This is a genomic window from Priestia sp. FSL W8-0001, assembly GCF_038050335.1.
Classification (GTDB): Bacteria; Bacillota; Bacilli; order Bacillales; family Bacillaceae_H; genus Priestia; species Priestia flexa.
This window is the reverse complement of sequence record NZ_JBBPAL010000001.1, coordinates 312,672-370,342: the sequence shown is the minus strand read 5'-3', so window position 1 is coordinate 370,342 and position 57,671 is coordinate 312,672. Positions and strand designations below refer to the sequence as shown.

Below are 57,671 nucleotides of genomic sequence, written 5' to 3'. Positions count from 1 at the left end.
AGGAAGAGGCGTGTTACAGTCATCTCCTACATTTCCACCACATTGATGGGTCGAGATAATCGGCACCATTTTTATTCCCGCATTTCGAGCTGCCTGTGCAAATCGCTGTGCATAAGAAAAGTCGAACTGCTGGTCACCGTTTTTCTCCATATCTCCCCACCAAAAATCTACTGTCACAGCGTAAAACCCATTTTGCTTTGCCTTCCGAAGGTCATTTTCAAAAGCTTCCCACGTAGTAAACTCCGTTACTTTCTTTAGTGGTGCCATTAAATAGGTCTTGTAATTCGAGTTAAACGACTGTCCATTTACCGCTGCTTGGCTATTGGTTGGCCCTAATATGAAAGCGGTAACAAAACTTAACAAAACAATAAGTGATGCAAACTTTTTAATTGGGTTGTACATATAATTCCCCCTATTTTTTAAAATCCAATAGGTTATATTCGGCTTCTTTCTTCAAAATCCTGTTGCGAAAAAAATAAAAGAGTTTGGGACATAACAAAATGATTGCTTCTAAAAGACGAACACTAGCTGTTCCCATCTCTTTGATTTGTCTGAACACGTTCGTTCCATTGCGCTACGGGATCTCAGTTTTCCCTCTCTTTCCCGCAGGAGTCGAGTGTCCTACGCTCCATTCCACCCTGTTTCCAACATTGTTTTCACAATCAACCAAAAAACCTGAACGATTAAAAGTTATGAACTCTCAGTCGTTCAGGTATAGTAAGGACTGAACGACTTATGTCTCAGTCTCTTTCTTATCTTATTAATTCCAAATAGCGCTTACCCATTCAGGGTGGTCAATAAATGGATTTCGGTTATGCTGATAATCTGAGTAAATAATCTCATTACGACGTCGCTCAGAAGCGTCTACAGGGTCCTGTTGATGCCACTGTAACAACACTGACAGCTTACCATGGTACGGAGCACTTCCGTTGTTTACCACATTATTCAACTCTAAATCCGGCTCATCGCTTACATCACCTTCATAACGAACAGCCATATAAAATAGCATACGGGCCACGTCACCTTTTACCTCATCGCGAGGCTCCCAAGAGTCACTATCATAGTAGTTGCCAAGCGCTTCAGTATGCTCTTTGCCACCGTTATCAAAATCTAAATTATTACGCGTACTGTTAACTGACATATCCGTTGGACGTAAATGGTGAATATCAGTTCCTGCTCCCATTGATGTTCCAAAATCTCCATGCGACTTTGCCCAAACGTGTTCTCGGTTCCAATCATTTGAACCTGATCCGTTTGTAAACTTCCCTTGAGAACGCCCTGTATAAAGTAAGATAATATTATTAGAATTAGTAGGATCTTCATCTGTTTTACGAAGTGCATCCCATACTGCTGAGTATGAAATTTCTGTATGATCATCAATGATGTTATGTAATGCTGATTTTAATTCAGTCCCCGTTTTTCCTTCAGCAGGTGAATAATACTCTTCAACAGATGAAGCGGGTGGATTTGTTGGTTCAGTTGGATCCGTCGTGCCGCTTGTTTCCTTTGACATCATCGTTACATTTTTTAAGCCTGGGTGTGAAAAATAAGCTGTTAAGTTTCCAGTCGCTGCAATTTGTTTTCCTTTTAGCGTTGGATTTGTTTGTAGTCCAAATCCTGAACGAAACGTAGACGAGATTTGAACATAAAGCATTTTAGATGGATTAGTTTCAGTTGGCGTATCCGCAATTGCTAGTGCATAGTCATTTGGATAATTACTCGTTACAACTGTAGTGGTGCCAGTTGGTTGCCCCACAACGTATCCTTCTACCGTTTGAATGGAATTATTTTGCGACGAAATGGCTTGTGAGACGCTGATTGCAGTTGCAGCTTTCGGGTGCTGCAGTGGCAAGCCGCTAATAACTAGCGCTACTAATAAAGTAACTAGAAACAACACCTTGTACAAAGGAGCAGAACTTTTCTTCAACATCATTTCCCCCTATGGAATTATTATTTGACTCTTTTTATTATAGTTTTCAAACGTTAAAATTTTTGTAGGAATTTGTTAAATTTTCTAGGGAAAAGGAATCAATCTTCTTTACAAGTCTTTCTTCTCATAGAAAAGGTCTGCTTCTTCCAAATGAAGTGTGATATAATCAACCGAATATAGAAATCATAGACTAGACAGTCTAATTTGAAATGAGGTTACTGAATGCTTACTTTTGACGAAAAACTATCCGTTATTACGTCTTTCTCTGAACTAGAGCGTAAAGACGTTTCGCTTGGACGCGTAAATTTTCAATACAATGAAAGTGTTTATGATAAAAAGAATGTGGTGTATCACTTGCACCCAAATGGAAACGGATTTGTATACGCTGGTCACCTTTCTGGCTATGACACAAATGATAAAGGCCTTGTGAATATCCGTGAGTTTTCACAGGAAGAGCTGCGTACAATTATCGAGCAGTCAATCAATAGTCTTTCTCACCGCCCTGAGCACGAAATGATTGAAGAAGCTGTAATCGGAGACGGCCGCGAGCAGCGCTGGCACGGTCCCGAAGGAGCTACGTTATTACTGGTACATGAAGATTCACTATGGAACATTTATGCTGGATTGAATTTAGAAGCTGCGTTTGAATCATATGAAGAAGCAGAAGACTATCTAATGGACGAAGGATTTAGCCGCTTGCGAGATTAATTTATAAATGAAAAGACGCCGCGTTCTTAATAAAAGAACGCGGCGTCTTTTATTCATTCTGCCCATTTATCTGAGCTGGTTTTAGCTTTGGAATAAGCACCGTAAATAATAAAACTAATCCAATTCCAATCAACAATATATACACCCACTGTAGTTTTAATCCTGTTTCCTCCGGTACATCTTGTACTGAGGAAGACTGAACAGGTGACTCAGTTGAAGTGAACAAACCATATTTATTAACTTGAGATTGAATGGAGTGGTTTGTTGTTGAATCATTTAAAAATAAAGAGCTTTTTAACGAAGGCTTTTTCTCTTCATCAGTAAATGGGATTCCTCTTATTTCCTCAGGAATGTTTTCTACTTCTCTTTTCGTTTGACCAAGAGAATCGGGATTGAGCTTTATTTGCTCATCTTGAAAAATATTGGGTGCTAGATCTTGCACCTGTGTTTGCGTGTCATTCGCTGCGTATACGTTTGAAGTAGATAGAAAGAGAAGAACCGCTAAAAGTGCGATTCTTCCTATCATATTATGCTTCATACGTTTCATCACTCTCTGCTTGTTTATCCTTAGATGTCAGCATACGAATGATAAACGGAATAACCGTTAACACAGCAGTTAGTCCAAGCAGAATAGTAGTCGCTTCTGCAAATAGAGAAGTCGTTTCGTACTGAATTGACATATATACTTTTGAAACCGGATCTTCGTAATTGAAGTTTGGCATTGCTAGATTTAATAGCGGCGTGATAAAGAATAAAATCATCAGCACTGTTGCAATCCAACCTACGAAATTACCGATTAAGAAGGCTCCTCTTACAAGAGTTGAAGCTAATAGTAATAGTACAATCGTGAAGATAGACCATTCCATTGCTCTTTCTCCTGACAGTGAGTAAATATTTAAGCTGAATGTACTAATCATTAAACCAACAATCATCACCAGTAGTCCGAATAGTGATCCTCTTACAAGAAGAGGCGCGTTTTTGTAGTAGTGACTAAAGTATCCTATTAATAAACTGCTGATAAGGATAATAACAAGAAGTACAACAGGTGGAACAGTCTTTGTCTTTTCTGCTGGTACCTCACCGCTTACCTGTAGCGGATTTGCAAGGTAGTCATAGACATAATCATTGTTTTGGCCATCTACTAACGTGTTGTTTAATAGACGATATACTTGGCCACGCACAAGCTTCGTTGAATCTACGTTTTGTGACCATTTGTTATTAAGCGTATCCGCTTGATCCTGTACTTCGTTAACTTTCTCCTGCAGTTCACCCGTATACTCTACAACGCTTGATTGACGTTCACCAAGATTTGAAATCAAATCATTCATTCCTTTTAGCTCTTGACCCATACTCTTTTGAAGAGTAATAAGACTTGAAACGTCTGCATTCTCTTGTGTTGGAGCTTCAACTGCACTTTCAGAAGCTACGCTTTGAAGCGTTTCATTCATTGATCCTGCCTTTTCTTGAAGAGCTGATAAGCTTTCAACAATAGATGCTTGCTCCCCTTCAATTAGCTGGCCATAAGAATCAGTAAACTGTTGAATAGATGAAGAGAATGAATCTATTCCTTCTGCTGTTGATAATAAGTTATTTTGCAGCTGCTTGCGAATAACGCTTGGCTGCTCATCTCCGTAAAGAATTGCTTGAATGCGCTGACGCGTGCCTTCATTTTGCAGCACAGCGTCTTGAAGATCTTCATTACTTCCTCGACTTAAGACTAACTCATACTGTGAAAGATCTCCATAATATTGGAGAAGCTTTGACATATTCTCTGTTTGAATACCTGAAGCAAATAGTTCAGCCAACTTTTGTTTTCTGCTTTCAGATAGCTGACTTGAGGATAAAATTTTATCTTCTTTATCAGTAATCATGCTAACAACGGTTTGCACGTCACCATTAGGCTGATTATTGATTTCTTCTAACTGCGCTACGCGTTCTCTTAGCGCTTCGTTGACAGCTAACAGCTCTTGAATTTGCTTTTGAAGTTCTTCTTTTCCGTCATTGTCATTGTTGTTTGATGGGGGAACTTCAACCGTTACGTTTTCCAACTGGTCACTTACACCTTGTAAGCGTGTAGAAAAGTCTGCAATCTTTTGTTGCGTATCGGCCACACCTTCATTTTGCTCTTCTTCTGGTAAAGCAGCAAGATTCTCACTCCACGCTTGAAGGTCGTTCTTCATCCCTTGAAGCTGTTGGCGTTGACTCTCTAAGTCAACAGGAACTGTTGTAGGAGACTCTTCGCCAGTTTCTGACGGCGTCTCCCCTTCTTCATCTTCTGGAATTACCGGATTATCTTCTATTGGTGGTAAGGTCTCACCCTCTTCTTCTTTTGAAGGTGCTATCTCTAGCTCTTTTCGAAGCGTGGACAGCTTGCTTTGTACTTCGTTTAGCGTTGTTTGCTCAGTTACTTGGCTGTACTGGCTGAGTAAATCCTGATTTAAACGATTGAGTTCGTCCTGCTGTCCAGACGTTTTATCTTTTGTCGCTTCCTGCAGATTATCAGCAATTTGCTTGTTTTCATCGATTTGCTGCTGAACGTTTGAAAGCTTCCCAAACACTTTCCCTGCTTCACTTTCAAACTGCTCGCGATCGCCGTTTTGTCCTTCAGAAATCATCGCGATTCCTTCTTGAATATCGCCCACACTTTCCGTTTGAGCTTTTAACAGCATTTCTTTTTGCTTTTCTTGGTACATTTTGTATTCTTCAACGTATTTAATAAAATTTGTCAGGTTTTCTTCAACCTGCTGCACATCATTTTTACGTTCACTTGAGCCTTCTTCCGCACTTTTTACATTTGTTTGAATTTGCTCAAGAATTTTCTTTTGGTCATCAATTTCACCAGCTAGATTTTTAGAATTAGGTTTATAGAAAGCTACCATTGTGTTTTGGAAAGCAATCTCTTTTTCTAAAATTTTATCAAACTGACCTCTAACCTTTTCAACTTCTTGCGATACATAGCTCCAATAAAGAGAAGACATATCATTGTTTACTTTGGCCGTCGCATCCTCTAGCTCACGAACGACTTTTTCTTTGTTAACTGCATTCAATTGATTTTGAACTTTATATTGGAAAGTGGCTTTCTGAGGTTTCTCTTGGTCATACGTCAAAATATTCTCTGAGAAGTTCGATGGAATATAAATTACCGCATCGTATTTACCACTTTGTAATCCATTTGTAGCTGCGCTTCGACTTAGGACCGTCCAATCGTAATCTGAATCCTTATCTAATATGGCTGCCACTCGTTGTCCAAAACGAATAGGCTCTTCACCTTTTTCTTCCTCCACACCAATATCTTCATTTACAACAGCGATGGTTCTTGTTGCATTTTCAGTTACTTTCAGTGGGTTATCGCCAATATATTGAAAGAAAAGGGAAGGAAACCCTAAGATGAAAATGACAGCTACGATTACTTTAAGCGTATATTTTCGCTGTTCCGTCATATTAGAACCTTCCTTTCACTCATACATAAGGGAATTTGAATACGCGTCGCTTTATTGTCTTTTACGTAATATCCAAACCCTGGGTTTACATCTGCTTCTTTGCGATCATAGTTTAGGTTAATCAGGTTTTGCTCTGATTTTTTCATTAATAAAACGGCTTGGCGTATTTGCTTCATTTCAGTGGTTAACACATCAAAGCCTTTAGAGAAGTCATTTTGACTTCCTGATGCAACAATATTAAAGCCAACATGACTATAGTTTTTAATAAGCTTTGTAATGCGATCTTGCATCAAGGTATCAATGGTTTGCTGAAATCGTCCAAACCCATCAATCATAAGAAGTATTGGTGTAAATGTTAAGTCACCAACGGTTCCATCATGAATGGCTTCTAAATAGCGCTCTTCTCGTTTTTGCAGCTTTGCTTCCGCTCCTTCTATCCACTGCATAATTTGCTCTTTCGTCTCAATGTATACAATTTCATCTTCCGTGGCATAAGATGAAAGGCCACGATCGATTGCATCAAATAAACCAATTTGACGAATCCCCTGCGCAAGAGATGTTTGTAGCATCACTTTAAGGACGTTTGTTTTTCCTTTTTGTGTCGGCCCCAGCACGAGACAATGTTTGTTCTTCATTAAGTTTAAGTGCACTGGACGAACAAACTCTTCATCTAATCCGAGCGGAATAACACCACTTTCTCGTACGATACGGTGATCCGTCATAAACTCATGCAGTACAAGTTTAGGTTGTAACATTGGCACTTGTTCTGGTAATTCAATACCTGCATATTTCTCTTTCAGAACCTGAACTTGATTTTTGATGTTATCAAGAATCGCGAAGTCATCCTCACCTTCAGCGGGCAGGAACATCTGTGAAAAATAAGACGTATCCGTTTTAATAACCGCACGACCAGGTATTGCTTCTAGAGCATAAGGAATGCGTCCTAAGATTGTGTATGATTCTGAGCTATCTATTAAATAGTGAACAACCTTGGTTTTTAAGTTATTCATAAGCGACTGGCGCACAGAGTTAATTCGCGTTGCCGTAAAAATCATATATACGCCAAGCGACTGGCCGTCACGGACAAGCTGCGTAAATTGCATCTCTAAATCTTGCATTTCTTCTTTTACAAGATCAAAATTATCAATCGTGATAAAGATAAGCGGAAGCTTCTCTTGAGCAATTCGGTTATACATCTTTATGTTGCTAACCTCTGTGTCTTGGAATAGCTGCTTGCGCTCGGATAGCTCGTGCTTAATAATCTTCATGAACTTTTCAATCTTACGTCCTTCATCCATTAAGAAATAATCAGCAGTGTGCGGAAGCTGGCGTAATGGAAGCAGCGTACCATTTCCAAAATCAAAGATATAGTAGTGTAGCTCATCTGGCTGATAGCGCTCAGCGAAGCTAAGCATAAGCGTCATCGCAGTGAATGATTTTCCATAGCCCGATGAACCAAATACGCCGATATTGCCATCTTCCATCATTTCGTATGCATATGGCGTTTGGCTTTGTTTTTCAGGCTCATCTACAAGGCCAATATAGAATTTCTCCCTCTCTCCTGTTTGGAAAGCAGAGCGATATAAACGATTTTCTAGCGGAGGGAGCCATGGGCTTCTTAATCGATTAATTCCTAAACTATGTTGAACTTCTTCAATTCTTTCTACAATCACGGCGATTTCCGGCTGAGCACTTTTCCTTTTCGTTTGCTGTGATGATACGTCAGAGAGTGGAATTAGCCCTAAGTCTGTTACGATGGCCACTTCATCTTCCGTTCCATACACATCATCTTGTTGATATGGTGCTCCGCTCCAAGCAGATTGGAACAGTTCGTATACTTCGTTATTACCAACTTGTAAATAACCTCGACCTGTCACCGTAATCGAAGCCGCATCAGCATTTTTTAGAATCTCTTTACTATCTGTTGCGTCTTGTACTTTTAGAGCTACTTTAAACCTTGCGTTACTCCAAATTTGCTCATCGATAACTCCACCTGGCTTTTGTGTGGCCAAGATCAAGTGAACGCCTAAGCTACGTCCAATACGAGCGGCGCTGACAAGCTCTCGAATAAATTCTGGCTCTTCACTTTTTAATTCAGCAAACTCGTCTGATATTAAGAATAAGTGTGGCAGCGGCTCTTCAGCAGCTCTCTGCTTATACAAGTCTGTATAGTCATTTATGTGATTAACTTCGTACTGATCAAATAAGCGCTGGCGTCTTTTCAACTCACTTTTAATGGAGGCCAAGGCACGCGTACTGAAATTTTTACTACCTTCTATATTCGTGATGGTTCCAAGCAAATGTGGCATATTCTTAAACGGCTGTGCCATTCCTCCACCCTTGTAGTCAATCAATAAAAATGCGACTTCATGAGGATGGAAATTGACAGCTAATGATAGGATATACGTTTGTAAAAATTCACTTTTACCTGAACCTGTTGTTCCAGCTAGTAACCCGTGTGGACCGTGCGCTTTTTCATGTAGATTCAGCTCAACCAGATCCTCTTTTCCTTTTAAACCGATTGGTACAGCCAATGACTTGGCCGACTCATTCGTATGCCAGTTTCTCTCAATTGGCAGATCAGCCACTTCCTTTGCTTGGAATAACTCCAGAAAGGACACGCTGTCTGGAATAGAGTTAGTCATTCCCATTTGATGATCTAGCGTTCGCAGCATGCGAGCGAACGCTTCATTATCCTCATTACGGTGTTCATCAAGCTGAAATGAAATATTAACTGCCTTTTTCTTTTGAATTAAAATGTCTCCCTCTTGTTCATTAATATAACGAATAAGAGTGTGAACATTATCCGATAAACTTTCCTTTGTTTCAGCTCCAAAGATTGTAGAGAAGCCAAGATACGGATGCTCCCCTTCTAGATATTCTAAGATTACGTGATCTGTAATAAGCTGTTGGTTCGTAACAATGAATACCAAGTGAGGTAAAAACACACCGTTGCCTTTCTCTTCATCCAAGTCTCTTTCGCGCAACAGTTCATAAATAGAGGATAAAAGCTGGTCTCTTGTTTTTTCATTATAAATAAAGCCTTTGGCGAACGAATGAGGCAGTTGAAAATGCGGAAGCCACTTCATCCATTCCCAATCCTTATATTCGTTTTCATCAAAGATAAAGATAAAGCGAACATCATGATAGCTATGAGCAAAAGCAAGCTGACCAATTAACTGATGAAGCTCACGCTTAACTGTTTTCGATTTACCAATTAAACCAATGGCTCCGTTTTCTAACTTCGCAGTGATTGGCGCCTGAGAAACTTCACGATATACCTTTTCCATGTGCTGGGACTGTTCAAGCAGATCGTCAATTTCTCTATTAGCCATATCTCCTGTATTTAAGGAAATTTCATAGCTAGAGGGTACTGTCCCGGTACCAAGACGTATTTGAAGAAAATCGCTACTATCTAGCGTTCGTTCCCAAATACGGTCAGAGATATGATTGGTTAAATACTTCATTCGCTCAAACGTTGGAAAATGGTAATGAAGCACTTTTCCTTGCGATTCAGCTAGTTCCTGAAGCTCCGTTCGCTTATTTTCTAAATACTGCGTGTAAATACGGCGACGACGTTCTTGGCGCTTTTTACGCTGCTTTTTATCTCGGAAATATTGCACTGTTGAGACAACAAGCGTCGTCGTAAACATCATCACAGAAATAATAATAAAGATTCCACGCGGTTGAATAAGTGCTACGGTCCCCATAACAAGAAGCATAACAAGCGGTGGCAAGATTGTTAGCCACAAGCTTCGGTTGTTATCATCGCCATCCTGAGCTGGGAACGATAAATGCACTTTTTCATCGGGCAGCTCATAAATCATCCGCGGCGTACGGCGATAAACAGGATATTTTTTTTTCATTTCAGAAATAGGCTGTTTCGACTTAGGAAGCTTCGTAAAAAACTCATCAAAACGATGAACCTTTAATAAATCATGTTCAAGTAATTCAATTGTAACCGCACCCCATGTAATCACATCGCCAAGCTTCAGCTTGGTCACACTTGAAATACGCTGGCCGTTTACAAATACGGCACCATCTTTTGGAAGGATTCGCCATGTTGCTTTAACTTTCAGCAAAGAAAATTCCTTGCTATTATGTACAACTAGCTTCTTGTTGGGCTGATATACATCTGCTGTCTCGTCAACGGTTGAGAAGTTGACCTCATGATAATAATCTATATAGTACGTATCTTCCTGCAGCTTTGCAGGACTCAGCACAAATCGAAGTTCTTGATTACTTTCTTGTAGGGTGATAGAGTCGTAATAACTCAGTTGACTCAGTTCGTTATCACCTTGAGAAATAACTACTCTTTGATCTTCTGTTGTCGATATAGTAACGACTCCTTTTTCAAATGGATAGGAAGAAAAAGTCACCGTCTCTTTCGAACTATTACCTACAGTTGCTTGGCGAAAGTTATCAAAGTTAATCGGCAGTTGCTGATAAGTCGTTCCGCTAAAAACCCATAAAATGCTCATCTGTCCACCTCCTAGGATGCTGGTTTATCCGGCGAATCTGAGTTAGGAGCAGGCTTTTCATCTGCTTTGTCATCTTTATTTTGCTCAACTTCTTTTTCAGACTGCTTATTATCTGCAGGCTCAGACTGCTTTTGGTTCTCCTGCTGCTCATTTTCAGCTGACTCTTCAGCTTGCTTTTCCTCTTCTTCAATCTGTGATTCAAGCTCTTCAATTTCACTTTGAACTGGATCTAATTTCTCTTTTCTTTCATCGCTTGCAAGACTTTCATCTGCTTTTAACTGATGTTCATATTTATAAAGACCGTATAAAATCAAGCTTCGATCTTCTAATAAGCGTGCTTCTTCTAAAGCCTGCTCATTTTCACCTCGACCGATATGAATCCAATAGCTTAAATATTTATCGTCTGATTGAAGCGTAACCGTATTTTGAATGACTTCTTTTTGTTCTTCACTTAATGACTCATTCGTTAAATAAGCTAGAGCTAGCTCATACTGAACAACTTTGGGCATTTCTTTTACTTTATAATCTTCCAGCTGCTCAATAACCCCACTATACTCTTGCTGTAAAAAAGCTTCATTACTACTCACGAATGCCTCTTGCTTTGGCTGTAAAAAAAACGTGGAATAAAACGTATAAATTAAAGCAGGAACTAAGAGCACCGTTACGCCAATTGATGTAAAGCGAAAGATGGTCCACTTTTTCTTCGGGACGCTTACAACTGTTTTTCGCACTTCTTCTACTGTCGTTAGCTGTTGTCTAATAATAGTTAAAAGCTCATTTAAGTCGTCAGCATTTATTAATTTAGAAGCAACCTCTGATAGCTGAATCGTTTCATGCAATTTTAAATACTGAATAAAGCTATATTTGGAATCAACAAGTGAAGCAATTGTCGCTTTTACTTCCACTAGCTCACGAGCCGGATCATATTCATATGGTGGAATGCTTTCTTTAATTCCATAGTGTAAGAAAGCAGGTGTTAAACTTGCGTCAAACATTAAGTTTTCTGGACAAACCACAAGATGAAACCTTGTAAAACTATGATTTTGTATAGATTTTACAAGTTGATAAGCAAACTGCCACTTTTGTTCTTCCGTCTTTTTCTTAAAAAAAGAAAATGGAACAAACGCTTCTGATGGCTGAATTTTCACGTGAAGCTCGTCTTCACTTACGATGATTTCACGAGTGAAGTCCGAGTGCATCTCTTTTAACATATCAACTTCTATGCCATCATTTAGCTTTATCTTTTCTTTTTGGAAGATAAATGTATAGCCTTCTTCTTTGTCACGAATAATAGACGCTTCCAATAAGCTTTCTAAGTAAGTTGGTTTCTTTTCTGCCATTTTAGTAAGCTCCTTCAAAGAATTTCAATGCAATCACCGCTCGAAATGCCACATTCATTTAGTTTTTGATGGCCTGCAAATACTAGGTTTTTATTTGGAACGCGAACCCAATATCCTTCTTTTGGTGTGCTTGAAATTTTTTTAGCTTGCCATGCAATTTCAATCACTTTTTTTACAGAATGATAGTCTGATAGTCTTAAATCAAACCGCTCACCCGTATAGTGTTTTAGATCGATGGTCACTTCAATATACATATGATCTCACCTCAAAACATAGAAAAAGCGCCGTCATCTAAAAAAATGGGGCGCTCTTTTTATCTTATCACTCTCTATATGAGCAAGTTAACCGCGAATTTGGCTAGCGATTTGGTTGTCTGTATCTTCAAGAACGTTTGCAGAATCATCAAGCTGTTTAGCAATTTTGTTTAACAGATTCGACATTTCTACGAAAGATGGCTTTAGCTCTTCATATTGAGCGATAAATGCTTGGCTAGAAGAACCTTCCCACATATCTTGTAACTGATTTCTCATCATATCAAGGCGACCAACTAGGTCTTGAACTTGCCCACTTTCATTATTATAGCGAGCAGCCATTTCACGAAGTTCTGCTGGAGTAACACGAATGATTCCTGACATCGATTTCTCTCCTTATGTATCGTTATAGATTTACTTTAATTGTAAGAAAAAATAGGGTTGAAGGTCAAAGAGAACTTGTAAAAACTAGAAAAAATAAGAATATATATCTACGTATACCTCTAAAAAATGACAATAAACCTCATAAAACAATGAATTTTATCACAGTAAATATGACATAAACAGAGACAATTATACCTATATATTGGAAATATATTCATTTATCATACAGAAAAAGCTAACAATTAATATGAAATTTGTTAGCTTCTACTACGATGAAAAATAGTTAAAAAGATTCTTATTTTCTTTTAGCATTTTTAACTCTTCTGGAATAAGTAGTTTCGAAAGTGGAGTATCTGGATTTAGTAAAATCGCCGTATTATCGTTTATCTCTTGCAATAAATCAGAAAATTTAATGACCGCAGCCTTCTCTTTTGATAGCATCTTTTGGAATGGATAATAAGATGAAAAGGCAGGTAAATATAGTTTTTGATTTTTTTCCATTACTCGGACACGCTTGTAAAAATCAACAGACTGTTCATTTCCTGATACTTCGATACATAACAGTTCACTTTTCATTAGCTCTTCATAAAAATGGCCAATTTCTCGATTATCTTTCATTGCTTCAATTAAAGCTTTTTCTAAGGCATTAAAAGAACTACCCATATTTTTCAGTTCCATGCTGTATATTTTCTAAGTCGTTAAATGGTTTTATCCGAGAAGCCTGTTGACTAGTTAACTGCCTTTCGTACAAACCGTATGTTCCTCGTTTATTCATTTGACCTTATCACACCTCAAGCTGTACAAATTTTTCATAAATTAAATCGCATGTTTCTCTATTTGTAACACCGTAGCGATCAGTCTACGTTAAGGTTTTTCATAAAGAGCGCAATATTTATCACTTCATTCATTCCCTGCAAAATCGCTATGCTGAGCTACGTTTGTTCCTTCTTCTGTTTTTTGAATGCCTTTACCACCTAATATGCTTAAACCCATTTGAATAACACCGTATGTAAAAAACTCTGTACGGGTATGCAAATCACCGTGCGCTACTTTTTCGTCCCATGAATTTGAAAGGGATGACCACATCATGTCGAGCGTCTCTAAAGGGTGAGTAATTTCAGCTCGCATTGTTTCAAAGGTTTCCCACTCTGAAATAGACTTAACGCCTTCCCATGTATCCTTAACCCCTGTTGTAGCCCCATCCCACACGTTGCTCCAAAATTCTGTCCATCCGCCAGATAGCTCATCTGCTTCTTTTAGTTTTTCAGCTGTTTCGCTAACGAGCGTATACGCACTTTCAGTTAATGATTCAATTTTCCCAATAATCTGCTGGATTTCCTCTTGCAAATTTAGAATAGACTCAACGTTAGCTACCGATAAAAAGTGCAGATTCGTAGATTCCCAACTTAAACGCTGCAAAGCATCATCCGCTTCTCCTCTCGAGTGCTTAATGCGCTCTGAAAATCGCTCCAAGTCTTCGAAGTTCACTTTAATTTCCATTTGTACACCCTCTTTCCCATGGATATTTTCCATTTTCCTATATTAAAAGTTTACTAAATAGCCTCTGCTTCTTCTCTTAGTCTTGACATTTCGTGATGCAATGAACGATATAACTCATCTCGAACGTCATATAAACGATAAGCTGCCTGTAGGATTTCATTATTAACATTCTCGTAAGAATCTTTCGAACGGCCAGACCATTCAGAAGTATACTGTTGATGAGCACTCTGAAGGGCATATAGCGTTTCTTCAAATTGATTAATAATTTGTTGTACCGTCTCCAAATACAGCTCAAGCTTTTCAACATCTCGATTATATTCCATTCGCTTCCTATTACGATCCATATCGCCAAAGAAGTCATCCATTGCATCAATCAAAATATCCCACGTCCTTATTCCTTTATTATTAGAAGTCTCTTAAAGTAATGTTAAAATAAGGTTATCCAAAACGAAATGCATCATTTAAACTATTTTCAATAATAGGATAATGTATCTATATGATTTTTTACCCAAAATAAAACAACGCCCGTTAGCTTGTAGGCGTTGCTTTTTAAACTCTTATTACTTTATCACAACAAAAATTCTTTTCAAGAAGGAAATAAAAGGATTACTTCTTTTTAGTCTGTTTATGCTGATATGTTTTTTTGTTTGTCTTCTTTCTTGGTTTGTAGCTCTCTCGTTTCTCTTGCTTCGTTCCTTCGGCTACAATTTCACCCATATATAGTTCTTTCTTTACCAGCTTAATCTTTAGCTCACGGGCAATTTGTTTTAGTTCTCTCTCTTCACGCTCCGTTACAAGTGAAATGACCGTTCCTTCAGCTCCTGATCTTCCTGTACGCCCTGATCTGTGTACATATTGTTCAACACTTTGAGGAATATCCACATGAATAACATGTGAAAGCTCTTTAATATCAAGACCACGTGCAGCTACGTCCGTTGCTAATAAGATTGGAAACTCACCTTTACGAAATGACGTTAACACCTTTGAGCGATCAAGCTTTCGCGTTTCACTATGAAGCGATCCTACGTTCAGCTTTTTAAATTTTAGCTTTTCTTCAAAAATAGATAACGTTTCAATCCCTTTGAAAAAAGCTAGAGCTTTCATTGGTCCCTGATGCGCAAGCTTACGAAGTACTTCTACTTTATCTCGACCTTCACTTACGATATACATATGCTCAACTTTTGGAGCAGGAAGTTCATCTCGGGTTACTTGAACGAAAAGAGGATCATTCATTAATTCCTGAGCTAATGTTTGCGTATGCTGTGATAGCGTTGCTGAAAACACGAGAAGCTGACGATCACTTGGGGCCATTTTAACAATACCTTGTACTGTTTGAATATGTTCAGGTACAAACAGCTGGTCAGCTTCATCAATGACAATCGTTTTTACTTCGTGCATCTTCACTTTTTTCATTTTAATCAGCTCTTGAATGCGCCCAGGCGTTCCAACAATTAGGTTAGGACGTTTTTTCAACTTTTCAACTTGACGCTTAATGTTTGCTCCACCGATAAGCGCTGCGCTAGAAATTCCGCTTCCCTGGCCCCATGTTTGAATCTCACCATGAATCTGCATAACAAGTTCATGGGAAGAAGCTAAGATAACCGCTTGAATATGAGAAGGTCCTGGCTTAAGGTCATGTAAAATTGGAAGTAAATAAGCAAGAGTCTTCCCAGTACCTGTTGGCGACTCACCCATTACATCTCTTTTATTTAAAATTTCTGGTATAGCTTTTGTTTGAATAGCCATTGCTTGTTCAAAGCCTGCCTTCTTCCACGCTTCTTGCAAGAACGGCTGTAGCTGTTCGATAAATTGATTCATATCTTTTCTCCTTTGTCGTTCATCTATTATAAATGCCTAAAGCATCCGTTTCATCTTCAATAGAAGTCCCACCTATGATACACTATTGATTCGTTGAAATACAATGCTTCACGTAAGTATTCATAAGAAAAGCATTGAAAATGCGTCAAAACAACGCATTTTCAATGCTCTTTTCTTGGAACTATCTTAAGATTGGAAGCTTCATTGTAATGGCGGTCCCTACACCAGGGGCGACCTTACAACAATATGGCCACCATGGAGCTCGCAAATCGCTTTGGCAATGTTCATTCCAAGACCTGACCCTTCTTTTTTTCACTTGTATTCGTGCCTCGGTAATAGCGCTCAAAAAGATTTTCTAGTACGGATTCATCCATACCCACTCCATCATCCTTCACTTCTATAGAAATAAATTCTGTTTCTACAGAAATCGATAGCTTAATAGTTATGTGAGGTGGGTTATGCTTGATTCCATTAAAAATGATATTATCAAGCATTCTCTCAAACCAACGCTTATCTACTTGTTCCAAACGGTTATCTGCACCACTATTTTTTATGGATATGGCCTAGGACAATTCGGAACATTTGGCATGATTAAAGGTATTGCACTATGTACGACAATCTATTTCATTCAGCTCGTTTCCAGCTTGCTTTATTTACGTAAGTTTAAAGTCGGTCCTGTAGAACAGCTGCTTCGTATGTGGACGAATTTATCATGGAGTGGCAAAGCAAAAATGAAGAAGAAAACATTCATAGATGATAGTAAACAGTCTGTGATTTAATCGATTAACTAATGAAAAAGAACCCTCCTTCATAAAGGTGGGTTCCTTACATGTTCTACTCACTAGCTAAAGGCATTGACACCGTTACCAATGTTCCTTTTCCCTTTTCACTTTCAAACTCAATCTGACCTTGATGACACTCGATAATTTTAAAACAAACGGCTAGTCCCAATCCTGTACCTGCTTCTTTTGTTGAATAAAAAGGTGTGCCAACTTGTTCAATTCTCTCTTTACTCATGCCAATTCCCGTATCCCGAAACTGAATAACGGCACTACCTTCTTCTTCAGCTAACGTTACAATAATCTCACCTTGATTAATTATTGCTTCGATACTATTTTTAATAATATTAATGAATACCTGCTTCAACTGATTAGGATCTGACATAACGTACAGGTCCCGCTTTGAATCATAATGAGCAACGAGAGAAATATTATTGAAATTTGCTTGCGCTTCCATTAAGATTAACACTTGCTTCAATACTTCATTTAAGTTAGTTACTTCAAAAGCTACATGCTGTTTTTTACCTAAAATCAGCATTTCACTAGAAATTAAATTAATTCGGTCAATTTCAGCCATCATGATGTCTAAGTAACGATCATCCACTTGCTTTGTGGCCTGCATCACTTGTACAAATCCCTTTAATGAAGTCAGCGGATTTCTTACCTCATGGGCAACGGCAGCTGCTAGCTGGCCAATTACAGACATTTTCTCAGAAGCAATCATAAGCTCTTCATCTCGACGATAGTTCGTAATATCTCTAGCAATCATAAATACGCCGACTACTTGGCCGTTGACGATAATTGGTAATAATGAGCTTCTTAATAGTCGAACTTGACCTTGTTGGTTCACAATCTTTAATTCATATTTAGCGCTTTTGCCTTTTAAAACATTACGAAAATGTTCATGACAAAGGCCTTGATCATCATCAGCGATTAATTCTGAGGTCTTCATTCCTTTTAGCTGTAATCTTGAATAACCCGTTATTTTTTCACCTTCAGGGTTAGTAGAGAGAACTTGACCTTCTTTACTAATCTCAAATACTGCATCCGGGTTATGCTGAAATAACGATTGATAATGTTCATGGCTAGTTAGAAGTTCATAATCCTTTTTTGATAATTCATCCTGTGATTGAAGCAAATAATATGCACGACGATAGACTAACCCGTATAGAATAATACCTGTCGCCAACATGAAGAACCAGCCTTTATACTGTTGAAAAAAGATATATAATTCAAACTTATCTTGAGCAAGAATACGAGATAACTTATCAGAAATAAGAATCCATACGGCTCCCGTTATAATGTACATCACTGCGATTTTCAGTGCTGCTTTACGAGTATCTTTTATCAATGTTTATCCACCTATTATTTTTATAGTTTATGATATCAGGGTAAAAAAGTAATTTATCTTCAATTAAATCCATTTCTTTACCCTTTATGTTAAACGTTTGCAACTAAAAAAACACCTGTTTTTTTATAAAAATATACTCGCAAAGTGAAAATGTCAGGCAGCGGCTCGTTGACTCCTATGATAGGTAATTACTTAATACATGCTTTTGCTTCTCATTATAAATGTACGCATAAACAGGGCGACCAATCGTTCCATACGTCATTCGTTCTCCACGAACACCTTCTCGCACTGACTGCAACATCATGCTTCTTTCTTCAAGAATTTTGGCAATGTTTGATGGCTCTAAACCAAATAACGTTCGCTTAATGTAGGTTGCCAATAGGACAGCACCGATAATCCCAACTAATAATCCGAAAAGAGACCCAATTAAAATGCGTCGATGACCTTCCTGAACAGCTTGCTCGACCTGAACCAGTGAAATCCCTACAGCTACCGCACCAATTTGTTCATTACGCTCATTATAAACAGGTACAAATGCTCTTAGTGATTCATCTAACGTCCCTTTTGCAACCGACGTATACCGTTCACCTTTTAGGACTCTTCTTTCATCCCCACCTTCAAAGTGTTTTCCAATTTTAGCTTCGTTGGGATGAGATTGACGAATTCCGTCCATGTTCATGACCACAATAAATAATACACCTAGCTCTTTTTGAATGGAATTAGTATATGCTTGAATATCTTCTGAATTTTCTTCTGCTAAGCCTCTTCTTACTTCACTAGAGTTTGCGACAATTTTAGCCACATCTGTTGCTTTCTCAGCTTTTTGATTACGAACATTTTCCTCAGTTGAGTTACTGACTAATAAATCGGTTAATAATAATGACATTAAAACAACGATACATACAAGTAAAATGATGATTGATCGCAGCGTCATTCTTAGCCCTTTGACCATTCGCATCAATCCTTTCTCTTTTTATAGTACACCAAAAAAGCCTTATCCACATGTGGATAAGACTTTTGCCATCAAATTGATATTTATAACTTAGGACCTTTTCGATATTTAAACCATCCCATTTTGTAAAAGGCAAAAACCATAACGCCTACAAGTCCAATCATAATCCCGAGTACAATAAAGTAATTATATTTACCAGCTAGTTCTGGCATATAGGAGAAATTCATTCCATATAAACCTGCGATAAATGTAAGAGGAAGGAAGATAGCTGACATCAGCGTCAGTGTAAACATAATGGAATTCATTCTGTCCGAGTTAATCGACATAAAGCTTTCTCGAATATCATTTGATAAATCTCGACTAGCATTCATGATTTCAATCATATTTAACAGGTGATCATAGATATCATTAAAATAACGCACCTGTTCCTTTTCTTTTAATGCATTTGTGGACATAATACGGTAAATTAAATCACGCATTGGATTTAAAATTCTACGCATTCGCGATAAATCGCTTCGAATATCATATAGATTTCTCATTAGTTCATCCATTGTTTCATTTTTTGCATTGTCTTCAATATCATCAATTTGATCTTCTAATTGGTAAAGTGTTGAAAAGTATTCATCAACTGTATGATCAAGCAGCTCATAAATAATTTCCCACGGATCATTCTCTACGATGTTTGGGTCTTTCTCGACAAGATTTGCCACTCTAGCTACGCTTTTTAACTTATCGACATGATACGTAACAACAAAGTTATCTCCAATAAACGCCGACACTTCTAAGTTTTCTAACTCTTCTTTATGCAGCGCATAATATACTAAAAAATAGTGTTCATCATAAATTTCGAATTTCGCCCTTTGACCTTGGGTTAAACAATCCTCGACGGCAAGTGGATGAAAATCAAATTTCTCTTCAAGGGCTTTCTGCTCTTGTTCTGTTGGGTTATAAAAGTCAATCCAGTACCAATCAATTGACGGATGAGCCTGTAGCTCGTCAATTGTTAAGTTGGTCAAAAGCTCTTCTTTTGTTTTTGCTAAAATTTTAATCATACGAAAACCTCTATTAGTTCTTTGTGAACATTACTGTCTTTTATCTTCAATACTGATATTACCCTGTTTTTATTGCATTCAAACATGCTAACACCTTCCAGATACTGAAATCAAAAAAGAGTTTGGGACATAACAAAATGATTGCTTCTAAGAGACGAACAATAGCTGTTCCAATCTTTTTGGTTTGTCTGAACACGTTCGTTCCATTGCGCTACGGCCACTCGCTTTCCGCGGGGAGGAACCTGAGCTTCCTCGCTGCGCTGCGGGATCTCCGTTTTCCCTCTCTTTCCCGCAGGAGTCGAGTGTCCTACGCTCCATTCCACCCTGTTTCCAACATTGTTTTCACAATCAACCAAAAAACCTGAACGATTAAAAGTGAGAAACTCTCAATCGTTCAGGTTTATCATTGGCTGAATTACTTATGTCCCAGCCTCTTTATTACATGACATCATTTAGAGAATTCATCTTTTACTTTTTGCAAGAGCTCTTCTTTTGTTAGCAAATCATATCCTGTTAATGCCATTGTCTTTGCCCCAAGAATAAGCGCTTCTTGTCCCTGTGGACTGAGAGCCGCTTCTCTAAATTCATGCGTATGACAGACAAAATACTCGTTACATATTTTAATATATGGATGAATTGATGGCACCACTTGGCTAACATTTCCCATATCTAATGAACCGTGATCACCTTGGTCCTCAAAAATTTCTTCAGCTGGCACGCCTAGCAGCTGTAGATTTTGTGTATAAGCTGTTGATAAAACTTCATTTGTCACCATATCATCATATGAAAATTCATAGTTTGAAATTTCAAGTCGTGCTCCTGTGGATAAAGCTGCACCTTGTGCACAAGCTTTTACTTGCTCTGTTACCGCATTAACATACTTTCGGTTAGATGCTCGCACATAGAACTGCGCTGTCGCATAGTCAGGTACAATATTAGCAGCTTTGCCTCCTTCAGGGATAACACCATGGATTCTGACATCTGGTTTCACATGTTGACGAAGAGCATTGATCCCGTTAAATGTTTGAATAACTGCATCTAACGCATTAATTCCTTCATGAGGTGCTGCTGCTGCGTGTGCTGATTTCCCAAAAAATTCGAATTGAATAGCGTCCATCGCCAGTGATCTACCGCTTTTTTGGTGGCAATAATATGGATGAACCATCATGGCTGCGTCTAGATGGTTAAAAACACCCGCTTCTGCCATCGTTACTTTACCACCCGTTGTTTCTTCTGCAGGCGTCCCGTATACGTATACTTTACCGCCTGTCTCACTCAAAACTTTGCTCAATCCAATCGCTGCTGCAATGGCCATTGTGCCAATTAAGTTATGGCCACAAGCATGCCCTAGCCCCGGTAGCGCATCGTACTCTGCCATAAAGCCAATCGAAGGACCTGGCTTATGACTATCATACACAGCCGTAAAAGCAGTAGCTAAATCACACGTCCCTATTTCCACCTCAAAATTATGCTTAGCTAACTCATTTGTAAGCGCTGTACAAGCTTTTACTTCTTCATGGCCAAGCTCTGGGTTGTTTCCAATATATTGACTAATATCATAAAACGTTTGCTGCAGCTCATCGATGGTTGAAATAATTGTTTCTTTCATAACGTATTCCTCTTTCCTTTAGCTTCATTAATACACACTATTATACATGTCATTCTAATGAAAAAAGCTCACTTTTTCAAAGATTGAAAAAGTGAGCTTGAAATTATGAAACTTGATTTTCATCTTTTTTATATTCTGTTTCCCAGTAGTCTGCGTTTTTAATACCTAGCTTCACTGGATCAAATACCGGATCTAACCCTTGCTTTTTCTGAGCTTCATAGTCTTTTAACGCCACAAGCGCTGGTTTTGCCAAAATCAAAATAGCTATTAAGTTCAGCCATACCATGATTCCTAGACCTGCGTCGCCAAGAGCCCAAGCAATATCGGCTGTTTTAACTGCTCCGTAGAATGTTGCACCTAACAACACAAGCTTTAATACAAACATAGCCCACTTACCGTTTTTGCCTCTTGTTAAATATGCAATGTTTGTTTCAGCGATATAGTAATACGCCATAATCGTTGTAAATGCGAAGAAGAAGAGCGCAATCGCTACAAACCCAGCTCCAAATCCAGGAATAAAGGAATCAATTGCTGCCTGCGTATATCCAGGACCTGCTTCTACACCTTCTAAATTTGAAACGATAAATGCGCCATCCGGTGATTGTGTGTTATACATCCCCGTAAATAAAATCATAAACGCTGTTGCTGAACAAACTAGTAATGTATCGATATAAACAGAAAATGCTTGAACAAGACCTTGTTTCACTGGGTGAGATACCTCTGCTGCAGCTGCCGCGTGAGGGCCTGTTCCTTGCCCTGCTTCATTGGAATAAATCCCACGCTTAACTCCCCATGAAACAGCCAAACCAACAATCCCACCAAAAGCTGATTCTAACGCAAAAGCACTCTTAAAAATTAAGGCAAAAACCGCGGGTAATTCAGTAATATTAATTGCAATAATAACTAAAGAAAGTGCGATATAAGCCAAAGCCATAAATGGCACGATAATTTGAGCTACTCCTGCGATACGCTTAACCCCACCAAAGATGATTCCAGCTAATAAAATAATTAAGCCGATAGCTGTTACTGTTGGGCTAACGTTAAATGCATTGTCTAAACCTGCTGCGATAGAGTTAGATTGCACTCCTGGCATCAAAATGCTCATAGCTACCAGTGCTGCAATCGCAAAAATAACACCATACCATTTCATTCCAGTTCCTTTTTCAATATAGTAAGCCGGGCCTCCTCGATATTGGCCATCTTGCTTTACCTTATAGATTTGTGCCAGTGTTGATTCGACAAACGCACTTGAAGCACCAATGAAAGCTACTGCCCACATCCAGAACACCGCGCCCGGTCCACCGAACGTAATGGCCGTTGCTACCCCTGCAATGTTACCTGTACCTACGCGCCCAGATAATGCTAATGCAAGCGCTTGGAAAGATGATACCCCTGCTTTTGAACTCTTTCCTTGAAACATGAGCTTAACCATTTCTTTTAGATGCCTAACCTGTAAAAAGCGAGTGAGAATGGAAAACAAAAGCCCAATCGCAAGACAACTATAGATAACCGGTGTACTCCATAGTACGTTATTTAAGCTTGCAACAAACTGCTCCAATAAAAATCCCCCTTATAACTTACTAATTTTCTGTTTTTTTAAAATTATAAGTTATATTGTTTATTTTAACAATATAACTTTGATTATTTATTTTAAATTTAGTTATTTCGCACAAAAATAACTAGTTTTTATAGATTTTATAACTATCTTTCACAAAAAAGAAAGCGATATCATTTTTTTGTAACCTTACGCATATTTTTATTTTCTTGCCAATTCTCTAAAGGAAACAAGCACCAAAATCTCATTTTTTCATAGTTTGAGATAAAAACGTTTGTTAGAGAAAGTGGGCTTAAATATGAAGATTGAACCTTTGTTTTATCGACCGCTTGCTTTGGACCTTCTTTATATGTGCGTACTGAGCTATCAACAGTATCAGCAAGCAGGCACGTTCGAGGTTCCAAAAGGGTATCAATTCATTAAAGCATTTCAAGCATCTGTCCTGGGGAAAAAAGAGTGGTTTGGGTTTATTCTAGAATCCGATAATGCCATAGTAATTGCATTTCGAGGAACTCAATCGGAAGCGAATTGGATTGCGGATGCTCAAATTCACCAGCGTCCTTACCCTTATACACAAAATGCTGGACTTGTTCATGAAGGATTTTTAAACATTTATGAATCATGTCGCGATGAGCTGCTGGCCACGTACGCTACCTTACCTGCCAAGCCTCTTTATATTACGGGACATAGCCTTGGAGCTGCCCTCGCTACGCTACATGCTCTTGATGTTGCAACCAACACAAATTTCCCAAGCGTCACCATGTATAACTACGCATCACCACGGGTGGGAGATTCAAACTTTGTTCGTACGTATACAAGCTTAGTACCGCAGAGCCGATCGTTTATTAATACAACAGATGTCGTACCAAAACTTCCTCCTAAGGTATTTTATAACCCGTATACAAAAGAAACAATGTACTATGCAGATGACCCTTTAAAACTGTTGTTTACGATTCAAGGTGGAAGCACGGTAGAAAACCATAGTCCTAAAACCTATAGCGTGGGTATCTGGACGATGTCTGACTATCCCATTCTTTCTCCAAATTAAAAAAAAACTGTTTCTTTTTAATTTGAAGAAATATTCCTTATCTAAAGTGTTTAGGTTATAATAACCAGTTCGTTCCATTGCGCTACAGACACTCGCTTTCCGCGGGGAGGAATCTGAGCCTCCTTGCTTCACTCGCGGGGTCTCAGTCTTTCCTCTATTTCCCGCAGGAGTCCCGTGCCTTACGCTCCATTCCACTAGTTCTCTAGAATTGATTTCCCAATCAACAAAAAATCCGAACTATAAAAGAGTAGTTAACTCTTAATAGCTCGGATAGATTATTGACTGAAATACTTATGTTCCAGCCTCTTTAGTTCATTTCTGCTTTTAATTCTTCAATTTGTAAAAGATGTCTTTTTTCATGATAGCCTATAAACTCAATCCACTGAGCCAAGTCCATATCACCAAAGATTGGATGAGGAAACGATTTTTTCTGTAGTTCTTCTGTCTCTACACGTTTAGTCACATCTTCTAACTTCGTGCGCGATGCTGCGAGCTTCATCTTCATTTCCTCTAACGTTCGCTTTTCTTCTGAAGGAGTAACCTGTGGAGGTGCAGGTACTTTACGAGAGCGATCCGTCGTTAAATGAAACGGCTTCTTTTCTGCTGGCTTGTCCTCTCCATTTTGCAACTGGTGCCAAACGCGAGCCACAATCATTTCTTCCATTAGGTAGAGATGTTCCAACACTTGCATAATAGTCCATTTGTCATCTGATATCTTTTGATTCAACTCTTCATACGACAAATCTGAAACGGCTTCTAATACATCTTCACGAAAAGCTTGATTTGTATTCATAACATCACTCCTTTGTGTTCTTTTTTATCGTACCAAATATTATTTTGTTCGAAAAATAGTATCCTTTCCCATAAAAAGATTTAAAAAAACACCAAAACACTATTGACTTCCACGATGATATTGCGTAAAATTATAATTCTAACTTCAAAAAGAAGTAACTTGAGAGGATGTATTGTAAAATGCAAGGTAAAAATACTGGCATTCTACACATGTTTTTAAAAACAACTTACTCACACTGGATCGGCTTCGGAGCCGTAAGGATGCAAGAGAGGTAGGGCTTGCGTCGTTTAGGTTAAACGATCGTGTGGAATTGATGAACCGCGGCAATGGATAAATCCATATGAGCAGACACAATCAATGCTAATTGTGTCCAAAACAGCAGTGAAAATTTAAATCCTTATTAGTATGGGTTTAATCATAATATGAATTTGTTTTTACACTTGCAGAGAGGCAAGTTACTTAATATGAAAGCTAAAAAAGCGAGCAGGGATTTCCTTGCTCGCTTTTTTCATTTTACTAAATAGTTTCCAGTCTGTAATAGAAAACACATACCCCAACGAGATATGTGTTTTCACTTACTTCTTATTGCTCTGCCAAAACGTCTGCGAATGCTTTTGCATAAGGCGGTAAATCTGGTGGACGACGGCTTGAGATAATGTGGTCATCAACCACAACGGCTTCGTCATGCCAGATAGCGCCAGCATTCTCCATGTCATCTTTAATACCAGGTGTACTTGTGACGTTACGGCCATTTAAAATCTTCGCTGAGATCAGTACCCAGCCGGCGTGGCAAATTTGGCCAATTGGCTTTTGATGCTCGTCCATGTATTTGACCATTTCCAAGACTTCCGGATAGCGGCGTAATTTATCAGGCGCCCATCCTCCTGGAACTAAAATAGCATCATAGTCGCTTGCTTTCACATCAGAAAATGCATAGTCAGACAACGCTGGCACTCCGTATTTTCCTTTATACGTTTCCTTAGCCTTTTCACCAACTAAATGCACCTCAGCTCCTTCTTCACGAAGTCGCATGACAGGATACCATAACTCTAAATCTTCAAAGTCTTCGCTTACAAGCGCAATTACTTTTTTATTTTCTAAACGCATCTCGACACCTCCACTTTTCAGTATAGCATGTTCCGATTCCCCCTTGAAAATGTAAGCTTTTAGTGTGAAAGTGTACCCGACGTAGAATCAAATGAATAAAGATAAAATAACATTTTTACTAATAAGTGCGAGAACAACAGCTATAACAGCTGGTATTAATGAAATCCAACCCATATGTTCCATAAAAAACCCTCCTGCACAAAATGAATAAATATATAATTAAATTAATTATCATTCATTAATATTATATATAAATCAACCTTTATTTGAAAATCTATTACTATTTCATTAAAAACAGCTTGCGGCTTCTTTTCATGCTATAATGTACGCAATTACAAACTGTTTTTGAGGAGGTTTACCGTGAGCAAAGGAAAGATTTTAATAATTGAAGACGAAAAGAAAATTGCAAGGCTTATTCAACTTGAGCTGGAATACGAGGGATACGAAACTGCTACTGCTCATACTGGCACAGAAGGGCTATCGCTATTTCAGAGTCAACAATTTGATTTACTCATTCTTGACGTCATGCTTCCAGGGTTAAGTGGTCTTGAAGTATTGAGAAGAATTCGATCTACCAATCAGCTTACACCAGTGATTTTGTTAACAGCTCGCGATTCACTTCCTGATAAAATTAGCGGACTTGATTTAGGGGCAAACGATTATATGACGAAGCCATTTGAAATTGAAGAGCTACTTGCCCGCATTCGCGTTTGGCTTCGCAACCAGTCTACTGCTATTGAAGAAAACCCACTCCTTCAAATTGGCGACTTAACCGTTGATGAAAAAACGCGGATGGTCACAAGAGAAAAAAATACAATTGAACTGACACCAAGAGAATTTGATTTGCTTATTTACTTATTAAAGAATCAAAATCAAGTTCTTAGTCGGGAACAACTTCTGACAAATGTGTGGGGATTTGATTACTACGGAGATACAAACGTAGTAGATGTATACATTCGCTATCTTCGCAAAAAGCTTGATGCACCTTATTCAACTCCTTACCTTCATACTGTACGTGGCGTTGGCTACATGTTAAAGGAATAAATGAGATGAAGCTAAAAACGAAAATTACGTTATTTACAACGCTCCTTCTTATCTTGCTGCTTCTCGTAACCAATAGCTCAATCTACTTTATCTTTAAAAAAACCATGACAGACAATGCCATAGAACGCTTGGATAGTCAAGTTGATGATATTGCAGAGGGCTTTAACAGAAGTGGCTCAACCGCTGTTGAACCACGAAACTTATTCAATGCTTACGTCCCTTTAAACGGGATGATTCGCATTATTGATGAAAATAACAAATCGTTGCTAACAACCTTAAAGGATGAGCTATCGCTTCGCAGTTTAAATGCAACCTACCGAACAAATGAACACACCGATGTTACACAGGAATCAGGCGCCATTTATGCAAGTGCATCAATGCCTATTATTTGGACAAACGATAATGTTGTGAGCCTGGAACTTACCGAACGATTAGTGGATGTTGAGCAGTCTTTAGGGATTTTACGCATTATTCTAATTGTGGCTTCTTTTATTATTTTAGTTCCAACCGTTATTGGTGGTCGCTTTTTAAGCAAGGTGGTTTTACAGCCAATTCAATCACTCATTTATACAATGGAAGATATTCAAACCTCACGTACCTTTAAACGAATTACAACGAAGTCATCCTCTAAAGATGAGCTTGACCAAATGGCTAATACGTTTAACAACATGATGGATTTACTTGAAGAAAACTATAAAAAACAGGAACAGTTCGTATCTGATGCTTCCCATGAGCTAAAAACACCGCTTACAGTCATTGAAAGCTATGCGAATATGCTAAAGCGTTGGGGAATGAAGCGACCTGACATACTGGAAGAAGCGGTTGAATCCATTCACTCAGAGTCAATTCGGATGAAGACTTTAACAGAGCAAATGCTTGTCTTAGCAAAAGATGACTCCCAGTTGGACTTACATATACAGCCAACTGATATTAACACCCTATGTATTGAAACGGGTCGCAGTCTGCAGCAAGCATTCCAGCGAACAATTCATGTAAAGCCTTCACCGCATCCAATTCAAGTTAGTAGCGATGAGCAAAAGCTTAAGCAGCTTCTTTATATTTTACTAGATAATGCGATTAAATATAGCGAGGAATCAATAGAGTTAACCGTATCCACCTCAGCAGAGAACATGTGTCTTATTACAATTACAGACCAGGGAATCGGTATTCCAAAAGAGGATTTGGCTCACGTTTATGAGCGCTTTTTCCGCGTAGATAAAGCAAGAAACCGCGAGACTGGTGGCTCTGGATTAGGTCTGGCCATTGCAGCAAAAATTATTAAAGCACATCAAGGTACTATTTATATCGATAGTGAAGAAGGTAAAGGAACCATCGTACAAGTTCACTTGCCAATCTATTTCTCATGAAATTTTAATCTTCTTTTAACTTCATTATCATAAACCAATGAGATAATCAGTTGGAGGTGATACTATGAAACGAACATTTATTATGGTTTTAAGCGCGCTGGCTGTAGCCATCGGAATTTGGTATTGGGTAACAGCTTTAAACAATACAAATGCTTCTTCTTTATCAGAAAGCGACATACAAAGCCTCGTTAAGCAAAAATATGAAGGTCAGATTGAGCGAATTAAAAAAGTAGACAATCAGTTTCACGTACAGCTTACCAATCAAAACAATACGTACGAAATCATGGTTGATGGAGTTTCAGGTGACATTGTCGATTTTTCAAAAGTGAGTGAATCAACAAACCAAGAGAAATCTCCTCCCCAGCTCACTGAGGAGCAAGCAAAAAAGAAAGCTCTTGAACGTGTACAAGGTACTGTTGAAAACGTAAAAGAAAGCAATGAACACTACGATATAACAATTAAAAGTGATGATGGCACTCATATTGTGAAAGTCAGTCGCCCAGATGGTTCAATCGAAAATATCTCTAATCCCCCAAAAAATGAACAGTTAACTACTCTTATCAGCAAAGAAGGAGCAAAAAAAATTGCGTTAGAAAAAGTAAAGGGCACCATTTCATCTGTTGAAATAGAAGATGATGACGACCAGCTTTTATACGAAGTGGAGATTGATCAAAGCCCAGATGAAGAAGCAACTGTACTCATCGATGCGTATTCAGGTGAAATCATATCAATCCAGTTTGAGACTGATGATGATTAAAGCTTATCCTGCTACTTTTGTAGCGTGGATAAGCTTATTTCTATGAATTATGAGAGCATTCCCTCAAAAACTATCCAATTTCTCATCAAATTCTAATCTTTCTCTCCTTTTCTTTTAATCTTCGCTGGATATGATAAGGATGTAAACAAAACAAGGAGGTTATTGATTATGAAACTTGCGACGACGTTATTAACGGGAACTTTAATTTTAGGTGGATTAGGTGCTGGTGCTTACGCTATGACAGATAAACAGCCTTTACAATCTGTATCAGCGAACTCAACAACCATTTCAGAAGAGCAAGCAAAAGAAATTGCGTTAGAACAAACAAATGGTGGAAACATCACAAAGATGAGCGTGGATACAGATGATAGAACGAAAAAGTATGAATTTGATATTGTAAACGGTGAATTTGAATACGATGTGGACATTGATTTCAACTCTGGAAAAGTAGTGGAGTTTGATCAAGAACGCTTAGATAGTGACGATGACGATGACCGTGATGATGGGATAAGTATTGAAGAAGCTAAACTTTCATTAGAGGAAGCAAAAAAATTAGCATTAAAAGAGCAAGCTGGAACGATTGTTGAAACAGAGTTAGACCGCGACGATAATCAGCTGCGCTATGAGATTGAAATTCACACTGACGATAATCATGAAGTCAACGTTGATATTGATGCGATGAACGGAAATGTATTGAATGTTGAGTGGGATGACTAATCCCCTTTTATATAGAAGAGTTTGGGACATAACAAAATGATTGCTTCTAAAAGACGAACACTAGCTGTTCCCATCTCTTTAGGTTATCTGAACACGTTCGTTCCATTGCGATACGACCACTCGTTTTCCGCGGGGGAGGAACCTGAGCTTCCTCGCTGCGCTTTGGAATCTCCGTTTTCCCTCTATTTCCCGCAGGAGTCGAGTGTCCTTCGCTCTATTCCACTCTGTTTCCAACATTGATTGTTTTCACAATCAACAAAAAACCTGAACGATTAAAAGTGAGGAACTCTCAATCGTTTAGGTTTATCATTGACTGAATTACTTATGTCTCAGTCTCTATTTTATATCTTCAGGCCTTAACTGAAAATGCGGATAATCTTTAAATCCTTCCCAGTCTCCTCCCCATTCAAAACCAAGCTCTTTACCAATTTCAGCTACTTCCATCCAATCCGACTTGCCGTTACCATTGCCGTCATACTCCATATCCCAGATAATATCACCATTATCTATTCGCAAAGCGAAATCGATAGCTAGACCATAATTATGATAAGACTCGCCACCTTTTGAATACGTGACAATCTGTCCTTCAGTCGTTCGGCCACGGGCATAAAGCTCGTCTTGTTCTTCAAATGATCGAAAGCCATCCGTAATGACAACATCTATTCCTTGTGCTTTTGTTTGTTCGATAAGCTGATCTCTTTTTTCAACTACAGCGGGATGAAGATCCGTTGCGTCTTTAAACTCATTTAAGCTGGGGCCAAAAGGTGAAATTGGCCAATTTTTTTGAACGAAAAAGATTAATCCATATACAATGATGCCAACTAATAGCAACTTTAGAATTGTTCCTACAGCATTCATGTTTTTATTCATGCTCCTTGCCTATACATGTAACGAATTAAGAATAAGCATAGTATACTCGGAGGTGAATGAAAAGAAATTCACTCTTGGAAATATGCTCCTCTCATCTTTTTTAAATCTTTTTGCCACTTTCACCATTTTTTCACTATTGCTGGTTACATTATCAAATGTGAACAACATACTTCTCATATGTTGTTCCTTTATCGGGGAACTTAACATAAAAAGGAGTGAGAAAAATGAACAAGAAGTGGCTTGGCTATGTGTTGGCCAGCAGTTTAACTCTCTGCGCAGTAGCAGCGGTAAACACACCTGTGTTTGCGGCAACAAAAGACAACGTAGGTGAAAATACAATCGTTCAGCGAACAAATCACTATAAAGATGACGTTCAGCTAGATGCAGAAACACAAGAAAAAGTGGATGCAGTTATGAACGAGGCAAAAACAAAATTAGAAAAGCTCGGTGTGGAATTTCCCGAGAAGAAAGATCATCCTTTCCACAACTTAACACAGGAGCAAAAAGAGCAGTTCCACAGCATTATGGAACAAGTAAAAGATGGCTCTTTAACAAAAGAAGAAGCCTATACTAAGTTAAAAGAACAAGGTATTAACCTGCCTGAAAAAATGCATAAACACCCGTTTTCCAATTTAACGGAAGAGCAAAAAGAACAAGCGAAAAAGATTATGAATCAAATTAAAGAAGGTTCCATTACAAAAGAAGAAGGTATCGCAAAGCTTAAAGAAATGGGAATCACCTTACCAGAACGTAAAAGTCGTCTATTACAAGGATTAACAGATGAACAAAAAGTGGAAGCAAGAGCAATTTTACAAGAAACAAAAGAGAAAGTAGAAGATTTAGGTGGAAACTTCCATCATGAAAAGCATAAGCATTTTGTCCAATCGTAAAAAAACCAGAGGCTGAGTAGGCCTCTGATTTTTTTACGTCATTAAGGACACTACAATCTCTTGCGCTGAGCAGCTTTTCACTTTATTATGACCAACTCCAGCCCAAAGTGAAAGGTAATCTACCGCCCCTTGCTCAGCAGCTTTTTTCCGAAGTGGCTGCGTCATATAGTGAACGTGCGGATAGGCTGCTGGGGCTGAGTCAGTAAGTGAAATCAGAAACGCATTAGCCAAACCTCTAGCACGTCTGCCTGTAAAAGCTCGCGTGACGGCCGTCTCCTTATATGTTTTATTTAATAATGCTTTTTTATATGTAGGGTTTGCTCCACTTTCCTTACAGCAAAGAAATGCTGTTCCTACTTGAACGGCACTAGCCCCAGCAGTCAATACTATCTCTACATCATCTTTATCCATAATTCCACCGGCAGCAATAAGCGGCAAGCTAGACTGCTTTTTCACAAGATCAATCAGCTCTAAAACCCCATAGTCTTCCTCTTTCTCCTCTTGGTTGTCAAAGCTTCCTCGATGGCCACCCGCTTCAATTCCCTGCAAGCAGAGTGCATCCGCCCCTGCTTCAGCTGCCAGTTTAGCTTCTTTTGGTGTTGTTACCGTTACGATGACGAACGTCCCCTTCTCCTGCAACGCTAGAATGACATCTTTTGATGGACAGCCAAACGTAAAACTAACCAGTGGAACAGGGTGATTTGTTAAGAGAACGAGCTTATTCTGCCATTCATCGTCATGGTACCTTGGAACGCCTACTTCTGCCTGCAACGTAACAGCAATACGCTTTATATGCTGTTCATATTTTTTGAAGTCATAGTTTCTTTCTTCTTCTGGTACAAACAAATTCACGCCAAACACATCGGGTTTTTGCTTTTTCAGCTCTTCTATTTCTTCTTTTAGAGCATATGTTGTTTTATACCCTCCTGCCAGAAAGCCCACTCCGCCAGCTTTGCAAACAGCAGCCGCTAGCTTAGGTGTAGATACTCCTCCTGCCATCGGTGCTTGAACTAATGGATATTTGCTGTTAAACATTAATCATTTCACCCTTTCTCTAACCTTACATTCTCCATGTTCTTTACTATCATCTAAATTTCCTGTTGATAAACCGAAAAAACCTATCCACTTAGGCGGATAGGTTTTTCAAACAACAAGTTAATTTATATATTTAAAAACTTTACGCAAACCGCGTACGGCACATCAACGATTGAATCTAAAAACGTTAACTTCCCTGTTTCTTCATTTCGTTCAAACAGCACTAAGTTTCCAGTCTCTTGATTAGATGCAATAATAAATTGCTCTGTTGGATCTAATACGAAATCGCGTGGCCAGTCTCCTTTTGTATCCGTCCACTCAACAAATATAAGTTTACGACCGTCTTCATTGACCGCAAACGTTGCAATCGTATTATGCCCACGGTTTCCAGCATAGACGAAGCGGCCATCTGATGAGATATGAATCGCACTTCCTTGGCTATTTTCAGTAAAATCCGCTGGTAGCGTTGCGATTGCTTGTAGTTGTGTAAAGCTCCCGTCTTGCGCGTTATACTCTAACACTAACACTTCGTTGCTTAACTCTGTCATCACATACGCGTACTTGCCGTTTGGATGGAAAGTTAAGTGTCTTGGTCCAGCGCCAGGTGCCGTGTTAAACGTTTGAGCTTTTGTTAACTTCCCTTCTTCTCCAACAGCATACGTGATAATTTCATCTGTGCCAAGATCCACTGCTACAGCGTACTTACCGTCTGGCGTAAAGTCTGAATAGTGAGCGTGCGGCTTTTCTTGACGATCTTTATTTGGGCCTTTACCTTCATGTTGCATAACTGAAGTGGCTGGCCACACTTCGCCACTTTGAGGAGAAGTTACGTATGACTCAATACTTCCTCGATGATAATTGGCAGTTAATACTTGGTTATTGCTATCGTTAACCGTCACATAACATGGTGAAGGCCCTTCAAGCATTTGTTTATTCACAAACGTTAAATCGCCGTTTTCAGAATTGATTTTATAAGAAGCTACGCCTCCCTTATCTCCTTCTTTTACAACAGCATATAAGTATTCATTGCTCTTACTAATGTTCACATATGTAGGATTATCGATTTTAGCTACTGCTCGTACATCTCTTAATTCCTTTTTCTCTGCATCAAATGTAAATGTGTATATTCCTTCACTTGAACCTTTTGTATACGTTCCAACATAACCAGTAAACGTTTTTCCTCGAGTCATCGCTGCATACCCTCCTAAATTATTCATTCTATCTTTTAACTATATCATAACTATAGCTGAAGTCTCATTTTTACTCTCCCCTGAATGCCCTTTTTACAAACATGAAATCAAGCGGGTTTCTTGCTTTTTTAGTTTAGGGAGCGTTATCATAAAATTTGGATTAAACTTAGTTTGGATTTTTTAAAAATCGATTTTAGATATAGAGAATATACATTCAAAAGGAGGAGTTTACTTGATTTCATTAAAAAGTGAACGCGAAATTAACTTAATGCATGAAGCAGGTAAGTTATTGGCTCAATGTCATAAAGAGATTGAACAAATGATCAAGCCAGGTATTACGACGCATCAAATTGACCAATTTGTTGAAAAATTTTTAGAGAAACACGGTGCTACGCCAGAGCAAAAGGGTTATAAAGGGTACCAGTTCGCAACATGTGCATCGTTGAACGACGAAATCTGCCACGGCTTCCCAACGAAGACACCTTTAAAAAGCGGAGATATTGTTACTATTGATATGGTGGTTAACTTAAACGGAGCTTTGGCTGATTCAGCATGGACTCATAAAGTTGGGGAAATCTCTGAGGAAGCAGAGCGCTTAATGGATGTAACGTACAACGCATTATACAAAGGCATAGAGCAAGCACAGGTTGGAAATCGAACAGGTGATATTGGCTATGCTATCCAATCTTACGTAGAAGGAGAAGGCTTTTCTGTCGTTCGTGACTTTACAGGACACGGCATTGGTAACACAATGCACGAAGAGCCAACCATTTTCCACTATGGCAAGCCTGGGAAAGGACCTCGTTTAAAAGAAGGTATGGTTATTACAATTGAACCGATGGTAAACGTAGGAACTTGGCATTCCAAAATGGACAAAAACGGATGGACAGCGCGTACAACAGATGGAAAACTATCTGCTCAGTACGAGCATACCATTGCAATTACGAAAGAGGGACCGGTTATTTTAACCGAACAATAAATTAAAAGACTGCCTGGTGCTCAGGCAGTCTTTTAATTTATTGGCAACGTCATCATAAACGTTGTTCCTTTTTCAGATGTTTCCACTAACTCAATATCTCCACCGTGATTTTGAAGAATCGTCTTCACGATGGTTAAACCTAATCCCGTGCCGTTTTCCTTCGATGTAGTAAACGGATAAAAAATACTTTTTTGAACCTCTTTTGGGATGCCAGTACCACTATCTTTTAGATAAATGCAGTATTGATTTCTCTTCACCATTCCGGTGATTTCCATCCTGCCAGCCCCACCCATAGCTTCTATGCTATTGCGCAACAGGTTATGAACCACTTGCTTTATTTGTTTATCATCAATCCAAACCATTGCTTTTTCCATCTCTACTTGAATCGTAAAGGCTTGATTATTAGCAGTAATAAACGAAATGATTTCTTCTAGTACATAATCAATTCTTTTTGCTTTCATAACGGGTGCTCTAGGCTTTGCAAGCATCAGCATTTCTTCTACGATGGAATTAATTCGTTCAAGCTCTTTAAGCAGTAGCTCAACCTGAAACGATTTACGCTCATCTACAGAAAGCCCATGGTTCATAAGTGATAAAAAACCATGAATAACTGCTAATGGATTACGAATTTCATGAGCTGCTCCTGCAGCTAGTTCTCCTACTAGCGCTAGTTTCTCTGTTTGATGCATGCGACATTCTAACTGTTCGGTATCAGTAATGTCGATGAAATGGAAGATACGGCCGACCACATTGTTTTCATCGTCTACTAGCTGTGATTGAGAAACCAGCAGGCAGCGTTCTTCTTGATTGAGCTGGTACGTTACTTTTTGATGCTTTTTTACTTTTTTCTCACGCAAAATACGCCAAAATGCTTCATTGTCGTTCCCTTCATGATGCAAAGCATGTTGAACATCGCTTAAGCTAATCATTAACATCTTTTTTACTGCTGCATTTAAGAAAAGATGATTATTGCAATGATCAACTGTAATAATACCAACAGGCAATGAGTTCAATATTTGCTCGCGGTATGTCTTCTCTGCCGTTATCTTATGGAAAGACTCAGAAAGATTTTGAGACATCTTATTTATTGATTTGCTCAGTCTAAGAAACTCGATTTGCTTCTCTTCTTCTAATCGTAAACCGTACTCACCATCGGCAATCCGATCGACTCGTGCAGTCATGCTTTCCACAGGTTTGGTAAGCATTCTGCTCATCCGGTAAGAGATAAGAATCGATAAGAATACAATGACAACCATTGAAATTAATAACCCAATTAGTGCGTTTCGAATAATAAGCGGTAAATCACCAGACAATTGACCTAAGGAATTTGATACGTCTTTCTTTTGATCCTGAATTTCTGCTTGTACCTTGTATAGCTGAGGCAAGTAAACCTCGTCAAGATAAGTAGCAGCTGCTTCTTGATCTTCGTAAGCGATTAATCCTGCGACATTATTATTTATTTGGAAGTCAAGTAGTTGGATTTGTTCTTTCAATTGCTGGAGCGATGCTGGAAAAGCTACCTGATCATTCTCCACTCTGCTTATTGCATGGTTTCCGTATTGTTTATATTCCGTTACTACGCTCGTACAGCAATCATTTCTGTCTAAATTATTTGAAACAATGTATTGCTTAACATGCAGCTCTTCTTCCCAGTAAGAAAGCCAAACTAATTCTGGGATCTCTTCGTCTTTTAACTTTTGGCTAACAACACTCAAATCATCGATTGAATATACAAAAATAAACGACAGGCTGCTCAACAACAAGGCAATAACCAAGAGTGAACTTAGGATTTTACTCCGAAACGAAAGCTTACTTATCACATTCTTCATAATCATCTCTTTCTTTGTATACTTTCTATATTGCTAGCTCCCTGCTACTATTCTTCTATTCTTCTATGCTATCCTCGATTGCGCTCTTCTCTTTTTCTGTGTACATAGGACCAAAAGGAGCAAGTCGATAAACACCATCATTCTCATCTAAAACCACCGTTCCTGATGGTAAACCGCTTTCGCTAAAATAGTCCTCCATAATGGAGCGATAAGACTGTGGTACATCATTGATAACGCTTGTCAGTACTTGACTCTCTCCCATATACGATTGATCATCAAGATAACCTATGACATAAATTCCTTTTTCTTTAGCTACACTAATAATATCTCGATTGTATGAATTTCCTTTAGTATAAATGACGTCGACTCCTTGGTCTACTAACTCATTCATCAACTCAACAGCTTTTTTACTATCATCTCGACTATTTACCACTCGGTAAAAGAATTCAATATTCTGATCCGCCGCCATTAGCCCATTTTCAAAGCCTTTATTCTTTTCACGAGCTTCAAATGCATCAATAAGACCTACTTTGTTACTACTTGTTTTAAAACTAGCTGCAACTCCTGCTTCATATTCAGTTTGATATTGATCAAACGTATAGACTGTTTGATTTGAATGCTCAGCGGTACCGTGTATCGTAACGAAGTGAACATCTGAATAGGAGGTTGCTAATTTATTAAAAAAAGGAGAGAACTCCCTTCCGTGACCAATAATGACTTCAGCTTTTTCTTCAACTGCAGCCTGAACAGCATTTTGAATTTTTTGTTTACTATCAAGCTGGCTGTAAACCTTTGCAATGACGGGGAATTCATTCTCAATTTCCACTTTCCCTTTATAGGCTAAACTTCCCCAACTTTGATCTACAATAACATCACTAGTTAAAATAGCGACATGTTTTTTTCATCTGGTTCTGCCCCTTGATTATGTAAAATCCCTTGTGCTTTTAGCATAATAACAGCAAAAAGAATGAAAAAGAACAGCACCGCAATAAAGATAATTATTTTTGATTGTTTTGCTTGTTCCAATATAATTCTCCTTTTTCAACTTCTTCCTTTATTATACAAAAAACAAACCCTTAAAAACTACATTTTCAGTCATTTTTTTTCTTTTTTCGACATTTTTTGCGCATATCAGCACTTAAATACTCCTTTTTAGTGGCTGAAACGTGCTTAATCACCTCTGAAAAGGGTGAGAATTAATCTTCGTCTTTTACATCCATGTCTTCTGGAATAGGCTCACTTAAATACTCTTCCATCTGCTTTTTATATTTTTCAAGCTGCTCAAAATGCGTATTAAATTGTTCTTTGTTTACTACGTATTGTTCACCGTCAAAAACAGTACGAATCTTTCCTTGCTGAATAAGACTTTCAATATATTGTTCAGGTAAGGATAAATACTCGGCTGCTTCTTTTAGTGTTAAGTACATTTTTATTCCTTCTTTCAATTCATAACTTACTTCTAGAATACCACGTTTAAAAGGAAAGAGCTTCAATAAGTCATTGAAGCTCTTTCAACAGTTCATTTAATTCTTGCTGTGATAGCTCTCTCCAAGCCCCCGCTTCTAAATTTCCTAGGTGAATATTCATAATGCGAATCCGCTGCAGGCGCTCAACTCGATAACCTAATGCTTTACACATTCTTCTAATCTGCCGATTAAGTCCTTGAGTTAAAATAATCTTAAACACATTGTCACTTATTTTTTCGACCTTACACGGCTTGGTGATGGTATTTAAAATCTCAACACCGCTTTCCATTTTCAGCACGAACTGCTCTGTAATTACCTTATCCACTGTAACAACATACTCTTTTTCATGACCATGCTCTGATCGAAGAATCTTGTTGAAAATGTCGCCGTCATTTGTCATTAAAATAAGCCCTTCGGAAGCTTTATCCAAGCGGCCAACAGGAAAGATTCGCGTTGGATAATTTACAAAATCAATGATATTTCCCTCCACTTCTTTAGCTGCGGTACACGTAATACCTACCGGCTTATGAAGCGCTAAATAAACAGACTGTTCCTTACGAGGGATAGGCCTTCCATCAATCAGAACTTCATCATGTTCTGCTATCATGGTGTTCTTATCACTAACGACTCCGTTTACAGTCACTCTGCCTTCTATAATCAAGCGATTTGTATGCCTCCTTGAACAGAAGCCTGTTTCGCTAATATACTTTTGAATTCTCATCTCATACTCGCTTTCTCTACCTTTTTCTTTATTTTAGTGAATTTCTCAATGGAAAGCATCACTCTTTCAATAAAAAAATCCCGGGAAATAAATTCCCTAGGATTTTTTCATGTACATAATTAGCCGAATCGACCAGTAATATAGTCTTCTGTTCGCTTATCTTGCGGAACTGAGAAAAGTTTATCTGTAGAACTGTATTCAACGACCTCACCATTTAAGAAAAAGGCAGTTTTATCTGAGATACGAGCGGCTTGCTGCATGTTATGAGTTACAATAATAATTGTATAATCTTTTTTCATCTGCGTAATTAATTCTTCTACTTTTAAAGTAGAAATTGGATCTAAAGCTGAAGTCGGTTCATCCATTAAGATTACATCTGGTTTCATAGCAATTGCACGAGCAATACAAACACGCTGTTGTTGTCCACCTGATAAACCAAGCGCGGATGTCTTTAAGCGGTCTTTTACTTCATCCCAAATCGCAGCGCCACGTAAACTCTCTTCAACAATCTTGTTTAGCTCTTTTTTATTTTTTATACCATGCATTCTTGGTCCATACGCTACATTATCATAGATGCTCATGGGAAATAGGTTTGCTTTTTGAAACACCATTCCTACTTTTGTTCGTAGCTTAATTACATCGCTTGACTCATAAATGTTTTCATTATCAATAATTACTTTTCCACTGATTTTGACACTGTCGATTAAATCGTTCATTCGGTTTAATGTGCGTAAAAATGTTGACTTACCACAACCAGATGGACCTATAAATGCAGTGACTTCTTTTTCTTTTATATCAAGGGAAACTGAATACAGTGCTTGTTTTTCTCCATAAAACAAATTCAAATCACTCACGCTGATTTTTGTCTTCTTATCAGAATGCCTCTCATTTCCTAACACGTTTGTTTTGCTACCCTTCTGACGATCAATAGTTATATTCATCATTCGACTCCTCTCTTAATAATCCGCTTTGTTTAGCTTTTTAGATATAAAAGTCGTTGCAAAGTTTAACACCAAAATAACCACAATCAATACAATTCCAATTGCCGCGGCAAGCTCAATATCTCCAGATTCTTGCGTAACTAAGTACGAATGAACCGTTAATGTTCTAGCTGAAGAAAAAATACTCTCTGGCAGTGCAGCTACCGTTCCCGCTGTTAAGAAAATTGCTGCTGACTCACCAACGATACGACCGATTGAAAGGATGATACCAGATAGTATACCCGGCATAGCGCTCGGTAAAATGACTTTATATAAAGTTTGTAACTTTGTTGTACCTAGAGCTAATGATCCTTCGCGATATGAGCGTGGCACAACTTTTAATGCTTCTTCTGTTGTTCGAATAATAACTGGTAAAACAATAATCGTAAGTGTTAAAGAAGCCGAAATAATTGACATACCTAGCTTTAACGTCGTAACAAAAAATACTGCACCAAACAAACCGTAAATAATGGACGGAATCCCAGTTAAACTTTCCGTGGCAAAGCGAATGACTCTAACTAGCTTTCCTTGTTTTGCGTATTCCTGTAGGTATACAGCAGCCAAGATTCCAATTGGTGTGGCAATAAGCAATGAAATAACAATTGTATAGATAGTTGTGACAATCATTGGCCAAATTCCACCGTCATGTCCTGAAGGTGAATAATCTCCAAAGATAAAATCAATGTTAATTAAACGATAGCCTTTATAAAAAATATATCCGACGATAGTAACTAGGACGGCAACTGTTAAAAAAGCTGAAAACCAAAGCAGTCCATTTAGTACATTATCTTTAAACTTCCTCAACTTAGTTACCTCCTTTTGAACTGATCTTTGCCAATACAAAATTTAAAAGTAAAATAAACGAGAACAACACAATCCCTGTAGCAAAAAGCATCTCTTGGTGCGTACCTGCTGCATACCCCATCTCTAGCGCAATGTTAGTCGTTAACGGACGTACACTATCAGTTAAGCTAGATGGAATAATTAAGCTGTTTCCTGCAACTAATATAACAGCCATCGTTTCCCCAATTGCTCTACCCATTCCTAAAACAACAGCTGTCATAATACCTGACTTAGCCGCTGGGACTACTACCTTGAAGATTGTACCAATCTTAGAAACTCCAAGAGCTAACGACCCTTCACGATACGCTTTTGGCACTGCACGAATGGCCGTTTCCGATACTGTAACAACCGTTGGTAACATCATAATAGCTAAAACTAAAATGACCGCTAATAAACTTTGACCTCGAGCTAGCCCTAAATTATTTTGTAGAAAAGGAACAATAACAGCTAATCCAAATACTCCATATAGTACAGACGGAATACCCGCTAAAAGCTGTACAGCAGGTGAAACAATTTTCGCTAAGCTTTTAGGCGCAATTTCAGCTAAAAAGATAGCGGTAAACAAGGCAATTGGTACACCGATAATGAGTGCTCCAATCGTAGCAAAGACAGATGCTACAATCATAGGAAAGATTCCGAACTTATCTTCACTAGGTACCCAATCTACTCCAAAGAGAAAGTCAATAAAGCTATACCCTTGCGTAACAAAAGGATGAAATCCTTTATAAAATACAAATCCGATAATTAATACTAAGCTGACTACTGAAAGGAGAGCACATAACATAAATAATCTTCCCGACAGTTTCTCTAGCATGTACTTCATTCGATTCGATTTTTCAACTTCTTGATTTTGATTTTTAATAGGTGGCGTTGACATACTTCATTCCTCCAAAATTGCTTAAACGTACCGTTTTATTTTAATGGTATTACGCCCGCATCCGATGCAATTTTTTGACCTTCTGGACTTAAGATATAATCAATGAATTTCTGACCTTCTTCACTTAAAGTCTCTTGTTTGTTCACAAACAGAAACGGTCTTGATAAGCTATATTTTTGCTGCAATACATTATCTGCTGTAGGCTGTACTCCATTAATATTTAAAGTAGCAACAGATTCATCAATATACTCAAATGAAACAAAGCCTACAGCGTGCTTATTTGTAGCAACTGTGGTTTTAATGTTTCCATTTCCACTCGCAACAATGGCGTTTTTGATTAGCTCTCCAGAAGAGTAGCCAACAATTTCTTGAAATGCATCTCTTGAACCTGATCCATCTTCTCGGGAAACGACGACAATTTCCATGTCTTCTCCACCAAGCTCTTTCCAATTTGTAATTTCACCAGTAAAGATTTTCTTTACTTCTTCCATTGAAAGATTCTTGACCTTATTTGTAGGATGCGTAATTACCACAATTCCATCGTAAGCAATGATATGCTCTTTTAAGCCAGTTGCTTTTTCTTCTTCTTTTAAGTCACGTGAAGACATGCCAATTTCTGAAACACCGCTTGTTGCGTTGGTAATTCCAGCAGAAGAACCAATTTGATTGATCTCTATATTAATGTTATTTTTCTCTTCATATTTAGCTGCTAGCTTCTCAGCTAAAGGACCAACGGACGTTGAGCCTGAAATTGCTAGTGTGTAATTGCTACCGCCAGATGAATTTTCTGAGCTAGTATCAGAAGAACCACACGCTGCCAAAGTAGTAACGAAAGATAGAACAAGTAATCCTATCGCTGTCTTTCTTATAAGCTTCATCTCTAAACCTCCAAGACACTCTATTCGTATTTCTTATAGAGTAAACTCTGCTTGTAAATTTTTATTTTGATTTTTGTAAACGTTTTGTAAATCCTTTAATTATGTGTAAAAAGTCTAAAAAAATGTTAATTTTATACTGTCAAATTAACAATTCAGACACGAAATATCCAAATATTTGATTTTTATTTTAAAGACGAAAAGATTTTCTTATGTCTGTTCATTTTTACGCAATCGATTTTTCACATTATTATTTGTCACGGGTTAAGTATTCATGTAAAGCTCCTTATAAAAAAGCTCAACATCTGTCTTTATGACATCAGATGTTGAGCTTTTTCTTTTCGATTCATTTATTATTGACTGAGAGCTTTTGGAGCCTTGAATTGATGCTGGATCATACGATAATATACTCCTTCTTTTTTCATTAACTCATTATGATTACCATTTTCTTTAATGTTACCATTTTCAATAAACATAATCGTATCTGCATGGCGAATAGTGTTTAATCTATGAGCAATAATAAAGCTCGTTTTCCCTTGTAAGATGGTGCTTAGTGCCTCCTGAAGATACAGTTCGGTTCGCGTATCAATATTGCTGGTTGCTTCGTCCAGAATAAGCAGTGATGGATTTGAAAGCAGCACTCTGGATATCGCAAGCAGCTGCTTCTGACCCTGGCTCAGATCATCACCATTTTCCGATAGCTTGGTTTCATATCCTTTTGGCAATTGATTAATGAAGTAATCTGCATTCGCTACTTTAGCCGCTTCTTTTACTTCTTCGTCACTTGCTTCTGGGTTTCCGTATCGAATGTTTTCCATAATTGTTCCTGAAAATAAATACGTATCTTGAAGCACGATACCGAAGCATTTCCTTAAACTTTCTCTCGTATAGTTCCGAATATCAATTCCATCAATTAAAATTTGTCCTTCAGAGACCTCATAAAACCTTGTGAGCAAATTAACAATGGTTGTTTTTCCTGCCCCAGTTGTTCCAACTAAAGCTGTACTACTGCCTGCTTCTGCCTTAAAGCTGATATTTTTTAAAATCAACGCATCATCGCTGTAACCAAAGCTTACATTTTTAAATTCCACAATCCCTTTTGGATTTGTTAAATCAATTGCATTCTCAGGGTCTGCATCTTCTTCTTCGCTATCTAACACGTCAAATACTCGTTCAGCACCAGCCACGCCCGACTGAAGAGTATTAAAGATATTCGCAAGGTCATTTAACGGACGTACGAATTGGCGCGAATAGGTGATAAAGCTTGCAATTAAGCCTACTGTAATGAGCTCATTAATAGCTAAATATCCTCCTACAACGGCTATGACCATAAAACCAAAGTTATTAATTACGTTCATCATCGGCATTAAAAATCCTGACCATATTTGTGCTTTGATGCCAACTTCTCGCAGTCTCGTATTCACTTCTTCAAATCGATGAATGGACTTCTCTTCATAATTATAGGCTTTAACAACCTCTAACCCAGAGATCATCTCTTCAACATGCCCATTGAGCATCCCTAGCTCTTTTTGTTGCTCCTTAAATAGCACTTTCGTTTTTCTAGCAATCGACTTTGTTAAAAGAAACATTAAGGGAATGGTAATAAGGCTCGCTAGCGTGAGTAACGGACTTAAGACTAACATCATAACTAATGATCCAATTAAGATAATCACACCAGACATGAGCTGCGTAATAGACTGCGAAATTGACGTGCTAACGTTATCAATATCGTTTGTTAATCGACTCATCATTTCTCCATGTGTGCGTGAATCAAAAAAAGCTAGAGGTAGCTTTTGCAGCTTACCAAACAAATGTCGCCTTAACCTTTTAACCATTCTTCCAATAATTCCGGCCATGATCCAGCCTTGTGAAAAATTTAATAGAGAGCTTGTGATATACGCAACCAAAAGCGTCACTATCACGGTATTGAGCACGCTAAACGAAACAGTTTCGGTCAGCGCCATCGTATCTACCGCTTTCCCAATTAAAAATGGAACGAAAAGCAAGATGACTGAATCAACCATCGTCAACAGAAAAACAGTAGACAAAAGCGCTTTATCTCCTCCAAAATACGACCAGAGCCTCTTCATCGTTCTTTTAAAATCTTTCGGCTTTACGACTTGCCTTTGAAAGCGAGCCGCACCTCCGCCACCCGGACGGCCAGGCATAAGAGGTGCGCTATCCTTTTTCACTTCTTGATTGGTTCTTTCCGCCAAGTTAACGCACCTCCTTTTCAAACTGTGATTCGTAGATTTCTTGATAAGCTTGACACGTTTTTAATAGCTCATCATGCTTGCCGCTACCAACGATCTCACCGTTATCCACTACAAGAATTCGGTCTGCATCCGCTACCGTTGAAATTCGCTGTGAAACAAGAATACAAGTAATATTATCGGCATATCTCTGCAACGATTGTTTAATCTTCCCTTCAGTCACCATATCGACTGCGCTAGTGCTATCATCTAAGATTAAGATTTCAGGCTTTTTAATTAGCGCTCGAGCGATTGAAACTCGCTGCTTTTGGCCGCCCGATAAGTTCACGCCACCCTGTCCAATTTCCGTTTCATAGCCTTCTGTTGACCTTTGAATAAACCCATTTGCATCAGCAATTTCAGCTGCTAGCTGTACTTCTTCTTTGGACGCATCTTCTCGTCCCCAGCGGATATTATCACCAATCGTCCCCGTGAATAACATCGCTTTTTGAGCAACAATCGCAATTCTTTCACGTATGGCTTTTGGCTCAATCTCGCGAATGTCGCTATCGTTTAGTTTGATTGTCCCGCTCGTTGCGTCATATAAGCGTGGAATTAAACTCACAAGACTGCTTTTTCCAGCACCCGTTTTTCCGATAATACCAATAGTTTCTCCAGGCATACACGTAAACGTCACGTTTTTTAAGACCGGCTCTTGCGATGTTTCATTATATGAAAAAGATACATTTTCAAACTCGATTTTTCCGCCTTGATTAGAAACAAACTGTTCCTCTGTCCACACCATATCATTTACTTCGCCCAGCACTTCACCAATGCGGCCAGCTGACGTTCTCGCTCGGACAAACATATTAAACACCATGGAAATCATCATGAGTGAAAAGAGAATTTGCGTCATATAGTTCGTAAATGCCACAACGTGCCCCACTTGAATTGTGCCGCCTTCTACTCCATGACCACCAATCCAAAGAACGGCCACAATTCCTACGTTCATCACAAGCATAATAATTGGACTAAAAATAGCAATGACTCTCGTGGCCGCAACCGATTTATCCTGAAGCTCATCGTTAAACCCGCTAAATTTCGTTGTTTCATAATTAAAACGATTGAATGCTTTTACTACGCGAACACCTGATAAATAGTCTCGCATTGATCCATTGACTCGATCGAGCGCATTCTGGAGCTTTGCAAAGCGCGGAATGCTGAGTTTAATATTTGTAATAAGCAGAACCACAATCATCGGTACCACGACCATAAGTACCACAGATAAATGAATATTTAACGTGGTTGCCATAATGAGGCCACCAATTGCTAGTAAAGGCGCTTTAATATAAATTCTCATCAAGCCGTTCACAAACAGCTGCACCTGCGTCACGTCATTTGTTAGTCTCGTAATTAACGACGCTCGGTCATAGTTATTGATTCGTTTAAAAGAAAGAGTTTGAATCCGTCTAAACAAATCAAGGCGCAGCTCAGCCCCAAAATTTTGAGACGTGATGCTTGCCAAAATGCTACGTGTCGAAGCTGCTACTCCTCCAAGCAGCGTCACGCCAAGCATCACCGCTCCCATCCGAAGCACATAGTCTAAATCCCGATTGGCTATTCCAACATCAATAATTTTTGCCATAATCGTTGGTTGCATCAAGTCACAAATGGCTTCTAGCATTAGGAACAAAAGTGCAATGCTAAAAGGCTTATAGTATTTTTTTATGTATCCTCTGTAGTTACCCATACATCACCCCACACTTAGTTAATAGACCGCCAGCGAACAGCTCGTATAGTTTTATTATATTTAAATGATTAAACAATTTACCATCTTTTTACGTAGAAAGCAGTTTTGAGAAGATAAAAAAAGCTCAATTCCGTTTGGATTTGAGCTTTTTATGTACTTTGAACGCTAGTTTAGCCAGTCTGAGAAACATATCTATACTGATACACCTTTACTAAGTGACGATGAGTCAAAGCTAAGGATAACATAAATATAACTTCAAACAGGTTTATCACAGCTGTACTTGGAAGAGAAAAAGGAATTGCGCTTCCTACAATCATCACTGCTACGCCAATCATCATGATGCTCCAATTCATGTGCTTGAAGATTGAGATACCCATAAAAAGTAAGATAAGCGCTACAACTATTACCATAATGGGTGGACCAGATGTTCCTACAATTCCATAGCGAATAATGCCATACTCACTTATAGCTGCCACATCATGACTAATTGTCTTTACTACTTCATAACTAATAAGGATTGCTGTGCTTATCAGAAACAACACCTTAACAATTGGCTTATTAGCCCAGCTAATATTGGCATGTTTTGCGACCCCATATCCAAACAGAATAAGTGTTGGCGTAAACAAAGCATGGAGCCAAAAGCGGAGCAAGCTAAGAGCAAAGAGTGTATTCCCCTCGCCAATAAATGAACCTATAAAGATAATTAAATTATCATAGATTAAGCCTATGATTACTAAAGGAAAGGAAAGCATATAAAACGATAATGCTTTTTTCTTAATTAATTTAATACTGAATAGAAACAATGCTACGTAGAAAATAGTAAATAGTAGATAGAGAATGGTATCAATCATTTTTGCTCCTTTTTATAAAAACAATTCTTTTAAACATAGTGGCTATCACGGTTTGTTCGAATTTCTAATCATTTCTTTTAATTTTGCTTGATTACGATGTTTGGCTTTTCTAATGCTTGTGAAAGTGACCACTCGGCACGGTCATCCTTGTTTACTCGTACTTTTTCAACCCGGATGTTTTGCTTTTTTAATGCTTTAATGATCATATCAATTGAATTCATTCGACTCACTCTCCAAAGAAATGCTTAGTATTTGTTTTCTTTTATCCATGTTAGTGTAGTCTGTGCCATTTCATCCTGCTGCTTTTTAACGGGGATAGATGCTTTCATATCTCCTTTTTGCGGTCCATAAACTCCAAATTGAGCATGATTTCCACCTTTTATTTCATGCATTGTTGCATTCTTGGAAAGAAGCTGCTGCGTGTCTTGAATCTTATCTTTTGTAGATAGGCCGTCTCTTTCACCATATATAGACAAAATAGGAAGGTTAGTGTTTGAAAAATCAGATGCTTCATCCGGATAAGAACCTAAGAAAAACAAACCAACTACTTCTTTTGGATGAGAATGAGCAAATTTAGATGCCGCAACGCCACCTAAAGAATGTCCACCTACGATCCACTTGTTTACTGATGAATAACTATCCATTACCTCTTGCGCTTTATTTGAGTCAAACAAGGCAAAATTGAAATTCACATTAGGAATCGCAACTAAATAGCCTTCTTCTGCCAATTGCTTACCGTAGTAGCTGTAAGCTTCAGGCTCTACTTTCGCACCAGGATACAGGACAATTCCTACTTGGTTGTTTTGTTTAGGATTAAAAATAATCCAATCTTCCTTATGCTTAATATCTTTTTTATCTACCAGCGTATAAAGCTTTTCAGATGGTTCATAGGTTTGTTGTGACCATATAAAAAAGCCTAGAAAACCCAATACTAGTAGAGTGACAATACTAGCCAAAAGGTAACTTATTTTTTTCTTCATCCACAAGTCCTCTTTTCTTCTGAATTACATTTGTTTGATTTGGTCAAATCCATTAAAATGATGATAGACCCTTTAAATAATTATATATACTGAAAGGTTAATTAATCAACTGAATTAATATGTCTATTTTTTGAACTAGGAGGCTCCCTATGAGTGATAACATACCGAAGAAAAAGCCTGGAAGACCCAAAATAACAATTGAAAAGAATGTAACGAGGGAGCAAATCTTGAAAACTTCAGCTCATCTGTTTATGACATATGGATATGAAAGTGTCTCAATGGAACAAGTCGCAGAAGCAAGCGACGTAACAAAAGCTAGTGTTTATTATTACTTTAAAAATAAAGCAAACTTGTTCACGGTATCTGTATCAAGTATGTTTGAGCGTATTACCATACAAACAGAGCGGCTGTTACAAAGTTCCAAAGGATTAAAAACGCGATTATATGAAGTCACGTTAGACCATCTTCAAAGACCACACATCGACTTTGAAACACTATTAACCGAAGCTACTTCTTCACTTACAGAAGATCATATAAAGAAAATTCGCGGGTCAGAAAAAGCCGTGCATCAAGCACTGGAAAATATTTTCAAACAAGCAATGGAAGACGGTGATATCGTTCAGAGGAACCCTCTTCTCCTTACCCATGCATTTTCAACAGTCACTATGATTCGAAATAAAAAAGAATTAATCAATGAACTAGGAGGACCCGAAAAAACCGCTCAGTCTTTAGTTGATCTTTTTTGGGAAGGGATTAGTCCAAAGTGAAGGCACTATCCTTTTTAATAAAAAAGAGGCTGGGACATAACTAGCCAAAAATAATGAAAAAGGGTTCTCATCATCGCATTTTGATGATGAGAACCCTTTTTTGTTGATCTGTTTGATTGGTCTATGCACATTTTACGCTGGAGGCGATGTACTTTCGTACATTCACCGCCATGAACGCAAACCCTAATTCGTTTTTCACGTTCTCTTTGCCTCTTACGGACATTCGAGTGAAACGCAAATTAGCCTTCAGATATCCAAAAACTGGTTCTACGTCAATCTTACGTTTTCCGTAGATTTTACCCGTTTTTTCTTCTGAAAGCAGCTGTTGAATGCTTTTCTTTTGTTGTTCCCACTTTTCGTTATAATGGATTCTTCGGTTCTTTCCTTCCTTCGCCTTCGTACATTGTGAACGAAAAGGACAACCTGAACAGTCTTCACATTCGTACACATTGAATAACCTTGTAAATCCGTAACGGTCTGTGCGATGCGATTTGTAACGAAACGTCAACTTATTCCCGTTGGGACAAGTAAAGGAATCATCTTCTTCATGATAATCCCAATTCGCTGTCTGAAATGGGTCATTCTTAACGCGTTTTTTCTTCTCTTTTCGATACATACTATATGTGATAAGAGGCGTACGCTTTCTGTTCTGCACATCGAGGTAATTCTCTTCACTTCCATATCCCGCATCTGCGACAATATAGTCTGGGAGTTCGAAGTAGTGATGTTCAATTGCGTCAAGAAACGGACAAAGTGTTCGTGTGTCCGTTGGATTTGAAAAGACATCGTAAGCAAGTGTATATTGACCTTCTGTCGCAATTTGCACATTATACCCCGCCTTCAGTTGGCCATTCTTCATGTAGTCATCCTTCATACGCATAAACGTGGCATCATGATCTGTTTTTGAATAACTATTCCGTTCGTTAAAAATCTCCATGTCTTTTTCATACTTTAACTTACGTTTCACAAAGTCTTGAAATTGCTTATACGCTTTCTTCGGTTCTTTTCTGCTTGATCGCAGTTGTTTTCGTTCATCGGCATCTTCACTTGCTTCAATTTCTTTTGTCAACTCTTCAACCTTTTCTTCTAATTTTTTAGTGATTAGAGATAATTCTTCAACAGAAAGTTCGTCCGAACTTTCTCGTTCGATCTGTGGAATAATTTCTCTTTCTACTAGTTCGTCATACAGCTGGGTTGATTTCTCCAAGAGGCTCGCACTATACTTTTCGATTGATTTGCGCCAGACAAATGTGAACTTATTGGCATTTGCTTCAATCTTCGTTCCATCAATGAAGATTGCTTCATTATCAATCTCGTTCTCTTGAATAAGCTGACATCGAAACTGGACAAAGCACTCACGAAGAAGCACTTGAACTTCTGGGTGAACACGAAATCGATTGATTGTCCGATAGCTCGGTTCGTAACCTTGAGCTAGCCACATCATACGTATACTATCTTTGAGAAGCGCTTCAATTTTTCTTCCTGAAAAAACTGACTGTGTGTAGGCACATAAAATGATTTTCATCATCATGCGTGGATGGTAAGCAGGACACCCCGTTTTCTGTAAGAAGCCGGCAAAGGCTTCATCTGGAATATGTTCAACGAGATGGTGAACGGCGAAGGCAATATCATTTTCTTGCAATTTTATTTCTAAATCTAAAGGCAAAACCACTTGATTCATGTTATAATCTTTAAACATAAGGACCCTTCTTTCCGATAAGATTTTGTGTGGTAACTTTATTTTATCAGAAGTGGTCCTTATTTTAATGTAAAAATAAACAAAGCCGGTGAAATTTTACTCGTCGTAAAATTTCACCGGCTTTTTCGGTTCAGAGGAGGGTTTTGTCCCAGCTCTTCTTTTAAAATAAGCTTTGCCACTGATTCCACATGTACTGTCAGTAGGTCGCAGACACTTTGATGTAGTAGTGTTTACCCTCGCTATATTAATGTCAGAACTACTTATGGTGTGAAACTAAAATGGATTCCAAAAGGAGAATTATAATAATGGATAGATATAGACTGATGTTTTGTTTTTAGAGCTATATAAGTTTTACTTAATAATCCGGCATATGAACACCGGCTATTCTTTTTAAAATTTGCTCAGATGCCCCCTCCAAAAAAGCTAGAAAAGAAGAAACAGACTCTTGAATAGCTGCTTTGTTAGGATGGAATCGATTTTGGATGACGGTTTCTTTCAGCCATTTCCAAATCCGTTCAACGGGGTTCAAATTGGGCGAGTACTTCGGCAGAAAGAAACGAATGAGTCGATCCTCATGCTGTTCAAAAAAGGGCTGTAACTCTTTTGCATCATGAATACGAGCACGATCCAACACCATAATGATGACTTTATTTGGGTAATAGTCGAGCACATACTTCATAAAGGAATGAAAAGCTGGGGCTTTACAATTGTCAGCTACTTGGCAGAGAAAGTCGCCATTTAAGACATTGACAGCTCCAAATAGACTAACAGCTGCATGGTGCCCAAAAGTAGGGACTTGTTTTTGTTTCCCTTTTTGAAACCATGTGGATCGTAAAGCTTGATAGGCGTGGATTCGACTTTCATCTTCATAAAGTAAAATCATATCGCCCGAGAGGTTTTTTTTACCATCTCCATGTCTTGCAGGAATTGCTTTTGTTCGTTTTGATCCGCCTTTGCTAAGGTATAAGTAGGTCTAGTGTAACTCAATCCCATGCCCGTCAACATTCGATAAATGCCACTTCGACTCATGGTGACTGAAAATTTTTCGTAGATGACATGTTGAATCACACGTGTATCCCAGTTAGCGTCAATCCCAAATCCTTCTTTTTCCGGTGTACTTTCTAAGATCATGCGTCGAAGTTCTTCTTTTTCTTCTTGGGTTAAATAAGCAGGTTTACCGGTAGAATACTGACGGGTGACTAAACCATCCATCCCATATTGATTAAAGGTTTTGACATAGATAGACACGGTTTCACGGTGAAGATTCAAAAGCTGAGATACTTCTTTTCCTGTATAGCGTTCCATGATGAGCCGAATCGTCATGACGCGTTGTCTCATTTTCACGTTTTGAATGGTTTTTTCGTATTGACGTAAGTCAGCAGGTGTCCATCCATGGTCATTTGGAATACGTAGAACTTTCATCATCCATCTACTCCCTTATGATTATCTTAGGAACAGTATGGACGCATTTTTTTTAAAATAAGCACGTCGGAAATTAAAATCAAACTTATATAGTTAAATCCTCGATTACGGGTATCGATACATCGTATATATTAAGGTAAGCTTTTCTATCTACAATACCCTCATTTTCATTTGGGATCTTATGCATAAAACTTCCACCCTTTATAAATAGCAGCTATCCTACCATGTACTTTCACATTTCTACACCTCTTTTTGTAAAATATGATAGTCTAACTATCACTTATTGATTGTAACTCCATTTTCCATTCCTTGCAACTTCAATTTGAAACTAGGGTATAATTCACTTATAGAGGAGGTTGGAATATGCAAAAAGGAGTTCGAGAACACAAGAAATTGTCGCGTTATAAAAGTATTGTTCACACAGCTGAACATTTATTTCTAGAGAGTGGTATAGATGCTGTTCAGATGCAGGATATAGCCGTGGCAGAGGGGATAGGGATTGCTACTTTGTTTAGATATTTTCCAAAAAAAGAAAAACTGATTGTAGCAGTCGCTATTCAAAGTTTGAAACGGATGATTATACAATTAAACAACATCGTACAATCTTCTAAAACTGCCTATGAACGTTTAGAAGATGTATTACATTACTTATTAATAAACCAAAAAAATGAAAAAAACGCTGCAAAATTCCGTGAAGCGTTCGAAAGTTATGCCTCATTTGCTAAAGAGCCATTAGCAGATATTGAGTTATATATAGATGTTCAGAAAGAAATTACTCAGGTCCTAATCCCAATAATTGAGGATGGGAAATCTGATGGTTCACTGCGTAACGACATACCAATAAAAGAAACGATTATAACGATCATTAATACATACGGAACATTCGGTAATAATGTATTACTTAAAACCCCAATAACTTATACAGAAGAAGACATTAAACCTGAGGTACAGTTAAGGATTTTGAAGGATATTTTATTATCATATGTTAAACCTTTATCATAAAATGCGAATAGATACACAAAGTAGGACTTATTGCATGAAAAATCAGCAGTAAGCTATAATTTATAGCTTACTGCTGTGAAAGGTGTAATTTATTTATGCTTCACTATACAAAAAAGAGACGAAGTACACACTCCGTCCAAATCTAAATATTTTTAATCGATTCTGTTACTTCATCTTTTCCTATATTACCTCTGGTAGCTGCCTGTTCAAGCATTGTTGCCGCAATATAGACCATTACTGCCGCTACTATAGCATTAACTGGAGGGATACCCGGTAATAAGTTCGCTGCAACGATTCCCACTGCCCATGAAACAATTGCATTTACGTTAATATTCTTTACTTCTTTTTGATTATAGCCATTTTTTCTCCTTAGTAAGAAGTAATCAGCTAAAATAATAGCACCAATTGAAGGAATTGTAGATCCCAAAATGGTTAACCAGCTAATGAAATTGTTATAAACAACCATTGAAAGCAAAGTACCTAACATTCCATTAAACAAAACAATCTTGTCCTTCGGTAATTTTGTAATATGAGAAAATCCCAATCCAGACGTATAGAGAGAGTTATCATTTGTAGACCAAATATTTAAACCTAACACAATGATGGCCGGAATAATTAATCCTTGAGCAACCATTACATCCGATATATCTGCATATCCTATAGCTAATGTTCCAATCATTCCGAAAGTAAACATTAATGAATTACCAATAAAATAAGCTATAAAGGTTGTTAGGAAGCCGTCTTTTTTATTTTTAGAAAATCTCGTAAAATCAGCTGTTAATGTTGCACCTCCGATAAATGAACCAATACATATTGATAAAGCTAAAGTGTATGAAATACTCTCTGTAGGTTCAAGTTGCATTAATGCAGCAAACCCTCCAACATCCGCTGTCGCTTTGGACACTGAGAAGCTTCCTAATAATGCAATAGCTGGAACCGCAACAATACTCAGTACTGTTAATGCCTTCATACCCCAATAAGCTGTAGAAGTCATTAGTATACCTGACAAGATGATGAGGATTGGCAAGCTAATTCCCGTAGCTTTATTTACCATTAATGAAAATGTTGCAACACCAACGCCAAACCATCCAACTTGTATAGCACTTAACAAAAACGATGTAAGAAACGAACCCTTTATACCAAATGAAAAACTTGTTAATAAATGTGTAGTAAGTCCTGTTTTAGCACCGATTAGTCCTAGTAAAGCTGCATAAATACCTAGAATCAAGTTACCTATTAACACAACCACAATAAATTCCTTCATTCCGATCCCTTGACCTAATGTTCCACCTGCTACCATACTAGAGGAGAAAAAAGTAAACCCTAACATAACAAAGAACATTGAAAGAAAACCTTTACGATGATCTTTTGGAATTGGCCCTAATGCAAAATCTTTATCTTCACGCTCCACACCAAAACCCCCATAGGTATTATTTTTCATATTAATGCTTTCTTATCCTTCTAACTATCATGCCTTTTTAGAAACTGTACTAAATTTTTCTTCCCTATTATTCATTTTGATTAACGAGACACTTGATGTTTCTGTTGTTTTTATCAGTGCAATTAATGCAATTATTGCAGCAACAACTAAGTAAAATGCTGGAGCAAAATCATTACCGGTCGCAGCTATTAAAAAAGTGGCTACATATGGTGATGTACCTCCGAAAATAGCATTTCCCGCATTAAATGAAAGGGCAAAACCACTATATCGAACCTCAGTCGGAAACATTTCAGATAAAAACGTTGCAAGCACTCCATCATTACAAGCTAAAATTGCGCCTAATAATATCATCGATGTAATCGTAAATGCTCCCCCTAAGGACATTAAAGTAAAAATCGGATATGTGAATATGATAAACAAAATGCATGCAGTTATTAATACAGGCTTTCGACCAACTTTATCGGTTAAAGCACCAACTATCGGTAACATAATAACATAAGCCAACAAAGTGAAAATTGTTGTCAAGGTACTCTGTAAACTATCAAATTCCAAAACAGTTGTTAAATAAGTGGGCATATAGCTTAATATAATGTAGAAGCCAACAGCATTTAAGCAAATGACACCTAGAGCGATGATAATCTTTTTACCATTTTGCCGAATTCCTTCTATAATCCCCAATTGTTTAGATGATGATTTTTCTTCCAATAATTGATTGAATTCCGGAGAATCTTCCATTTTCAAACGGATAAATAATCCAATTATTCCTAATGGCAATGATAATAGAAAGGGAATTCTCCATCCCCAACTATGTAACGCTTCTTCGGTTAATGTAAATTCTAAGGTTGAAGCAAATACTGCTCCTAACAACATACCTGCTGCAGTACTCGCAGGAACCATACTAACTAATAATCCTCGTTTATTCTTAGGTGCATGCTCTGCAATCATCAATGATGCACCAGCATATTCACCTGATGCAGAGAACCCTTGTACGATACGACACGCTAACAATAATATTGGAGCTAGTATACCAATACTAGAATAGCTTGGGATTAATCCGATGCAAAATGTTGAGATCGACATCATAAACATAGTTAAAACGAGTATTTTTTTTCGTCCAATTCTATCTCCATAATATCCCCAAACGATTCCGCCAATCGGTCTAACTATAAATGACAAAGCAAATATGGCAAATGTACTTAATAACGCTGCAGTAGTGTCACCAGGTGCAAAAAACACAGAAGCAATAATTATGGCCAAATACCCATATGAGGCATAATCAAACCACTCAATCATATTCCCAAATGCCGATCCGCTAAGTATTTTCTTCATTTCTTTCTTTTTATTTGTATTTATTGATGAAACAGACATTTTAACAACCTCCTATTTCAGAATTTTCCGAAATTTATTTCGAAAAAGTTGGTATATTCACTTTAATTTCTGCTGGTTTTCTTTCGATTAAGACTTCACCATTGCGGATTGAATAAAGAACTGGTGATTGACATCTAATTGCTTCGTATTCAGAATCTGTATCAAGAACTATTACATTAGCCTTGTTACCAACTTTTAAGCCATAACCTTCTTCAATATTTAACGTTTTTGCCCCATTAACTGTAATTAAATTCAAGGCTGAAACGATATCATTGTAACCAGTCATATGGCAAGCATGTAATCCCATTTCAACGACTCTGATTAAATTTCCATCACCTAACGGATACCACGGATCCATAATTGAATCTAAACCGAAGCATACATTTATCTCCGATTGCAGGAGCTCTTTCACTCTTGTTAATCCCCTTCGTTTAGGAAAGCTATCAAATCTGCCTTGTAAATGTAAATTAGCTTTAGGAAGGGAAACAAAATTAATTTTTGACTGTTTTAATAATTTGAAAAGCTTATATGTATAAGCATCATTGTAAGATCCCATAGCGGTTGTATGGCTAGCTGTTACTAATTCCCCCATTCCTAATTTAAATGCTTCCGCTGCAACAACTTCAACATATCTTGATTGCTCATCATCGATCTCATCACAATGTATATCTACCATTTTTCCATATTTATATGCTAGTTCTAATGATTTTTTTACAGATTGAACACCATCTTCTCTAGTATGCTCATAGTGTGGAATACCACCAACGACATCTGCACCCATGATTAATGCTTCTTCTAGCAGTTCATCTCCTTTTGGATAGGCATAAATACCTTCTTGTGGAAAAGCTACTATTTGAATATCCATCCAGGATTTTACTTCTTCTTTTATTTCTAGTAATGCTTCTAATCCCATTAAGCTCGGGTCAGTAATATCAACATGAGTTCGTACATACTGAACACCATGTTTCATCTGCATTTCCAATGCCTTTAACGCACGATTTTTTATATCTTCCTTTGTTTCTTCTACAAGCAACTTTCTTTCAGACCAACACTGAATTCCTTCAAATAATGTGCCTGATTGATTCCATCTTGGCGTTCCTGCTGTTAAAACATAGTCTAAATGAATATGCGGCTCTACAAATGGAGGTAAAACGATCTTACCCGCTAAATCTATGACTCTTTCATTACTCCGTATACTGGTATCAGCTGGTACTAATTTATTTATCCGTCCCTCCATTATTTCAATATTAAAATTACCTTCTTGTCCATATAATTTTGCATTTTTTAATAGCATCGACTTGTCAGCTCCTTAAAATTCAACTAAATGTTTATTTTCTTTTGGAAATAGAATGCTTGTATTCGGGCCCGGAATATACTCTAATTCCAGTTTGTTCTTTTGCCAACATGTTGCTAACTCATCTCCAGTAGTAAACCAAACATCGGGTTTTGATTTCATATAAGCTATTAATTTATCTAATAAGGCAATTCTTGATGCACGTCCAATTAGTTGAGGGTGCATCGTTAAGTTAAAACAGCGTCCTTCATCATATAACCCGTCGAATTCTGCTTGCCACAATCTTAATACTTTCTCAGGTTCTTCAATTAGAAACGGCATCGTCCAATCACCGGAGAAGGCAAATTGTTCCCAATCATCCAGCAGC

At 38.0% G+C, this 57,671-nt stretch carries 55 protein-coding genes (2 of these 55 cut by a window edge); 11 read left to right on the top strand and 44 right to left on the bottom strand.

The window, feature by feature from the left end:
* Positions 1–402: the 5' end (the start) of a family 14 glycosylhydrolase gene (locus MKZ18_RS01965; protein WP_144593726.1), read on the bottom strand. 1,236 nt of this gene lie to the left of the window's left edge; only the first 402 of its 1,638 coding nucleotides appear in the window; its start codon is at positions 400–402; its stop codon lies off the left edge, out of view.
* Between the two features lie 358 nt (positions 403–760).
* Entirely contained in the window at positions 761–1,930 is a 1,170-nt protein-coding gene (locus tag MKZ18_RS01960; RefSeq protein ID WP_078990416.1) for an endonuclease, read from the bottom strand.
* A 222-nt stretch (positions 1,931–2,152) separates the two neighbouring features.
* Here MKZ18_RS01960 and MKZ18_RS01955 point away from each other — a divergent pair, with 222 nt between their 5' ends.
* Complete coding sequence (locus tag MKZ18_RS01955) at positions 2,153–2,638, top strand: hypothetical protein (protein ID WP_025907547.1); 486 nt, start codon at positions 2,153–2,155, stop codon at positions 2,636–2,638.
* A 49-nt stretch (positions 2,639–2,687) separates the two neighbouring features.
* Here the strand turns inward: MKZ18_RS01955 and essA are convergent, their stop codons facing one another.
* The 11 genes from essA to MKZ18_RS01900 all read right to left on the bottom strand — a co-directional run bounded on the left by essA (position 2,688) and on the right by MKZ18_RS01900 (position 16,346).
* Entirely contained in the window at positions 2,688–3,185 is a 498-nt protein-coding gene (essA, locus tag MKZ18_RS01950) for a type VII secretion protein EssA (RefSeq protein WP_025907549.1), read from the bottom strand.
* Positions 3,166–6,078, bottom strand: coding sequence for a type VII secretion protein EsaA (gene esaA / locus MKZ18_RS01945; protein WP_251385609.1), 2,913 nt, complete (start codon positions 6,076–6,078; stop codon positions 3,166–3,168). The genes essA and esaA overlap by 20 nt, the downstream gene beginning before the upstream one ends.
* Positions 6,075–10,559 carry a type VII secretion protein EssC gene (gene essC, locus MKZ18_RS01940; RefSeq protein WP_340842958.1) on the bottom strand — a complete coding sequence of 1,495 codons (4,485 nt, stop codon included), beginning with the start codon at positions 10,557–10,559 and terminating at the stop codon, positions 6,075–6,077. Before essC ends, esaA begins: the two co-directional genes overlap by 4 nt.
* Before the next feature lie 11 nt (positions 10,560–10,570).
* On the bottom strand, positions 10,571–11,899 hold the full coding sequence (gene essB / locus MKZ18_RS01935) for a type VII secretion protein EssB (protein WP_340842959.1): 1,329 nt from the start codon (positions 11,897–11,899) through the stop codon (positions 10,571–10,573).
* A 14-nt stretch (positions 11,900–11,913) separates the two neighbouring features.
* Positions 11,914–12,153, bottom strand: coding sequence for an EsaB/YukD family protein (locus MKZ18_RS01930; protein ID WP_025907558.1), 240 nt, complete (start codon positions 12,151–12,153; stop codon positions 11,914–11,916).
* Between the two features lie 87 nt (positions 12,154–12,240).
* Positions 12,241–12,534, bottom strand: a complete 294-nt coding sequence (locus MKZ18_RS01925; protein WP_025907560.1) for a WXG100 family type VII secretion target — start codon at positions 12,532–12,534, stop codon at positions 12,241–12,243.
* A gap of 267 nt (positions 12,535–12,801) precedes the next feature.
* Positions 12,802–13,212: an SseB family protein gene (locus MKZ18_RS01920; RefSeq protein WP_234561914.1), complete on the bottom strand. Its 411-nt coding sequence runs from the start codon at positions 13,210–13,212 to the stop codon at positions 12,802–12,804.
* A gap of 222 nt (positions 13,213–13,434) precedes the next feature.
* Positions 13,435–14,034, bottom strand: coding sequence for a hypothetical protein (locus MKZ18_RS01915; RefSeq protein ID WP_138117452.1), 600 nt, complete (start codon positions 14,032–14,034; stop codon positions 13,435–13,437).
* 53 nt (positions 14,035–14,087) lie between these two features.
* The gene (locus MKZ18_RS01910) at positions 14,088–14,411 is read right to left on the bottom strand and encodes a WXG100 family type VII secretion target (RefSeq protein ID WP_225002181.1); all 324 of its coding nucleotides are present in this window, start codon (positions 14,409–14,411) and stop codon (positions 14,088–14,090) included.
* A 229-nt stretch (positions 14,412–14,640) separates the two neighbouring features.
* Entirely contained in the window at positions 14,641–15,852 is a 1,212-nt protein-coding gene (locus tag MKZ18_RS01905) for a DEAD/DEAH box helicase (protein WP_076512845.1), read from the bottom strand.
* 284 nt (positions 15,853–16,136) lie between these two features.
* Positions 16,137–16,346, bottom strand: a complete 210-nt coding sequence (locus MKZ18_RS01900; RefSeq protein ID WP_313958283.1) for a sensor histidine kinase — start codon at positions 16,344–16,346, stop codon at positions 16,137–16,139.
* Here MKZ18_RS01900 and MKZ18_RS01895 point away from each other — a divergent pair.
* Entirely contained in the window at positions 16,311–16,631 is a 321-nt protein-coding gene (locus tag MKZ18_RS01895) for a DUF418 domain-containing protein (RefSeq protein ID WP_082802744.1), read from the top strand. The two genes, MKZ18_RS01900 and MKZ18_RS01895, sit on opposite strands and share 36 nt — an antisense overlap.
* 55 nt (positions 16,632–16,686) lie before the next feature.
* Here MKZ18_RS01895 and MKZ18_RS01890 read toward each other — a convergent pair whose 3' ends face one another.
* From MKZ18_RS01890 to MKZ18_RS01870, 5 genes are all read right to left on the bottom strand, one after another.
* Positions 16,687–17,982, bottom strand: a complete 1,296-nt coding sequence (locus MKZ18_RS01890) for an ATP-binding protein (RefSeq protein ID WP_341344484.1) — start codon at positions 17,980–17,982, stop codon at positions 16,687–16,689.
* 175 nt (positions 17,983–18,157) lie between these two features.
* Entirely contained in the window at positions 18,158–18,940 is a 783-nt protein-coding gene (locus tag MKZ18_RS01885) for a hypothetical protein (RefSeq protein WP_340842961.1), read from the bottom strand.
* A 77-nt stretch (positions 18,941–19,017) separates the two neighbouring features.
* Positions 19,018–19,986 (bottom strand): magnesium/cobalt transporter CorA, encoded by a 969-nt coding sequence (gene corA, locus MKZ18_RS01880; protein WP_340842962.1) that lies wholly within the window; start codon positions 19,984–19,986, stop codon positions 19,018–19,020.
* A 448-nt stretch (positions 19,987–20,434) separates the two neighbouring features.
* Positions 20,435–21,595, bottom strand: coding sequence for a M20 family metallopeptidase (locus MKZ18_RS01875; protein WP_061786455.1), 1,161 nt, complete (start codon positions 21,593–21,595; stop codon positions 20,435–20,437).
* A 103-nt stretch (positions 21,596–21,698) separates the two neighbouring features.
* Positions 21,699–23,153, bottom strand: a complete 1,455-nt coding sequence (locus MKZ18_RS01870; RefSeq protein WP_061786456.1) for an alanine/glycine:cation symporter family protein — start codon at positions 23,151–23,153, stop codon at positions 21,699–21,701.
* Between the two features lie 295 nt (positions 23,154–23,448).
* Between MKZ18_RS01870 and MKZ18_RS01865 the strand changes: the two genes are divergently transcribed.
* Positions 23,449–24,198, top strand: a complete 750-nt coding sequence (locus MKZ18_RS01865; protein WP_076512839.1) for a lipase family protein — start codon at positions 23,449–23,451, stop codon at positions 24,196–24,198.
* 307 nt (positions 24,199–24,505) lie between these two features.
* Here MKZ18_RS01865 and MKZ18_RS01860 read toward each other — a convergent pair whose 3' ends face one another.
* Entirely contained in the window at positions 24,506–24,991 is a 486-nt protein-coding gene (locus MKZ18_RS01860; protein ID WP_144593733.1) for a DinB family protein, read from the bottom strand.
* Positions 24,992–25,573: 582 nt separating this feature from the next.
* A complete protein-coding gene (locus MKZ18_RS01855) occupies positions 25,574–26,098 on the bottom strand; it encodes a type 1 glutamine amidotransferase domain-containing protein (RefSeq protein ID WP_340842963.1) in 525 nt (174 codons plus the stop codon).
* Between the two features lie 360 nt (positions 26,099–26,458).
* Here MKZ18_RS01855 and MKZ18_RS01850 point away from each other — a divergent pair, with 360 nt between their 5' ends.
* From MKZ18_RS01850 to MKZ18_RS01835, 4 genes are all read left to right on the top strand, one after another.
* Positions 26,459–27,142, top strand: coding sequence for a response regulator transcription factor (locus MKZ18_RS01850; RefSeq protein ID WP_025907586.1), 684 nt, complete (start codon positions 26,459–26,461; stop codon positions 27,140–27,142).
* Positions 27,143–27,147: 5 nt separating this feature from the next.
* A complete protein-coding gene (locus MKZ18_RS01845) occupies positions 27,148–28,509 on the top strand; it encodes a sensor histidine kinase (RefSeq protein WP_281998530.1) in 1,362 nt (453 codons plus the stop codon).
* A 64-nt stretch (positions 28,510–28,573) separates the two neighbouring features.
* The gene (locus MKZ18_RS01840) at positions 28,574–29,266 is read left to right on the top strand and encodes a PepSY domain-containing protein (RefSeq protein ID WP_163071026.1); all 693 of its coding nucleotides are present in this window, start codon (positions 28,574–28,576) and stop codon (positions 29,264–29,266) included.
* 168 nt (positions 29,267–29,434) lie between these two features.
* Positions 29,435–29,983, top strand: a complete 549-nt coding sequence (locus MKZ18_RS01835; RefSeq protein ID WP_025907592.1) for a PepSY domain-containing protein — start codon at positions 29,435–29,437, stop codon at positions 29,981–29,983.
* A gap of 336 nt (positions 29,984–30,319) precedes the next feature.
* Here MKZ18_RS01835 and MKZ18_RS01830 read toward each other — a convergent pair whose 3' ends face one another.
* Positions 30,320–30,853 carry a M15 family metallopeptidase gene (locus MKZ18_RS01830; protein WP_225002172.1) on the bottom strand — a complete coding sequence of 178 codons (534 nt, stop codon included), beginning with the start codon at positions 30,851–30,853 and terminating at the stop codon, positions 30,320–30,322.
* 224 nt (positions 30,854–31,077) lie between these two features.
* Between MKZ18_RS01830 and MKZ18_RS01825 the strand changes: the two genes are divergently transcribed.
* A complete protein-coding gene (locus tag MKZ18_RS01825; RefSeq protein WP_340842964.1) occupies positions 31,078–31,743 on the top strand; it encodes a hypothetical protein in 666 nt (221 codons plus the stop codon).
* Between the two features lie 33 nt (positions 31,744–31,776).
* Here the strand turns inward: MKZ18_RS01825 and MKZ18_RS01820 are convergent, their stop codons facing one another.
* Positions 31,777–32,778: a nitronate monooxygenase gene (locus MKZ18_RS01820; RefSeq protein WP_340842965.1), complete on the bottom strand. Its 1,002-nt coding sequence runs from the start codon at positions 32,776–32,778 to the stop codon at positions 31,777–31,779.
* Between the two features lie 125 nt (positions 32,779–32,903).
* The gene (locus tag MKZ18_RS01815) at positions 32,904–33,968 is read right to left on the bottom strand and encodes a lactonase family protein (protein ID WP_025907600.1); all 1,065 of its coding nucleotides are present in this window, start codon (positions 33,966–33,968) and stop codon (positions 32,904–32,906) included.
* Between the two features lie 232 nt (positions 33,969–34,200).
* On the opposite strand from MKZ18_RS01815, the gene map reads away from it, so the two are divergent.
* Positions 34,201–34,947: a type I methionyl aminopeptidase gene (map, locus tag MKZ18_RS01810; protein ID WP_025907602.1), complete on the top strand. Its 747-nt coding sequence runs from the start codon at positions 34,201–34,203 to the stop codon at positions 34,945–34,947.
* A 32-nt stretch (positions 34,948–34,979) separates the two neighbouring features.
* Here map and MKZ18_RS01805 read toward each other — a convergent pair whose 3' ends face one another.
* From MKZ18_RS01805 to MKZ18_RS01740, 14 genes are all read right to left on the bottom strand, one after another.
* A complete protein-coding gene (locus MKZ18_RS01805) occupies positions 34,980–36,776 on the bottom strand; it encodes a sensor histidine kinase (RefSeq protein WP_225002166.1) in 1,797 nt (598 codons plus the stop codon).
* A 55-nt stretch (positions 36,777–36,831) separates the two neighbouring features.
* Positions 36,832–37,644, bottom strand: a complete 813-nt coding sequence (locus MKZ18_RS01800; RefSeq protein WP_341344601.1) for a BMP family ABC transporter substrate-binding protein — start codon at positions 37,642–37,644, stop codon at positions 36,832–36,834.
* 11 nt (positions 37,645–37,655) lie between these two features.
* A complete protein-coding gene (locus MKZ18_RS01795) occupies positions 37,656–37,802 on the bottom strand; it encodes a hypothetical protein (protein ID WP_341344483.1) in 147 nt (48 codons plus the stop codon).
* 170 nt (positions 37,803–37,972) lie between these two features.
* Positions 37,973–38,203, bottom strand: a complete 231-nt coding sequence (locus MKZ18_RS01790) for an excisionase family DNA-binding protein (protein ID WP_025907605.1) — start codon at positions 38,201–38,203, stop codon at positions 37,973–37,975.
* Positions 38,204–38,273: 70 nt separating this feature from the next.
* Positions 38,274–38,963: a pseudouridine synthase gene (locus MKZ18_RS01785; RefSeq protein ID WP_025907607.1), complete on the bottom strand. Its 690-nt coding sequence runs from the start codon at positions 38,961–38,963 to the stop codon at positions 38,274–38,276.
* 119 nt (positions 38,964–39,082) lie between these two features.
* Positions 39,083–39,904, bottom strand: coding sequence for a phosphate ABC transporter ATP-binding protein PstB (gene pstB, locus MKZ18_RS01780; protein ID WP_025907608.1), 822 nt, complete (start codon positions 39,902–39,904; stop codon positions 39,083–39,085).
* A gap of 15 nt (positions 39,905–39,919) precedes the next feature.
* A complete protein-coding gene (gene pstA / locus MKZ18_RS01775) occupies positions 39,920–40,747 on the bottom strand; it encodes a phosphate ABC transporter permease PstA (protein ID WP_025907609.1) in 828 nt (275 codons plus the stop codon).
* 1 nt (position 40,748) lies between these two features.
* Positions 40,749–41,663, bottom strand: a complete 915-nt coding sequence (pstC, locus tag MKZ18_RS01770; protein WP_225002164.1) for a phosphate ABC transporter permease subunit PstC — start codon at positions 41,661–41,663, stop codon at positions 40,749–40,751.
* 35 nt (positions 41,664–41,698) lie between these two features.
* Positions 41,699–42,541 carry a phosphate ABC transporter substrate-binding protein gene (locus tag MKZ18_RS01765; protein ID WP_035319837.1) on the bottom strand — a complete coding sequence of 281 codons (843 nt, stop codon included), beginning with the start codon at positions 42,539–42,541 and terminating at the stop codon, positions 41,699–41,701.
* Between the two features lie 350 nt (positions 42,542–42,891).
* Positions 42,892–44,706 carry an ABC transporter ATP-binding protein gene (locus MKZ18_RS01760; RefSeq protein ID WP_340843001.1) on the bottom strand — a complete coding sequence of 605 codons (1,815 nt, stop codon included), beginning with the start codon at positions 44,704–44,706 and terminating at the stop codon, positions 42,892–42,894.
* A 49-nt stretch (positions 44,707–44,755) separates the two neighbouring features.
* Complete coding sequence (locus MKZ18_RS01755) at positions 44,756–46,480, bottom strand: ABC transporter ATP-binding protein (protein WP_076512828.1); 1,725 nt, start codon at positions 46,478–46,480, stop codon at positions 44,756–44,758.
* 170 nt (positions 46,481–46,650) lie between these two features.
* On the bottom strand, positions 46,651–47,331 hold the full coding sequence (locus MKZ18_RS01750; RefSeq protein ID WP_340842966.1) for a hypothetical protein: 681 nt from the start codon (positions 47,329–47,331) through the stop codon (positions 46,651–46,653).
* A 77-nt stretch (positions 47,332–47,408) separates the two neighbouring features.
* Positions 47,409–47,552, bottom strand: a complete 144-nt coding sequence (locus MKZ18_RS01745) for a hypothetical protein (RefSeq protein WP_156482267.1) — start codon at positions 47,550–47,552, stop codon at positions 47,409–47,411.
* A 24-nt stretch (positions 47,553–47,576) separates the two neighbouring features.
* Positions 47,577–48,311 carry an alpha/beta family hydrolase gene (locus MKZ18_RS01740; protein ID WP_025907615.1) on the bottom strand — a complete coding sequence of 245 codons (735 nt, stop codon included), beginning with the start codon at positions 48,309–48,311 and terminating at the stop codon, positions 47,577–47,579.
* A 149-nt stretch (positions 48,312–48,460) separates the two neighbouring features.
* On the opposite strand from MKZ18_RS01740, the gene MKZ18_RS01735 reads away from it, so the two are divergent.
* The gene (locus MKZ18_RS01735) at positions 48,461–49,078 is read left to right on the top strand and encodes a TetR/AcrR family transcriptional regulator (RefSeq protein WP_025907616.1); all 618 of its coding nucleotides are present in this window, start codon (positions 48,461–48,463) and stop codon (positions 49,076–49,078) included.
* 121 nt (positions 49,079–49,199) lie between these two features.
* Here the strand turns inward: MKZ18_RS01735 and MKZ18_RS01730 are convergent, their stop codons facing one another.
* The 3 genes from MKZ18_RS01730 to MKZ18_RS01720 form a co-directional block, all read right to left on the bottom strand.
* The gene (locus MKZ18_RS01730; protein WP_138116520.1) at positions 49,200–50,777 is read right to left on the bottom strand and encodes an IS1182 family transposase; all 1,578 of its coding nucleotides are present in this window, start codon (positions 50,775–50,777) and stop codon (positions 49,200–49,202) included.
* Positions 50,778–51,132: 355 nt separating this feature from the next.
* Positions 51,133–51,660 (bottom strand): IS630 family transposase, encoded by a 528-nt coding sequence (locus MKZ18_RS01725; RefSeq protein ID WP_100346442.1) that lies wholly within the window; start codon positions 51,658–51,660, stop codon positions 51,133–51,135.
* Positions 51,657–52,202, bottom strand: coding sequence for a helix-turn-helix domain-containing protein (locus MKZ18_RS01720; RefSeq protein ID WP_100346995.1), 546 nt, complete (start codon positions 52,200–52,202; stop codon positions 51,657–51,659). The genes MKZ18_RS01725 and MKZ18_RS01720 overlap by 4 nt, the downstream gene beginning before the upstream one ends.
* A gap of 360 nt (positions 52,203–52,562) precedes the next feature.
* Between MKZ18_RS01720 and MKZ18_RS01715 the strand changes: the two genes are divergently transcribed.
* Complete coding sequence (locus MKZ18_RS01715) at positions 52,563–53,201, top strand: TetR/AcrR family transcriptional regulator (RefSeq protein ID WP_340842967.1); 639 nt, start codon at positions 52,563–52,565, stop codon at positions 53,199–53,201.
* A 142-nt stretch (positions 53,202–53,343) separates the two neighbouring features.
* On the opposite strand, the gene codB is transcribed toward MKZ18_RS01715, so the two are convergent.
* The 4 genes in view from codB to MKZ18_RS01695 are tightly spaced (at most 57 nt apart) and all read right to left on the bottom strand, a layout consistent with a single transcriptional unit that may run on beyond the window.
* Positions 53,344–54,612, bottom strand: a complete 1,269-nt coding sequence (gene codB / locus MKZ18_RS01710) for a cytosine permease (RefSeq protein WP_144594386.1) — start codon at positions 54,610–54,612, stop codon at positions 53,344–53,346.
* A 57-nt stretch (positions 54,613–54,669) separates the two neighbouring features.
* Positions 54,670–56,010 (bottom strand): MFS transporter, encoded by a 1,341-nt coding sequence (locus tag MKZ18_RS01705; protein ID WP_340842968.1) that lies wholly within the window; start codon positions 56,008–56,010, stop codon positions 54,670–54,672.
* 34 nt (positions 56,011–56,044) lie between these two features.
* On the bottom strand, positions 56,045–57,304 hold the full coding sequence (gene codA / locus MKZ18_RS01700; protein ID WP_144594382.1) for a cytosine deaminase: 1,260 nt from the start codon (positions 57,302–57,304) through the stop codon (positions 56,045–56,047).
* Between the two features lie 15 nt (positions 57,305–57,319).
* On the bottom strand, positions 57,320–57,671 hold the end of the coding sequence (locus tag MKZ18_RS01695) for a polysaccharide deacetylase family protein (RefSeq protein WP_144594380.1). It continues 542 nt past the right edge of the window; 352 of the gene's 894 nt are visible here — the last part of the coding sequence; its start codon lies off the right edge, out of view; it ends in the stop codon at positions 57,320–57,322.

Coding starts and splice junctions, on each gene's coding strand:
- MKZ18_RS01725 (WP_100346442.1), bottom strand. CDS start 51,660: ATGATTTTACTTTATGAAGATGAAAGTCGAATCCACGCCTATCAAGCT.
- MKZ18_RS01865 (WP_076512839.1), top strand. CDS start 23,449: ATGAAGATTGAACCTTTGTTTTATCGACCGCTTGCTTTGGACCTTCTT.
- codA (WP_144594382.1), bottom strand. CDS start 57,304: ATGCTATTAAAAAATGCAAAATTATATGGACAAGAAGGTAATTTTAAT.
- pstB (WP_025907608.1), bottom strand. CDS start 39,904: ATGAATATAACTATTGATCGTCAGAAGGGTAGCAAAACAAACGTGTTA.
- MKZ18_RS01875 (WP_061786455.1), bottom strand. CDS start 21,595: ATGAAAGAAACAATTATTTCAACCATCGATGAGCTGCAGCAAACGTTT.
- MKZ18_RS01855 (WP_340842963.1), bottom strand. CDS start 26,098: ATGCGTTTAGAAAATAAAAAAGTAATTGCGCTTGTAAGCGAAGACTTT.
- MKZ18_RS01960 (WP_078990416.1), bottom strand. CDS start 1,930: ATGTTGAAGAAAAGTTCTGCTCCTTTGTACAAGGTGTTGTTTCTAGTT.
- MKZ18_RS01895 (WP_082802744.1), top strand. CDS start 16,311: ATGCTTGATTCCATTAAAAATGATATTATCAAGCATTCTCTCAAACCA.
- MKZ18_RS01755 (WP_076512828.1), bottom strand. CDS start 46,480: ATGGGTAACTACAGAGGATACATAAAAAAATACTATAAGCCTTTTAGC.
- MKZ18_RS01705 (WP_340842968.1), bottom strand. CDS start 56,010: ATGTCTGTTTCATCAATAAATACAAATAAAAAGAAAGAAATGAAGAAA.
- MKZ18_RS01750 (WP_340842966.1), bottom strand. CDS start 47,331: ATGATTGATACCATTCTCTATCTACTATTTACTATTTTCTACGTAGCA.
- MKZ18_RS01830 (WP_225002172.1), bottom strand. CDS start 30,853: ATGAATAAAAACATGAATGCTGTAGGAACAATTCTAAAGTTGCTATTA.
- MKZ18_RS01730 (WP_138116520.1), bottom strand. CDS start 50,777: ATGTTTAAAGATTATAACATGAATCAAGTGGTTTTGCCTTTAGATTTA.
- MKZ18_RS01820 (WP_340842965.1), bottom strand. CDS start 32,778: ATGTTTAACAGCAAATATCCATTAGTTCAAGCACCGATGGCAGGAGGA.
- MKZ18_RS01840 (WP_163071026.1), top strand. CDS start 28,574: ATGAAACGAACATTTATTATGGTTTTAAGCGCGCTGGCTGTAGCCATC.
- esaA (WP_251385609.1), bottom strand. CDS start 6,078: ATGACGGAACAGCGAAAATATACGCTTAAAGTAATCGTAGCTGTCATT.
- MKZ18_RS01735 (WP_025907616.1), top strand. CDS start 48,461: ATGAGTGATAACATACCGAAGAAAAAGCCTGGAAGACCCAAAATAACA.
- MKZ18_RS01765 (WP_035319837.1), bottom strand. CDS start 42,541: ATGAAGCTTATAAGAAAGACAGCGATAGGATTACTTGTTCTATCTTTC.
- MKZ18_RS01785 (WP_025907607.1), bottom strand. CDS start 38,963: ATGAGAATTCAAAAGTATATTAGCGAAACAGGCTTCTGTTCAAGGAGG.
- MKZ18_RS01915 (WP_138117452.1), bottom strand. CDS start 14,034: ATGGAAATTAAAGTGAACTTCGAAGACTTGGAGCGATTTTCAGAGCGC.
- MKZ18_RS01815 (WP_025907600.1), bottom strand. CDS start 33,968: ATGACTCGAGGAAAAACGTTTACTGGTTATGTTGGAACGTATACAAAA.
- MKZ18_RS01930 (WP_025907558.1), bottom strand. CDS start 12,153: ATGTATATTGAAGTGACCATCGATCTAAAACACTATACGGGTGAGCGG.
- essC (WP_340842958.1), bottom strand. CDS start 10,559: ATGAGCATTTTATGGGTTTTTAGCGGAACGACTTATCAGCAACTGCCG.
- MKZ18_RS01740 (WP_025907615.1), bottom strand. CDS start 48,311: ATGAAGAAAAAAATAAGTTACCTTTTGGCTAGTATTGTCACTCTACTA.
- MKZ18_RS01925 (WP_025907560.1), bottom strand. CDS start 12,534: ATGTCAGGAATCATTCGTGTTACTCCAGCAGAACTTCGTGAAATGGCT.
- MKZ18_RS01715 (WP_340842967.1), top strand. CDS start 52,563: ATGCAAAAAGGAGTTCGAGAACACAAGAAATTGTCGCGTTATAAAAGT.
- MKZ18_RS01860 (WP_144593733.1), bottom strand. CDS start 24,991: ATGAATACAAATCAAGCTTTTCGTGAAGATGTATTAGAAGCCGTTTCA.
- essA (WP_025907549.1), bottom strand. CDS start 3,185: ATGAAACGTATGAAGCATAATATGATAGGAAGAATCGCACTTTTAGCG.
- MKZ18_RS01805 (WP_225002166.1), bottom strand. CDS start 36,776: ATGAAGAATGTGATAAGTAAGCTTTCGTTTCGGAGTAAAATCCTAAGT.
- MKZ18_RS01745 (WP_156482267.1), bottom strand. CDS start 47,552: ATGAATTCAATTGATATGATCATTAAAGCATTAAAAAAGCAAAACATC.
- MKZ18_RS01885 (WP_340842961.1), bottom strand. CDS start 18,940: ATGCGAATGGTCAAAGGGCTAAGAATGACGCTGCGATCAATCATCATT.
- MKZ18_RS01920 (WP_234561914.1), bottom strand. CDS start 13,212: ATGGAACTGAAAAATATGGGTAGTTCTTTTAATGCCTTAGAAAAAGCT.
- MKZ18_RS01900 (WP_313958283.1), bottom strand. CDS start 16,346: ATGCTTGATAATATCATTTTTAATGGAATCAAGCATAACCCACCTCAC.
- corA (WP_340842962.1), bottom strand. CDS start 19,986: ATGATTAAAATTTTAGCAAAAACAAAAGAAGAGCTTTTGACCAACTTA.
- MKZ18_RS01790 (WP_025907605.1), bottom strand. CDS start 38,203: ATGTACTTAACACTAAAAGAAGCAGCCGAGTATTTATCCTTACCTGAA.
- MKZ18_RS01835 (WP_025907592.1), top strand. CDS start 29,435: ATGAAACTTGCGACGACGTTATTAACGGGAACTTTAATTTTAGGTGGA.
- MKZ18_RS01720 (WP_100346995.1), bottom strand. CDS start 52,202: ATGATGAAAGTTCTACGTATTCCAAATGACCATGGATGGACACCTGCT.
- MKZ18_RS01825 (WP_340842964.1), top strand. CDS start 31,078: ATGAACAAGAAGTGGCTTGGCTATGTGTTGGCCAGCAGTTTAACTCTC.
- MKZ18_RS01845 (WP_281998530.1), top strand. CDS start 27,148: ATGAAGCTAAAAACGAAAATTACGTTATTTACAACGCTCCTTCTTATC.
- essB (WP_340842959.1), bottom strand. CDS start 11,899: ATGGCAGAAAAGAAACCAACTTACTTAGAAAGCTTATTGGAAGCGTCT.
- MKZ18_RS01905 (WP_076512845.1), bottom strand. CDS start 15,852: ATGAATCAATTTATCGAACAGCTACAGCCGTTCTTGCAAGAAGCGTGG.
- MKZ18_RS01955 (WP_025907547.1), top strand. CDS start 2,153: ATGCTTACTTTTGACGAAAAACTATCCGTTATTACGTCTTTCTCTGAA.
- pstC (WP_225002164.1), bottom strand. CDS start 41,663: ATGTCAACGCCACCTATTAAAAATCAAAATCAAGAAGTTGAAAAATCG.
- MKZ18_RS01760 (WP_340843001.1), bottom strand. CDS start 44,706: ATGCCTGGCCGTCCGGGTGGCGGAGGTGCGGCTCGCTTTCAAAGGCAA.